Annotated in this window: 66 protein-coding genes and 1 pseudogene; 41 read left to right on the forward strand and 26 right to left on the reverse strand. The window is 63.9% G+C overall.

Annotated features, from left to right (window positions below):
* Positions 1–60: 60 nt before the first annotated feature.
* The 9 genes and pseudogenes from rpsL to ACZY0Y_RS00610 all read left to right on the forward strand — a co-directional run bounded on the left by rpsL (position 61) and on the right by ACZY0Y_RS00610 (position 11,298).
* Entirely contained in the window at positions 61–435 is a 375-nt protein-coding gene (gene rpsL, locus ACZY0Y_RS00570; protein ID WP_011692814.1) for a 30S ribosomal protein S12, read from the forward strand.
* A gap of 1 nt (position 436) precedes the next feature.
* Positions 437–907: a 30S ribosomal protein S7 gene (rpsG, locus tag ACZY0Y_RS00575; RefSeq protein WP_463879750.1), complete on the forward strand. Its 471-nt coding sequence runs from the start codon at positions 437–439 to the stop codon at positions 905–907.
* 69 nt (positions 908–976) lie between these two features.
* Positions 977–3,091, forward strand: coding sequence for an elongation factor G (gene fusA / locus ACZY0Y_RS00580; RefSeq protein WP_463956430.1), 2,115 nt, complete (start codon positions 977–979; stop codon positions 3,089–3,091).
* 242 nt (positions 3,092–3,333) lie between these two features.
* Positions 3,334–4,524 carry an elongation factor Tu gene (gene tuf, locus ACZY0Y_RS00585; protein WP_024366002.1) on the forward strand — a complete coding sequence of 397 codons (1,191 nt, stop codon included), beginning with the start codon at positions 3,334–3,336 and terminating at the stop codon, positions 4,522–4,524.
* Positions 4,525–4,862: 338 nt separating this feature from the next.
* Positions 4,863–5,456 (forward strand): annotated as a pseudogene (locus ACZY0Y_RS00590) (carboxylesterase family protein); the annotation flags it as partial.
* Between the two features lie 19 nt (positions 5,457–5,475).
* Positions 5,476–6,105, forward strand: coding sequence for a carboxylesterase family protein (locus ACZY0Y_RS00595; protein ID WP_463956432.1), 630 nt, complete (start codon positions 5,476–5,478; stop codon positions 6,103–6,105).
* A gap of 133 nt (positions 6,106–6,238) precedes the next feature.
* On the forward strand, positions 6,239–10,366 hold the full coding sequence (locus ACZY0Y_RS00600; RefSeq protein WP_463956433.1) for a hypothetical protein: 4,128 nt from the start codon (positions 6,239–6,241) through the stop codon (positions 10,364–10,366).
* 93 nt (positions 10,367–10,459) lie between these two features.
* Positions 10,460–11,203: a hypothetical protein gene (locus tag ACZY0Y_RS00605; protein WP_463956435.1), complete on the forward strand. Its 744-nt coding sequence runs from the start codon at positions 10,460–10,462 to the stop codon at positions 11,201–11,203.
* Positions 11,173–11,298 (forward strand): hypothetical protein, encoded by a 126-nt coding sequence (locus ACZY0Y_RS00610; RefSeq protein WP_272927702.1) that lies wholly within the window; start codon positions 11,173–11,175, stop codon positions 11,296–11,298. Before ACZY0Y_RS00605 ends, ACZY0Y_RS00610 begins: the two co-directional genes overlap by 31 nt.
* A gap of 33 nt (positions 11,299–11,331) precedes the next feature.
* On the opposite strand, the gene ACZY0Y_RS00615 is transcribed toward ACZY0Y_RS00610, so the two are convergent.
* Positions 11,332–12,759, reverse strand: coding sequence for a GH1 family beta-glucosidase (locus ACZY0Y_RS00615; RefSeq protein WP_160664300.1), 1,428 nt, complete (start codon positions 12,757–12,759; stop codon positions 11,332–11,334).
* A gap of 437 nt (positions 12,760–13,196) precedes the next feature.
* Here ACZY0Y_RS00615 and rpsJ point away from each other — a divergent pair, with 437 nt between their 5' ends.
* The 23 genes from rpsJ to map all read left to right on the forward strand — a co-directional run bounded on the left by rpsJ (position 13,197) and on the right by map (position 26,112).
* Entirely contained in the window at positions 13,197–13,505 is a 309-nt protein-coding gene (gene rpsJ, locus ACZY0Y_RS00620; protein ID WP_024366135.1) for a 30S ribosomal protein S10, read from the forward strand.
* Between the two features lie 17 nt (positions 13,506–13,522).
* Positions 13,523–14,173, forward strand: a complete 651-nt coding sequence (gene rplC / locus ACZY0Y_RS00625; protein ID WP_024366134.1) for a 50S ribosomal protein L3 — start codon at positions 13,523–13,525, stop codon at positions 14,171–14,173.
* Positions 14,174–14,177: 4 nt separating this feature from the next.
* Positions 14,178–14,801 (forward strand): 50S ribosomal protein L4, encoded by a 624-nt coding sequence (gene rplD, locus ACZY0Y_RS00630; protein WP_160664302.1) that lies wholly within the window; start codon positions 14,178–14,180, stop codon positions 14,799–14,801.
* Positions 14,798–15,103, forward strand: a complete 306-nt coding sequence (rplW, locus tag ACZY0Y_RS00635; protein WP_024366132.1) for a 50S ribosomal protein L23 — start codon at positions 14,798–14,800, stop codon at positions 15,101–15,103. The genes rplD and rplW overlap by 4 nt, the downstream gene beginning before the upstream one ends.
* A 30-nt stretch (positions 15,104–15,133) precedes the next feature.
* Positions 15,134–15,973: a 50S ribosomal protein L2 gene (gene rplB, locus ACZY0Y_RS00640; protein WP_024366131.1), complete on the forward strand. Its 840-nt coding sequence runs from the start codon at positions 15,134–15,136 to the stop codon at positions 15,971–15,973.
* Between the two features lie 12 nt (positions 15,974–15,985).
* The gene (rpsS, locus tag ACZY0Y_RS00645) at positions 15,986–16,267 is read left to right on the forward strand and encodes a 30S ribosomal protein S19 (RefSeq protein WP_018773666.1); all 282 of its coding nucleotides are present in this window, start codon (positions 15,986–15,988) and stop codon (positions 16,265–16,267) included.
* Between the two features lie 38 nt (positions 16,268–16,305).
* Positions 16,306–16,671 carry a 50S ribosomal protein L22 gene (gene rplV, locus ACZY0Y_RS00650; RefSeq protein WP_003803798.1) on the forward strand — a complete coding sequence of 122 codons (366 nt, stop codon included), beginning with the start codon at positions 16,306–16,308 and terminating at the stop codon, positions 16,669–16,671.
* On the forward strand, positions 16,672–17,514 hold the full coding sequence (gene rpsC / locus ACZY0Y_RS00655) for a 30S ribosomal protein S3 (protein WP_024366130.1): 843 nt from the start codon (positions 16,672–16,674) through the stop codon (positions 17,512–17,514).
* Positions 17,515–17,931 carry a 50S ribosomal protein L16 gene (gene rplP, locus ACZY0Y_RS00660; RefSeq protein WP_024366129.1) on the forward strand — a complete coding sequence of 139 codons (417 nt, stop codon included), beginning with the start codon at positions 17,515–17,517 and terminating at the stop codon, positions 17,929–17,931.
* 2 nt (positions 17,932–17,933) lie between these two features.
* Positions 17,934–18,269, forward strand: a complete 336-nt coding sequence (gene rpmC, locus ACZY0Y_RS00665) for a 50S ribosomal protein L29 (protein WP_024366128.1) — start codon at positions 17,934–17,936, stop codon at positions 18,267–18,269.
* The gene (gene rpsQ, locus ACZY0Y_RS00670) at positions 18,266–18,574 is read left to right on the forward strand and encodes a 30S ribosomal protein S17 (RefSeq protein WP_035739337.1); all 309 of its coding nucleotides are present in this window, start codon (positions 18,266–18,268) and stop codon (positions 18,572–18,574) included. The genes rpmC and rpsQ overlap by 4 nt, the downstream gene beginning before the upstream one ends.
* A 375-nt stretch (positions 18,575–18,949) precedes the next feature.
* Positions 18,950–19,318: a 50S ribosomal protein L14 gene (gene rplN, locus ACZY0Y_RS00675; protein WP_024366126.1), complete on the forward strand. Its 369-nt coding sequence runs from the start codon at positions 18,950–18,952 to the stop codon at positions 19,316–19,318.
* A gap of 3 nt (positions 19,319–19,321) precedes the next feature.
* Positions 19,322–19,681: a 50S ribosomal protein L24 gene (rplX, locus tag ACZY0Y_RS00680; RefSeq protein WP_463956436.1), complete on the forward strand. Its 360-nt coding sequence runs from the start codon at positions 19,322–19,324 to the stop codon at positions 19,679–19,681.
* Positions 19,681–20,262 carry a 50S ribosomal protein L5 gene (rplE, locus tag ACZY0Y_RS00685; protein ID WP_024366124.1) on the forward strand — a complete coding sequence of 194 codons (582 nt, stop codon included), beginning with the start codon at positions 19,681–19,683 and terminating at the stop codon, positions 20,260–20,262. Before rplX ends, rplE begins: the two co-directional genes overlap by 1 nt.
* Before the next feature lie 97 nt (positions 20,263–20,359).
* The gene (gene rpsH, locus ACZY0Y_RS00690) at positions 20,360–20,758 is read left to right on the forward strand and encodes a 30S ribosomal protein S8 (RefSeq protein ID WP_024366123.1); all 399 of its coding nucleotides are present in this window, start codon (positions 20,360–20,362) and stop codon (positions 20,756–20,758) included.
* Positions 20,759–20,776: 18 nt separating this feature from the next.
* A complete protein-coding gene (gene rplF / locus ACZY0Y_RS00695; protein ID WP_024366122.1) occupies positions 20,777–21,313 on the forward strand; it encodes a 50S ribosomal protein L6 in 537 nt (178 codons plus the stop codon).
* Between the two features lie 2 nt (positions 21,314–21,315).
* Positions 21,316–21,699 carry a 50S ribosomal protein L18 gene (rplR, locus tag ACZY0Y_RS00700; protein WP_024366121.1) on the forward strand — a complete coding sequence of 128 codons (384 nt, stop codon included), beginning with the start codon at positions 21,316–21,318 and terminating at the stop codon, positions 21,697–21,699.
* Positions 21,700–21,725: 26 nt separating this feature from the next.
* Positions 21,726–22,406, forward strand: a complete 681-nt coding sequence (rpsE, locus tag ACZY0Y_RS00705) for a 30S ribosomal protein S5 (RefSeq protein ID WP_354169341.1) — start codon at positions 21,726–21,728, stop codon at positions 22,404–22,406.
* A 3-nt stretch (positions 22,407–22,409) separates the two neighbouring features.
* Positions 22,410–22,616, forward strand: coding sequence for a 50S ribosomal protein L30 (gene rpmD / locus ACZY0Y_RS00710; protein ID WP_160664304.1), 207 nt, complete (start codon positions 22,410–22,412; stop codon positions 22,614–22,616).
* Complete coding sequence (gene rplO / locus ACZY0Y_RS00715; RefSeq protein ID WP_160664306.1) at positions 22,616–23,110, forward strand: 50S ribosomal protein L15; 495 nt, start codon at positions 22,616–22,618, stop codon at positions 23,108–23,110. Before rpmD ends, rplO begins: the two co-directional genes overlap by 1 nt.
* Before the next feature lie 185 nt (positions 23,111–23,295).
* On the forward strand, positions 23,296–24,606 hold the full coding sequence (secY, locus tag ACZY0Y_RS00720; protein ID WP_463879763.1) for a preprotein translocase subunit SecY: 1,311 nt from the start codon (positions 23,296–23,298) through the stop codon (positions 24,604–24,606).
* 5 nt (positions 24,607–24,611) lie between these two features.
* Positions 24,612–25,181, forward strand: coding sequence for an adenylate kinase (locus ACZY0Y_RS00725; protein ID WP_463879765.1), 570 nt, complete (start codon positions 24,612–24,614; stop codon positions 25,179–25,181).
* A gap of 103 nt (positions 25,182–25,284) precedes the next feature.
* Positions 25,285–26,112: a type I methionyl aminopeptidase gene (map, locus tag ACZY0Y_RS00730; RefSeq protein ID WP_463956439.1), complete on the forward strand. Its 828-nt coding sequence runs from the start codon at positions 25,285–25,287 to the stop codon at positions 26,110–26,112.
* Positions 26,113–26,224: 112 nt separating this feature from the next.
* Here the strand turns inward: map and ACZY0Y_RS00735 are convergent, their stop codons facing one another.
* The 3 genes from ACZY0Y_RS00735 to ACZY0Y_RS00745 form a co-directional block, all read right to left on the reverse strand.
* Positions 26,225–27,571: an ABC transporter substrate-binding protein gene (locus ACZY0Y_RS00735; RefSeq protein ID WP_463879770.1), complete on the reverse strand. Its 1,347-nt coding sequence runs from the start codon at positions 27,569–27,571 to the stop codon at positions 26,225–26,227.
* A 71-nt stretch (positions 27,572–27,642) separates the two neighbouring features.
* Complete coding sequence (locus tag ACZY0Y_RS00740; RefSeq protein ID WP_463956441.1) at positions 27,643–28,581, reverse strand: carbohydrate ABC transporter permease; 939 nt, start codon at positions 28,579–28,581, stop codon at positions 27,643–27,645.
* Positions 28,578–29,528 (reverse strand): carbohydrate ABC transporter permease, encoded by a 951-nt coding sequence (locus ACZY0Y_RS00745; protein ID WP_463956442.1) that lies wholly within the window; start codon positions 29,526–29,528, stop codon positions 28,578–28,580. The genes ACZY0Y_RS00740 and ACZY0Y_RS00745 overlap by 4 nt, the downstream gene beginning before the upstream one ends.
* Positions 29,529–29,795: 267 nt before the next feature.
* Here ACZY0Y_RS00745 and ACZY0Y_RS00750 point away from each other — a divergent pair, with 267 nt between their 5' ends.
* From ACZY0Y_RS00750 to ACZY0Y_RS00785, 8 genes are all read left to right on the forward strand, one after another.
* Positions 29,796–30,836, forward strand: coding sequence for a P1 family peptidase (locus ACZY0Y_RS00750; protein ID WP_463956443.1), 1,041 nt, complete (start codon positions 29,796–29,798; stop codon positions 30,834–30,836).
* A gap of 177 nt (positions 30,837–31,013) precedes the next feature.
* Positions 31,014–31,235: a translation initiation factor IF-1 gene (gene infA / locus ACZY0Y_RS00755; protein WP_009358723.1), complete on the forward strand. Its 222-nt coding sequence runs from the start codon at positions 31,014–31,016 to the stop codon at positions 31,233–31,235.
* Positions 31,236–31,304: 69 nt separating this feature from the next.
* On the forward strand, positions 31,305–31,418 hold the full coding sequence (gene rpmJ, locus ACZY0Y_RS00760; protein ID WP_009358722.1) for a 50S ribosomal protein L36: 114 nt from the start codon (positions 31,305–31,307) through the stop codon (positions 31,416–31,418).
* Between the two features lie 175 nt (positions 31,419–31,593).
* Complete coding sequence (rpsM, locus tag ACZY0Y_RS00765; RefSeq protein ID WP_024366110.1) at positions 31,594–31,968, forward strand: 30S ribosomal protein S13; 375 nt, start codon at positions 31,594–31,596, stop codon at positions 31,966–31,968.
* Between the two features lie 41 nt (positions 31,969–32,009).
* Entirely contained in the window at positions 32,010–32,411 is a 402-nt protein-coding gene (rpsK, locus tag ACZY0Y_RS00770; RefSeq protein ID WP_018773682.1) for a 30S ribosomal protein S11, read from the forward strand.
* Between the two features lie 133 nt (positions 32,412–32,544).
* The gene (locus tag ACZY0Y_RS00775; RefSeq protein WP_024366109.1) at positions 32,545–33,555 is read left to right on the forward strand and encodes a DNA-directed RNA polymerase subunit alpha; all 1,011 of its coding nucleotides are present in this window, start codon (positions 32,545–32,547) and stop codon (positions 33,553–33,555) included.
* Positions 33,556–33,632: 77 nt separating this feature from the next.
* Complete coding sequence (gene rplQ / locus ACZY0Y_RS00780) at positions 33,633–34,196, forward strand: 50S ribosomal protein L17 (protein WP_463879777.1); 564 nt, start codon at positions 33,633–33,635, stop codon at positions 34,194–34,196.
* A 31-nt stretch (positions 34,197–34,227) separates the two neighbouring features.
* Positions 34,228–35,118: a tRNA pseudouridine synthase A gene (locus ACZY0Y_RS00785; RefSeq protein WP_463956444.1), complete on the forward strand. Its 891-nt coding sequence runs from the start codon at positions 34,228–34,230 to the stop codon at positions 35,116–35,118.
* A 19-nt stretch (positions 35,119–35,137) separates the two neighbouring features.
* Here ACZY0Y_RS00785 and ACZY0Y_RS00790 read toward each other — a convergent pair whose 3' ends face one another.
* The gene (locus ACZY0Y_RS00790; protein WP_463956445.1) at positions 35,138–36,811 is read right to left on the reverse strand and encodes a sensor histidine kinase; all 1,674 of its coding nucleotides are present in this window, start codon (positions 36,809–36,811) and stop codon (positions 35,138–35,140) included.
* A gap of 213 nt (positions 36,812–37,024) precedes the next feature.
* Here ACZY0Y_RS00790 and ACZY0Y_RS00795 point away from each other — a divergent pair, with 213 nt between their 5' ends.
* Positions 37,025–37,789, forward strand: coding sequence for a response regulator transcription factor (locus tag ACZY0Y_RS00795; protein WP_463879785.1), 765 nt, complete (start codon positions 37,025–37,027; stop codon positions 37,787–37,789).
* On the opposite strand, the gene ACZY0Y_RS00800 is transcribed toward ACZY0Y_RS00795, so the two are convergent.
* From ACZY0Y_RS00800 to ACZY0Y_RS00900, 21 genes are all read right to left on the reverse strand, one after another.
* Complete coding sequence (locus ACZY0Y_RS00800) at positions 37,786–38,208, reverse strand: Hpt domain-containing protein (protein ID WP_160664326.1); 423 nt, start codon at positions 38,206–38,208, stop codon at positions 37,786–37,788. The genes ACZY0Y_RS00795 and ACZY0Y_RS00800 overlap by 4 nt on opposite strands.
* A 97-nt stretch (positions 38,209–38,305) precedes the next feature.
* The gene (locus tag ACZY0Y_RS00805; protein ID WP_463956446.1) at positions 38,306–39,190 is read right to left on the reverse strand and encodes a type II secretion system F family protein; all 885 of its coding nucleotides are present in this window, start codon (positions 39,188–39,190) and stop codon (positions 38,306–38,308) included.
* 7 nt (positions 39,191–39,197) lie between these two features.
* Positions 39,198–40,133, reverse strand: a complete 936-nt coding sequence (locus ACZY0Y_RS00810) for a type II secretion system F family protein (protein WP_463956447.1) — start codon at positions 40,131–40,133, stop codon at positions 39,198–39,200.
* A 7-nt stretch (positions 40,134–40,140) separates the two neighbouring features.
* The gene (locus ACZY0Y_RS00815; RefSeq protein ID WP_463956448.1) at positions 40,141–41,661 is read right to left on the reverse strand and encodes a TadA family conjugal transfer-associated ATPase; all 1,521 of its coding nucleotides are present in this window, start codon (positions 41,659–41,661) and stop codon (positions 40,141–40,143) included.
* On the reverse strand, positions 41,662–42,852 hold the full coding sequence (locus ACZY0Y_RS00820) for a CpaE/TadZ family protein (RefSeq protein ID WP_463956449.1): 1,191 nt from the start codon (positions 42,850–42,852) through the stop codon (positions 41,662–41,664).
* A complete protein-coding gene (cpaB, locus tag ACZY0Y_RS00825; protein ID WP_463956450.1) occupies positions 42,849–43,616 on the reverse strand; it encodes a Flp pilus assembly protein CpaB in 768 nt (255 codons plus the stop codon). Before cpaB (ACZY0Y_RS00825) ends, ACZY0Y_RS00820 begins: the two co-directional genes overlap by 4 nt.
* Positions 43,617–43,660: 44 nt before the next feature.
* Positions 43,661–44,701 carry a TadE/TadG family type IV pilus assembly protein gene (locus ACZY0Y_RS00830; RefSeq protein WP_463956451.1) on the reverse strand — a complete coding sequence of 347 codons (1,041 nt, stop codon included), beginning with the start codon at positions 44,699–44,701 and terminating at the stop codon, positions 43,661–43,663.
* Positions 44,689–45,063, reverse strand: coding sequence for a TadE/TadG family type IV pilus assembly protein (locus tag ACZY0Y_RS00835; RefSeq protein WP_463956453.1), 375 nt, complete (start codon positions 45,061–45,063; stop codon positions 44,689–44,691). The genes ACZY0Y_RS00830 and ACZY0Y_RS00835 overlap by 13 nt, the downstream gene beginning before the upstream one ends.
* 101 nt (positions 45,064–45,164) lie before the next feature.
* On the reverse strand, positions 45,165–45,401 hold the full coding sequence (locus ACZY0Y_RS00840; protein WP_463956454.1) for a Flp family type IVb pilin: 237 nt from the start codon (positions 45,399–45,401) through the stop codon (positions 45,165–45,167).
* A 60-nt stretch (positions 45,402–45,461) separates the two neighbouring features.
* The gene (locus ACZY0Y_RS00845; RefSeq protein ID WP_463956455.1) at positions 45,462–45,698 is read right to left on the reverse strand and encodes a Flp family type IVb pilin; all 237 of its coding nucleotides are present in this window, start codon (positions 45,696–45,698) and stop codon (positions 45,462–45,464) included.
* 271 nt (positions 45,699–45,969) lie between these two features.
* Positions 45,970–46,185, reverse strand: a complete 216-nt coding sequence (locus ACZY0Y_RS00850; RefSeq protein ID WP_463956457.1) for a Flp family type IVb pilin — start codon at positions 46,183–46,185, stop codon at positions 45,970–45,972.
* 8 nt (positions 46,186–46,193) lie between these two features.
* Complete coding sequence (locus ACZY0Y_RS00855; RefSeq protein WP_463956458.1) at positions 46,194–47,069, reverse strand: type II secretion system F family protein; 876 nt, start codon at positions 47,067–47,069, stop codon at positions 46,194–46,196.
* A gap of 9 nt (positions 47,070–47,078) precedes the next feature.
* A complete protein-coding gene (locus ACZY0Y_RS00860; RefSeq protein WP_463956459.1) occupies positions 47,079–48,032 on the reverse strand; it encodes a type II secretion system F family protein in 954 nt (317 codons plus the stop codon).
* On the reverse strand, positions 48,032–49,348 hold the full coding sequence (locus tag ACZY0Y_RS00865; protein WP_463956512.1) for a TadA family conjugal transfer-associated ATPase: 1,317 nt from the start codon (positions 49,346–49,348) through the stop codon (positions 48,032–48,034). Before ACZY0Y_RS00865 ends, ACZY0Y_RS00860 begins: the two co-directional genes overlap by 1 nt.
* Positions 49,349–49,488: 140 nt before the next feature.
* Entirely contained in the window at positions 49,489–50,691 is a 1,203-nt protein-coding gene (locus ACZY0Y_RS00870) for a CpaE/TadZ family protein (RefSeq protein ID WP_463956461.1), read from the reverse strand.
* Positions 50,688–51,479: a Flp pilus assembly protein CpaB gene (gene cpaB / locus ACZY0Y_RS00875; RefSeq protein WP_024367151.1), complete on the reverse strand. Its 792-nt coding sequence runs from the start codon at positions 51,477–51,479 to the stop codon at positions 50,688–50,690. Before cpaB (ACZY0Y_RS00875) ends, ACZY0Y_RS00870 begins: the two co-directional genes overlap by 4 nt.
* A 21-nt stretch (positions 51,480–51,500) precedes the next feature.
* A complete protein-coding gene (locus ACZY0Y_RS00880) occupies positions 51,501–52,409 on the reverse strand; it encodes a pilus assembly protein TadG-related protein (protein ID WP_463956463.1) in 909 nt (302 codons plus the stop codon).
* Between the two features lie 44 nt (positions 52,410–52,453).
* Positions 52,454–52,852 (reverse strand): TadE family protein, encoded by a 399-nt coding sequence (locus tag ACZY0Y_RS00885; protein ID WP_463956464.1) that lies wholly within the window; start codon positions 52,850–52,852, stop codon positions 52,454–52,456.
* Positions 52,853–52,931: 79 nt separating this feature from the next.
* Entirely contained in the window at positions 52,932–53,132 is a 201-nt protein-coding gene (locus ACZY0Y_RS00890; RefSeq protein WP_463956465.1) for a Flp family type IVb pilin, read from the reverse strand.
* A 32-nt stretch (positions 53,133–53,164) separates the two neighbouring features.
* Entirely contained in the window at positions 53,165–53,365 is a 201-nt protein-coding gene (locus ACZY0Y_RS00895; RefSeq protein ID WP_463956466.1) for a Flp family type IVb pilin, read from the reverse strand.
* Between the two features lie 270 nt (positions 53,366–53,635).
* The gene (locus ACZY0Y_RS00900; protein ID WP_463956467.1) at positions 53,636–54,301 is read right to left on the reverse strand and encodes a prepilin peptidase; all 666 of its coding nucleotides are present in this window, start codon (positions 54,299–54,301) and stop codon (positions 53,636–53,638) included.
* Between the last annotated feature and the right edge of the window lie 176 nt (positions 54,302–54,477).

Below are 54,477 nucleotides of genomic sequence, written 5' to 3' on the forward strand. Positions count from 1 at the left end.
GGCGCAGCGACAAGAGAGCGGCTGCCAACGGCCGCTCCGGATAAAACGGAGAACACGAGAGTGCCTACGATTAACCAGCTGGTCCGCAAGGGCCGCACGCCGAAGGTCAAGAAGACCAAGGCCCCCGCGCTTAACGGCAGCCCGATGCGCCGCGGTGTTTGCACCCGCGTGTACACGACGACCCCGAAGAAGCCGAACTCGGCTCTGCGTAAGGTTGCACGTGTCCGCCTCAACGGTGGCGTTGAAGTGACCGCGTACATCCCCGGTGTAGGCCACAACCTGCAGGAGCACTCCATTGTGCTCGTCCGTGGTGGTCGCGTTAAGGACCTTCCGGGTGTCCGTTACAAGATCGTCCGTGGTGCCCTCGATACCCAGGGTGTCAAGAACCGTAAGCAGGCTCGTAGCCGCTACGGCGCAAAGATGGAGAAGAAGTAATATGCCTCGCAAGGGTCCGGCCCCCAAGCGGCCGCTAGTTCTAGATCCCGTTTACGGCTCCCCGCTGGTCACCCAGTTGATTAACAAGGTGCTCGTTGACGGCAAGAAGTCCACCGCAGAGCGCATCGTTTACGGTGCACTCGAAGGTGCTCGTGCCAAGTCCGGCGGCGACCCCGTTGCAGCCCTTAAGAAGGCCATGGAGAACGTCAAGCCTTCCCTCGAGGTCCGCTCCCGCCGCGTCGGCGGCGCCACCTACCAGGTTCCTGTTGAGGTCAAGCCGGGCCGCTCCACCGCCCTCGCCCTGCGCTGGCTGGTTGGCTACTCCAAGGTCCGCCGCGAAAAGACCATGACTGAGCGCCTCCAGAACGAGATTCTGGATGCCTCCAACGGTCTCGGTGCCGCTGTGAAGCGTCGCGAAGACACCCACAAGATGGCCGAGTCCAACAAGGCCTTCGCACACTACCGCTGGTAATACTTCCCGGACGCCGCCGGCTCGACAGGGCCGGCGGCGAACGTGCAGTCCATCCGAAAGGGAGACACCGTGGCACAGGACGTGCTTACCGACCTTAGCAAGGTCCGCAATATCGGCATTATGGCCCACATCGATGCCGGCAAGACCACTACTACCGAGCGCATCCTGTTCTACACAGGTGTGAACCACAAGATCGGCGAAACGCACGACGGCGCTTCGACGACTGACTGGATGGAACAGGAAAAGGAACGCGGCATCACCATCACGTCTGCCGCCGTGACCTGCTTCTGGGAAAACAACCAGATCAACATCATCGACACCCCCGGCCACGTGGACTTCACGGTTGAGGTTGAGCGCTCCTTGCGCGTCCTCGACGGTGCAGTTGCCGTGTTCGATGGCAAGGAAGGTGTGGAGCCGCAGTCTGAGACTGTCTGGCGCCAGGCTGACAAGTACAACGTCCCGCGAATCTGCTTCGTCAACAAGATGGACAAGCTCGGCGCTGACTTCTACTTCACCGTCGACACCATCATCAGCCGCCTCGGTGCCAAGCCGCTCGTCATGCAGCTGCCGATCGGCGCCGAGAACGACTTCATCGGCGTCGTCGACCTGCTTTACATGCGCGCACTGGTCTGGCCCGGCGACTCCAAGGGTGACGTCACCATGGGGGCCAAGTACGAGATCCAGGAGATCCCGGCTGACCTCAAGGAAAAGGCCGAAGAGTACCGCGCAGCGCTCGTTGAGACCGTTGCTGAGTCCTCTGAAGAGCTCATGGAGAAGTACCTCGAAGGTGAAGAAATCACCACCGATGAGCTCAAGGCCGGCATCCGCAAGATGACGATCAACTCCGAGCTGTACCCGGTCTTCTGCGGCTCCGCGTTCAAGAACCGCGGCGTCCAGCCGATGCTTGACGCTGTCGTGGACTACCTGCCGAACCCGCTCGACGTCCCGCCGATGATCGGTCACGATCCCCGCGACGAAGAGAAGGAACTGACGCGCAAGCCTGCAGCCGACGAGCCGTTCTCGGCCCTGGCATTCAAGATTGCCACGCACCCGTTCTTCGGTCAGCTCACCTTCATCCGCGTGTACTCCGGTCACGTGGAAGCAGGCTCCCAGGTGGTTAACTCCACCAAGGGCAAGAAGGAGCGCATCGGCAAGCTGTTCCAGATGCACGCCAACAAGGAAATGCCCGTTGACGGCGCTACCGCCGGCCACATCTACGCAGCGATCGGCCTGAAGGACACCACCACGGGCGACACCCTGTGCGATCCGGCCAACCAGATCGTCCTCGAGTCCATGAGCTTCCCGGAGCCCGTGATCTCGGTTGCGATCGAGCCGAACACGAAGGGTGACCAGGAGAAGCTCTCCACGGCCATCCAGAAGCTCTCCGCTGAGGACCCGACCTTCCAGGTCTCCCTCAACGAGGACACCGGCCAGACCATCATCGCCGGCATGGGCGAGCTCCACCTGGACATCCTGGTGGACCGCATGCGCCGCGAATTCAAGGTCGAGGCAAACGTGGGCAAGCCCCAGGTTGCCTACCGCGAAACCATCAAGCGTGCTGTGGAGCGTCACGACTACACGCACAAGAAGCAGACCGGTGGTTCGGGCCAGTTCGCAAAGATCCAGATCGCGATCGAGCCGCTGGACACGTCCGAGGGCGAGCTGTACGAGTTCTCGAACAAGGTCACCGGCGGACGTATTCCGCGCGAATACATCCCGTCGGTTGACGCCGGTATCCAGAGTGCGCTGAACGACGGCGTCCTGGCTGGTTACCCGGTTGTGGGCATCAAGGCCACGCTGATTGACGGCGCGTACCACGATGTTGACTCCTCGGAAATGGCGTTCAAGATCGCCGGCCGTATGGCTTTCAAGGAAGCCGCACGCAAGGCGAACCCTGTCCTGCTCGAACCGCTGATGGATGTCGAGGTCCGCACCCCTGAGGAATACATGGGTGAAGTTATCGGTGACCTCAACTCCCGCCGTGGCCAGATGCAGTCCATGGAAGATGCCCAGGGCGTCAAGGTCATCCGCGCGCACGTCCCGCTGTCCGGCATGTTCGGCTACATCGGCGACCTGCGCTCGAAGACCCAGGGCCGCGCTGTGTACTCCATGACGTTCCACAGCTACGCCGAGGTCCCGAAGGCATTTGCCGACGAGATCATCCAGAAGAACCGCGGCGAGTAGTCCCTAGGGCTCTCGCAGCAACAAACTCGGGTGCGTCTTCGTCAACGGAGATTCACCTGGTGCAGGTGGCTGGCTTCGGCCTGCCGGGCCGGCCACCAGCACCGACAGACTCGAGGGACTAGTATTAGTTCCTGAATCTGCAATTTCATCAATCCAAAGCCCCCCAAGTAGACTTACTGAAGTTTCGCCGCGACAAGCGCGGTCGAAGGGTAAGTCATTTGAAAACGTTCTAGGAGGAACCTGTGGCAAAGGCAAAGTTCGAGCGGACTAAGCCGCACGTCAACATCGGCACCATTGGTCACGTTGACCACGGTAAGACGACGCTGACGGCCGCGATTTCCAAGGTGCTGTACGACAAGTACCCGACTCTCAACGAGCAGCGCGACTTCGCGTCTATTGACTCTGCTCCCGAAGAGCGTCAGCGCGGCATTACCATCAACATCTCCCACGTCGAGTACCAGACCGAGAAGCGCCACTACGCACACGTAGACGCCCCGGGTCACGCTGACTACATCAAGAACATGATCACCGGTGCTGCACAGATGGACGGTGCAATCCTCGTGGTTGCCGCCACTGACGGCCCGATGGCTCAGACCCGCGAGCACGTTCTGCTGGCCCGCCAGGTTGGCGTTCCCTACCTGCTGGTCGCACTGAACAAGTCGGACATGGTCGATGACGAAGAGCTCCTCGACCTCGTCGAAATGGAAGTTCGCGAGCTGCTTTCGGCTCAGGGCTTCGATGGCGACAACGCTCCGGTTGTTCGGGTTTCCGGCCTGAAGGCACTCGAAGGCGACCCGGTTTGGGTCAAGTCCGTCGAGGACCTCATGGAAGCTGTCGACGAGTCCGTTCCGGACCCCGTACGTGACCGTGACAAGCCGTTCCTGATGCCGATCGAAGATGTCTTCACGATCACCGGCCGTGGCACCGTTGTTACGGGCCGCGCCGAGCGTGGAACCCTCGCCATCAACTCCGAGGTCGAGATCGTCGGCATCCGCCCGGTCCAGAAGACCACGGTTACCGGTATCGAGATGTTCCACAAGCAGCTCGACGAAGCATGGGCCGGCGAGAACTGTGGCCTCCTGCTCCGCGGTCTGAAGCGCGACGATGTCGAGCGTGGCCAGGTTGTCGTCAAGCCGGGTTCGATCACCCCGCACACCGACTTCGAGGCCAACGTCTACATCCTCTCCAAGGACGAAGGCGGACGTCACAACCCGTTCTACTCCAACTACCGCCCGCAGTTCTACTTCCGCACCACGGACGTAACCGGCGTTATCACCCTGCCGGAAGGCACGGAAATGGTTATGCCTGGCGACAACACTGAGATGACCGTTGCGCTCATCCAGCCCATCGCCATGGAAGAGGGCCTCGGCTTCGCTATCCGCGAAGGCGGCCGCACCGTTGGTTCGGGACGCGTCACCAAGATCCTCAAGTAATACTTGCTGATCTGAATTACCTGCTGACCGGACTGGCCGCCTGACGGCCACCGTGAAGCCAGGAACAGCCCCGCTGCACTCGCAGCGGGGCTGTTCTGTTTCTTGCCCCTGCTGGAGCCGGGTCCAAGGCCACTAACGGGCCAGTTGTGCGTGTCCCACGATGGTGTGATGAACGTTTCCGTGAACACGGCCCAGGGTGAGCTGCGCGGCAGCTTTGCCGGCGGGGTCCATGCCTTCCTCGGGGTTCCCTATGCGGCTCCGCCCTTTGGCGGGAACCGGCTCCGCCCTTTGGCGGGAACCGGCTCCGCCCGCCGCAGCCGGCCAGGCGGTGGTCCGGGGTTCGTGATGCCACGGACTTCGGGCCGGAGCCTCCGCAGGTGGCGCCTCCGGCCACCGGCGGCCCGGACACGGGGGCCGCGGAGGACTGGGAGGATGTCAACTCGGCGTTCGCTGCGGTGAAACGTGCAGCTCCTTCCGAGGACTGCCTGAACCTCAACATCTGGACGCCGGAGCCTGGCGCGGCTGGATTGCCGGTCATGGTGTGGATCCAGGGTGGAGTGTTCGAGCTCAGCTCGACGGCGGCCTACGACGGGAGCCGCTTCGCCCGGGACGGCGTGATCTGTGTCGTCATCAACTGGCGTCCCGGAGCGGAGGGCTTCCTCTATCTCGGCGATGGTATCGCCAACCTCGGCCTGCTCGACCAAGTGGCGGCGCTGGAGTGGGTGCGGGACAACATCGCAGCCTTCGGCGGGGACCCCGGGAATGTCACTGTCTTTGGTGAGTCTGCCGGCGCGATGAGCATCGGCATGCTCCTCTCGATGCCCCGCGACACGCGAGGCCATCGCGGGCGCCGGGGTCCCGCGGCTCCTGGCCGCCCAGGCGGAACTGAAGGACGAGCTTCTTTCCGACCCGGACCCGGACCGGTGGGGTGAGGCCGTGGTGGCGAGTGTGATGCCGTGGCAGCCCGTCATCGACGGCGACACTATCCCGGGACCGCCGATCGAGCGGATTGCGGGCGGCGCCGGGGGACAGGTGGACGTCATCGCCGGCACGAATATTGAGGACTGGCGCCTGTGGCTGGTTGCCAGCGGAGCGATCGCCCGGATCACCGACGAGATCCTCACCGGGCCGGTCCGTGCCTACGGGTACCAGGCGCTGGCAGCCTATGGCCTGGCGGCCGAACGCGCGCTTTCGGCCTACCGGGAGCACTACCCGACGGCGACCCCCGGGGAGCTGCTCGCGTCGGTCCAGACTGACTGGTGGATGCGGGTCCCCGCGATCCGCCTGGCCGAAGCACACACAGCCGCCGGCGCTGCGGCGGGCACCTACATGTACGAGTTCGCGTGGGCCTCACCGGGTATGGGTGCCGTGCACGCCGTTGAGGTGCCCTTTGTCTTCGACAGCGAGCCCCGACGCGCCACTCTTCGGTCCGCTGCTGGGCAACGACCCGCCGCAGGAACTCGCGCGCACCATGCACGCCGCCTGGGTGGCCTTCGCAACCACCGGGGACCCCTGCTGGCCGACATACGAGCCCGGGCGGAGGGCCACGATGCGGTTCGACACCACCTCCCGGGTCGTTGAAGATCCCCGGAAGTGGGAGCGGGCCCTATGGGAGGGCCTGCGCTGACCACCTGGCGGTGATACATTTAATCTAGTCATTGGATTTACTGGGGGCTGGGCGGATTCGGGCAGCCGGAGTCATGAAAGGACCTTAATGCCGAGTGCTGTCCAGACCCTGCTGGTAGTCCTTCTGTTGGCCGGTGCCGTTGTGCTGGGCAGCCGCTGGGGGAGGGCGCAGGAACGCCGGCGCGGCATTGAGGCCGGCAGCGGCGCCTTCGCGGCCGGCTTCCGGGCGGGGCACCTTCAAGGCTGGAGGGACAGCCAGTCCGCCCATGGGCAGCTGGTGGCGACCATCCCGGCTGCCCCGACAGCGCCTCAACCGGCGGCTCAACCCGTCCCGCCGGCCGGGACCCAGCCGTTCCCGCCACCCCAACCCATGGGGCACCCGGAGTTCTGGAGCGCTCCGAAGGAACAGCTCCCGCCCCTCCCGGTCCAGTGGTCCGGTCCGCCACCGGCCGCGCGCCCGGCCGTTCGCCAGGAATCCGCCGCGGAACAGTCCGCCCGCAAGGAGAAACGGGACCGGCAGAACATCAACATCACCCTTTACGTCGCCAGCCTCCTGCTGGTCGCCGCCGGTGCCCTGTTCGTCGGCACCTCCCTGCCGGAAGTCCTCCGCTTCGCCGGAGTCGCCGCCATCACGGCACTGTTCTATGCCGGCGGGTTGTTCCTGCACGCCAAGGCCCCAAGGCTCCGGCCTGCCGCCATCGCCTTCGCAGGCACCGGCCTGGCCCTCATCCCGGTGGCCGGCCTGGCGCTGTACAACTTCACCCTGCACGATGGCCCCACTGCCTGGCTGGTTACCTCCGCCATCGGCACTGTGGCCTACGTTGCCGCCGCGGTCCGGATGGACAGCAGGGTCCTCGCCTACTTGTCGCTGACGTTCGTAGTGTCGACAGCGTGGTCCGGGATTTCGGTTCTCGGCGGAGCCTTGGTCTGGTACTTCGTGGCGCTGATCGCCATCGCCATCGTGTTGACGCTGCTGGCACTGATCCGTCCGCGCTGGATGCCGGGCGTCTTCCTCAGGCCGCTCATGGACCTGCACCCCTTCGTGGTCCCGTCCGTGGCAGCGGCCGTGACCTTCGTGCCCCTGTTGCTTGGCAAGGGCGAGTACGCGCTGATCATGTTCCTGTGCGGCGCCTACTTTGCGCTGGTGGCAGCCGTTCCGCAGGGCCGATTCCGGGTCGCGCAGTACTACGGCGCGCGGGTGAGCCTCACCGTCGCTGCCACGGCAGCGGCCTGGGACGCGAGCGACAGCCTGCCCTGGACAGTGCTGGCCGCTGTCGTGCTGGCAGCCCTCCAGTCCGTGCTCGTGGGCTCCGGGATGAAGGTCCTTCCTGCCACGTTGCTGGGATCCACCAGCCGCAGGCGTGTGGACGCCCTCACCGCCTTCGGGCTGCAACTGCTCCTGACGCTGGTGTGGAGTGCTTCGACGCTCCTCGATGCAGCCATCGACCCTCCGGTTGACGTTCCGGGCTGGGTGCCGCTCCTGCTGGCGTTGCTCACCGGCATGGCCCTCGCAGTGGAACTGGGTGGATTGGCGGAATGGGCGCCGCTGGCTGCTCTTGTCCTGTCCGCTGCCGCTATTGACAGCACCGGCCGATGGACCCAGGCCGGTCTCCTGCTGCTGGCGGCGCTGTTCTGGGCCGTGCGGGCGCTGCCCGCGGGCGAGGTGCTGCGCCGGCACTTCGTGCTCGCTGCCCGAGTCGCAGCGACGCTGGCCGTTCCCGCCGCTGTCGCGGCTGCGGCGTTGGACACCCCTGACTTACTCGCCGTGCTCTCCGCTTTCCTTCTTGCCCTCGTGGCCCAGCAACTCGCCACGGCATTTCTCGTGGGGGTGGGCGTTCCCTCGCTGGCACCCGACGCCAGCCTGGCGGCCTTCACCCTCGCAGCACTCCCCACCCTCGCCGGCGTGGCCCTCGCGGACGACACGGCGGGGAGGCTGCTCACCGGCACCGCCATCGTGCTGCAGCTGATCGTCACCCTGGCCATCGGCTGGGCCCTGTCGGGGGCGGCCTCGAACAGTTCTTCGTGGCGGCCCGGCGTCCATGAGCTGTTGCCGCTGGGCATGGCGGCTGCGCTGGCCGGCCTGGCATTCGCCGCGGTCTCGCTCCGGGCGGGCAATATCAGCCTGGCCCTGGCGGTGTTGTATCTGGTGTTGGCCGCGCTGCGACGCGCCGTGCTGCAACAGCGTTGGAGCTACTGGTGGATGGCCCGGGGGACCGGTACCGTCCTGGTGCTGACGGGTGTCGAGCAGCTCCGTCGGGACACCGGCCCGCTGCTGCTTGGCGGCGAGGAACTCTCCGTTGCGTCGTTTGCCGTGCTGGCGTTGGCACTGCAGCTGGCCTTCCCACTTCGTGCAGAGGCCAGGGTCCGGGCTCCGCGCGGGGTGCTCGCGGACGTCGCCGGCGTGCTCGTGCTGCAGGCCGGCGCCCTGGCCGTGCTCAGGACCTCAACCCTGAACGACGAAGGATCCGGGAGTTGGCAGCTGACTGCTGCCGTGGCCATGATTGCGTTCAGCGCAGCGGCTGCGGGATTCGTCCTGCGCGCCCGCCGGCCGTCGACGGCGGTTGCCCCGGCGGCGTTGCTGGTGCTGCTGCTGGCCCGGGCGGGCTCGGCGCTCGACGTCGAGTTGGTGCTGGGCATCTTCGCCGTCTTCAGCGCCGTGATGGTGGTGGCGGCCTCCTCGCGCACCGCCAAGGGAGGCTACTTCGCTTCGGCCCGGGTACTCACCCTGGGCTTGGCCCTCGTGCTCAGCTACGACACGACGGTCTCCGTCACCGCCGTCTCGGTGACCTTCGGGCTCGTTCTCGCGGCCCAGCACGTGATCCGCTGGCTCATTCGGCACCGCCTGGTGGAAGTCCCGTTCCAGCAGGCAGCGGTCTGGATTACGCTCGCGGCCCAGACCGTGCTTCCCCTGGGCTACCTTGTGGCCGACCCGGACGACGGCGGCCGCTGGGTCGTCCTGCTGCACGTGGCGCTGCTGCTGGTCTCAGCGGCGGTGGCCAGCCGGGTCTTCGCGGGACGGGGGGCGGCCTACCTGACGGTCTATGCCGCCGTGTTCGGCACGGTGGCGATGGGTCCGCTGGCACAGTTCGACGGCGGCCCGGCCTCCGGCGGCTTCCTGGACCGGCCCCTGCTCAGCCGGGACGGGGTCGTGCTGGTCTTGCTTGGGCTGTCGCTGGCCGCCACCGGCGCAGGTCTGCTGTTCCGGCGGAACGCAAGGGCCGACGTCGAACGGTGGCTCTGGCTGGCCGCCTCCGGGGCTTTTGTTGTGTCCGCCCTGCTGCTGGCACCGCCGGCAGCCGACGGGTTGACCGCGGCGTCGGTCCTGGTTCTTGCGGTGGTATTCTTTTCGGCCTCGTACCTCGAGCGGTGGCCGGTGTTCTACGTGCCGGCTGTTGCGGCGGTGCTGGCCGGTGCCACGCTGGGAGCCGCCGAATTGCTGGAAGACGTGCCGGGCGCCTGGGGCAGCTACCTGCCGTGGCTGGCCGGCTGCGCCCCGGCTGCGGCGGCGCTGTATGCCCTCCGGTGGCTGGGCCGTGTCCCGCTGGCCGCCGATCCGGTCCGGCGCTGGTCGCTGGCAGCTGCCGGGGTCGTGGGTGTTGCACTCGCGGCGGCGGCCGGACTGTGCTGGGACGCGACGTCCTGGGCCGGTGCCGCGCTCGTGGTGTGCACCGCCGCAGTGTGCTGCGCCGAAGTGCCGGTGAGAGCCCGCAGGCTGGGCGCGGAACTGGGGCTTTTCGCCACGACGGCGGCCGTGCAGCGCGCGGTGCTCTTCACCGGACTCGAAGCCGGCTCCGACTGGCCCAATTGGTTCTGGACGCTGCAGTGGTACGTGGTTCTTGCCGCGGTGCTGGGCGCCCTGCGCCTGGCGTCCGGGAACCGCAGGGCGGTCCGGCTGCTGTGGTCCGGCGGTGCCGGGCTGTTGACCCTGTCCGGGCTGGGGATCATCTTGGGCGGTGATCCGGGCCAGCAGCTCTGGGTCCTGGCGCTGATGGCCGTCCTGCTGATGGCGGGGCTGGTGGCTGGCGAACGGCTGTTTGTCTGGTGGGGTGCGGCGGGGGTAGCCGGGTGCATCCTGTGGGCGATGCGCCAGTACACGTTCGCGCTGCTGGCCCTCATTGCCGCGGCCCTGATCGCGATCGCGGTCTGGCGGCTGACCCGCACCAGGCCTGCCGCAGCCGAGCCGGCGTCGCAACCTGAGCCGGCGGAGCGTGGTTGACGGGGCCTGGCGCGGTGACCCAGGACCTGAATGGCAAGTTGTCAGGCCGTGACCTGCGGGAGTGCGGCGAGAGGCTCGGGTATCGTGCACCCTATGGTCGAAGGACGAAGTGCCGAAGCAGTGAGGGACCGGCCGGCGGGCCCTGCCGTCGGGCGCCTGGCGCCCACGAAATATTGGCTCCTCGCCTGGCTGGCCTTCCTGCCAATTGCGTTGGCCCGTGCAGAGAACTTCAGTGAATCAGACACGTTCTGGCAAATACGCACCGGCATCCTAACCCTCGAGGCGGGGAAGATCCCTACAGTTGATCCCTTTTCCTGGACGGCTGCCGGCGAACCTTGGTCCTTGAACTCGTGGGGGTTCAATGTCCTCCTTGCGGGGGTGTACAACTCAGGCGGCCTGCCCGGTGTGGCACTCATTTGCGCCGTGATTGTGCTGGCCATTTTCGGCCTCGTCCTGCTTCTGGCCAGGAATCTCGGGGCTTCAGCGGCCGTGGCAGGCTGGTTGCTGTTCCCCGCGTCCCTTGTGCTGATCATCTGGTTTTCAGCGCGCCCCCACCTGGTGGATTATCTGGCCGTGCTGGTCCTCATCACTTCCACCCTCAAGCGGCCTGGCACGGAGCCTGCGAGCAGACCCCCACTGGAAACTGGAAACGGACGAATCCGCAGCAGCGCTGTTCGTCCGCGTGCCGGGGACGTGAGCATGCCGGGACTGCCGGCCACAGTGCGCACGATCAGCGCCCAGCCGGCGGGCAATGGCTGGCGACGACCCGGCGCTGATATCGTTGCTGCCAACGAAGGGAGCTCACAATGGGCTGGTTTATTTTCCTGTTGGTGGTAGTCGCCGTCGTCGCCGGTGTCTTTTGGGCCAAGAAGCACTTCCGCCACGAGATTGAGCGGGCCAAGCGGATCAACCGGGCCAACCGGCAGAAATAGCCGGGCACATCCGGCGGGGTGGCCCCTGCCGGGTCAGGCCCTGCGTGCCCGGCTGAGTGCCTGGTACCAGTAGTACGAATCCTTGGGCGTGCGCTCCTGGGTGTCGAAATCCACGTGGACCAGCCCGAAGCGCTGCGAGTAGCCGGCCGCCCATTCAAAGTTATCCATCAGGGTCCACACGTAATAGCCCAGCAACTCAACGTCCTCCGCGATGCCGCCGGGCGCCGTAGCGTCCAGGGCATGACCCAGGTGGGATGCGATGTAGCTGATCCGGTCCGCATCCGCGATGGGGCCGGACACATGGTCGGGCTCGGGGAAACTGGCGCCGCTTTCGGTGATGTACAGCGGGGGCAGCGCCCCGGCGTACCTGTCCTTCAGCTCCCGTAGCAGCGGACCCAGGTGGTCCGGTGCCACCGGCCAGCCGAAGCCGGTGGTCGCGTATTCCGGGAACGCCGCCAGGTGGAACGGCATCTTCAGCATGGCATCCACGTTGCCGACGGGGCTTTCGCCCTGGCCGCGTCCGGTCGCAACCTTTACGGGGTAGTAGTAGTTAAGGCCGTAGAAATCGAGGGGCTGGTGGATGGTGCGCAGGTCGGCATCGGAGATCTTCCCCAGCGAGCGGAACCAGGGCTTGGCGATCAGCGGCACTTTCGGGTACCGGCCCAGGAGGATCGGATCCGCGTAGACCCGGTTCAGCACGAGATCGAACATCTCGGCCAGTATCCGGTCCGTCACCGAGCGTGTCGCAGGCCGGACCGGGGAATGCAGGTTGGTGACGCCCACGGCGCCGGTGACTCCCTCCGCACGCAGCGCCTGCACGGCGAGGCCATGGCCCAGCAGCTGGTGGTGGACGGCGGGCAGCGCGTCGAAGAGCAGGTCATGGCCGGGGGCGTGGACCCCCAGGGCATAGCCGTTGAGCGTGACGGACACAGGTTCGTTTAGCGTCACCCACTGCGCGACGCGGTCGCCGAAGCGGTGGCCGGCGGCCGCACTGTACTCGGCGAACCGTTCCGCGGTCGCACGGTTCAACCAGCCGCCGCGGTGTTCCAGCGGCAGCGGGGTGTCCCAGTGGTACAGGGTTGCCATCGGTGAGATGCCGGCCTCGAGAAGCTGGTCGATCAGCCGGTCGTAGAAGTCGAGCCCCTCGGTGTTGAACGGTCCTGTGCCGTCAGGCTGAATGCGCGGCCAGGAGATGGAGAAGCGGTAGGAGTCGATGCCGAGCGCGCGCATCAGTTCGACATCTTCCGGAGACCGGTTGTAGTGGTCGCAGGCGACGGCGGGGGAGTGGCCGTCCTGGATACTCCCGGGTTTCTGGACAAAGGCGTCCCAGCCGGATGGCCCGCGGCCGCCGGCCGCGAGGGAGCCCTCGATCTGGAAAGCAGCCGAGGCGACCCCCAGCTGGAAATCCGGGCCCAAGCGCGCGGCGAGGGCCTGAACTGCCACGGAATCCTGCACAGTCATGCCCCCATCATCCCCACGGTGCCTGCCGAAGGCAATGAGCAGGAGTCCGTTCCCGCCGTCGCCCATGCCCGCGCCCCGTGATCCGGCCGGTGACCGGCCCACCCCGGCCCGCGGTCGATTCGCTTCTCCCCGGTAATTCCGGCATACTAGATGAGTTGTTCAAGCGCTCCTTCGCGTCCCGATCCGGATAATGCCGGGTGTCAGGGTCCAGGTAGGAGACCAAACATAACCCACGCCCCAAGGAACTGCGGACGAGTACGCGTGAAAAGCGCGACACGCCCGACCGCGGGGGTCGGTTACGCCGGCAGGTTGAGGAACCCGGATTCTTCCGGATTCAGCTTGTGCGGCGGGTGGTAGTTACGACTTCAATTGCCTCGGCAGCCACATGCAACACGCAAGTAAACAGGGTAGTACTAACTGAAAGAGAGTCAGGCGACATGGCGGGACAAAAAATCCGCATCCGGCTGAAGTCATACGACCACGAGGTCATTGACTCTTCAGCACGGAAGATCGTTGAGACGGTCACGCGCGCAGGCGCCACGGTAGTTGGCCCTGTGCCGCTGCCGACGGAGAAGAATATCTACTGCGTCATCCGCTCTCCGCACAAGTACAAAGACAGCCGCGAGCACTTTGAAATGCGCACGCACAAGCGTCTTATCGACATCATCGATCCCACGCCCAAGGCTGTTGATTCGCTCATGCGTCTCGACCTGCCGGCCGACGTGAACATCGAAATCAAGCTGTAGGGAGGTGCTGAGAGACTATGACCGCAACCCGTAACGTAAAGGGCCTGCTGGGCACGAAGCTCGGCATGACCCAGGTCTGGGACGAGAACAACAAGCTCATCCCCGTCACTGTGGTCCAGGCTGACTCAAACGTCATCACGCAGCTGCGCAATGCAGACACTGATGGCTATGTCGCCGTTCAGATCGGCTACGGCCAGATCGATCCCCGCAAGGTCACCAAGCCGCTGGCTGGTCACTTTGAAAAGGCAGGCGTCACGCCTCGCCGCCACGTCGTAGAACTGCGCACTGCAGATGCTGACTCTTACGAGCTGGGCCAGGAGCTCTCCGTTGAGCTCTTCGAAGCCGGCCAGAAGATCGACGTCGTTGGCACCACCAAGGGTAAGGGCTTCGCCGGTGTTATGAAGCGTCACGGCTTCCACGGCGTTGGAGCTTCCCACGGTGCCCACAAGAACCACCGTAAGCCCGGTTCAATCGGTGGCGCATCCACCCCGAGCCGCGTCTTCAAGGGCATGAAAATGGCCGGCCGCATGGGCGCCGTTCGTCACACCACGCTGAACCTCACGGTCCACGCGGTTGACGTCGAGAAGTCGCTGCTCCTGATCAAGGGCGCCGTCCCCGGCGCCCGCGGCCAGGTCGTACTCGTACGCACCGCCGTGAAGGGAGCCTAGTTCAATGACTAGCACTGTCAAGGTTGACCTGCCTGCAGAGATCTTCGACGTACAGACCAACGTGCCGCTGCTGCACCAGGTCGTCGTCGCCCAGCTCGCTGCTGCTCGCCAGGGTACCCACAAGACCAAGACCCGCGCCGAGGTTTCCGGTGCAGGTCGCAAGCCGTTCAAGCAGAAGGGCACCGGCCGCGCCCGTCAGGGTTCAATCCGTGCTCCTCACATGACCGGTGGTGGCGTTGTCCACGGCCCCACGCCGCGTGACTACAGCCAGCGCACCCCCAAGAAGATGATTGCTGCTGCACTGCGCGGCGCTCTCTCTGACCGCGCCCGTAACGGCCGCATCCACGTTGTCGCTGAACTGGTACCCGGCACCAAGCCGTCCTCCAGCGCCGCACTGGCAACACTGCGGGGTGTCTCCGAGCGCAAGAACCTGCTCGTCGTCATCGAGCGCGCCAACGATGTTGCTGCACTCTCCGTGCGCAACCTCACGGATGTTCACGTTCTGTACGCAGACCAGCTGAACACCTACGACGTTCTCGTTTCCGATGACGTTGTCTTCACCAAGGCTGCCTACGAAGCATTCGTTGCTTCCCGGGCAGTGGCAAAGAACGAGGAGGATGCCAAGTGAGTGCAGCCACCATCAAAGACCCGCGCGACGTCGTGCTTGCACCCGTCGTTTCGGAAAAGAGCTACGGCCTGATCGATGAGGGCAAGTACACCTTCCTGGTGGACCCCCGCTCGAACAAGACCGAGATCAAGCTGGCCGTGGAGAAAATCTTCTCCGTCAAGGTCGACTCGATCAACACCATCAACCGTGCCGGTAAGCGCAAGCGGACCAAATTCGGATGGGGTACCCGCAAGAACACCAAGCGTGCAATTGTGAGCCTCAAAGAAGGCACGATCGACATCTTCGGCGGTCCGCTCTCGTAGCGGAGACCACTTTAACGAGGAAATTAAATTATGGGAATCCGTAAATATAAGCCGACTACCCCGGGCCGTCGCGGCTCGAGCGTAGCGGACTTCACTGAAATCACGCGGTCGACGCCGGAAAAGTCGTTGGTTCGTCCCCTCCCGAAAAAGGGTGGCCGTAACAACACCGGTAAGATCACGACCCGTCACAAGGGTGGTGGCCACAAGCGCCAGTACCGTCTGATCGACTTCCGTCGCCACGACAAAGACGGCGTCAACGCCCGCGTTGCCGAAATCGAGTACGATCCGAACCGCACGGCTCGCATCGCGCTCCTCCACTACGTTGATGGCACCAAGCGTTACATCATCGCCCCGAACAAGCTGGCCCAGGGTGACACGGTAGAGGCAGGTGCCGACGCTGATATCAAGCCCGGCAACAACCTTCCGCTGCGCAACATCCCGGTCGGTACCGTAATCCACGCAGTTGAACTGCGTCCGGGTGGCGGCGCCAAGATGGGCCGCTCCGCCGGCGCATCGATCCAGCTCGTTGCTAAGGAAGGCCGTTTCGCCCAGCTGCGTCTGCCTTCCGGTGAAATCCGCAACGTTGACGTGCGCTGCCGCGCAACCGTCGGCGAGGTCGGTAACGCCGAGCAGTCGAACATCAACTGGGGTAAGGCCGGCCGTATGCGCTGGAAGGGCGTTCGCCCGACCGTCCGTGGTGTCGCCATGAACCCGGTCGACCACCCCCACGGTGGTGGCGAGGGTAAGACGTCCGGTGGACGTCACCCCGTCAACCCGAACGGTAAGCGCGAAGGCCGCACCCGCCGTCCCAACAAAGAGAGCGACAAGCTTATTGTTCGTCGCCGTCGTACTGGCAAGAACAAGCGATAGGAGCCTGGACACATGCCACGCAGCCTGAAAAAAGGTCCTTTCGTTGACCAGCACCTCTTTGTAAAGGTAGCCAGGGAAAACGAAAAGGGCACCAAGAACGTCATCAAGACCTGGTCCCGCCGTTCGATGATCGTCCCCGACATGCTCGGCCACACGATCGCCGTACACGACGGACGCAAGCACATCCCCGTGTTTGTCACTGAGTCGATGGTCGGGCACAAGCTCGGCGAATTCGCTCCCACGCGGACATTCCGCGGCCATGTCAAGGACGACCGTAAGGGCAAGCGCCGCTAGGCGCCTGCACTTACGTCAAAGACGAGAGAAGGAAAGCAATGGAAGCCAAGGCAATTGCGCGTCACATCCGCGTAACGCCTATGAAGGCCCGGCGCGTCGTCAACCTTGTTCGTGGTAAGCAAGCGAATGAGGCTCTGGCAATTCTGAAGTTTGCCCCGCAGGCAGCTTCAGAGCCGGTATTCAAGGTAGTTCAGTCGGCAATCTCCAACGCCCGGGTCCTCGCGGACCGCGACGGCGTGGCGTTTGACGAAGGTGACCTCATCATCAGCGAAGCGTTTGTTGATGAAGGCCCGACCATGAAGCGGTTCCAGCCGCGAGCCCAGGGTCGTGCATTTCAGATCAAGAAGCGCACGAGCCACATCACCGTGGTAGTCGCTACCCCGGAGAAAGAGGAGGCTCGCTAAGTGGGACAGAAAGTTAACCCGCACGGGTTCCGACTCGGCATCACCACCGATCACGTATCGCACTGGTTTGCTGACAGCACCAAGCCCGGCCAGCGGTACAAGGACTTCGTTCGCGAAGACATCCGTATCCGCCAGCTCATGTCCACGGGCATGGAGCGCGCCGGTATCGCCAAGGTTGAAATCGAGCGCACCCGCGACCGTGTCCGTGTGGATATCCACACGGCACGTCCGGGCATCGTCATCGGCCGCCGCGGCGCAGAAGCAGACCGCATCCGCGGCGAGCTCGAAAAGCTCACCGGCAAGCAGGTTCAGCTGAACATCCTCGAGGTCAAGAACCCCGAGATGGAAGCACAGCTTGTTGCCCAGGGCGTTGCTGAGCAGCTGACTTCCCGCGTGGCTTTCCGCCGTGCGATGAAGAAGGCCATGCAGTCCGCACAGCGTGCAGGTGCCAAGGGCATCCGTATCGCGTGCTCGGGTCGACTGGGCGGCGCAGAAATGTCCCGCTCGGAGTTCTACCGCGAAGGCCGTGTGCCCCTGCACACCCTCCGTGCGAACATCGACTACGGCTTCTACGAGGCCAAGACCACCTTCGGCCGCATCGGCGTGAAGGTCTGGATCTACAAGGGTGACGTCACCGCCAAGGAACTGGCTCAGCAGGCAGCTGCTGCACCGTCCCGCGGCCGTGGTCCCAGCGACCGCCCGGGCCGCCCGAGCGGCGCTGACCGTGGTGACCGCCGTCGTCGCAACGACCGCCCGGCCGAGGCTGCACCCGCTGCTGCCGAAGCTCCGGCTGTTGAAGCAGCTACCGCAGCCGCACCGGCAGTAGAAGGAGGACAGGCTTAAATGCTTATCCCACGTCGAGTCAAGCACCGTAAGCAGCACCACCCGGGTCGTTCCGGCGCTGCTACGGGCGGCACCAAGGTCTCCTTCGGTGAGTGGGGTATCCAGGCTCTGAGCCCGGCATACGTCACCAACCGTCAGATCGAGTCTGCCCGTATTGCGATGACCCGCCACATCAAGCGTGGCGGCAAGGTCTGGATCAACATCTATCCGGACCGTCCGCTGACGAAGAAGCCGGCCGAAACCCGCATGGGTTCCGGTAAGGGTTCTCCGGAATGGTGGGTCTCAAACGTCAAGCCGGGCCGGGTTCTCTTTGAGATCTCCGGTGTCGATGAAGAAACTGCCCGTGAGGCACTGCGCTTGGCGATCCACAAGCTCCCGTTGAAGGCACGCATTCTGCGTCGCGAAGGTGGTGAATAGAAATGTCAGTAGGATCCAAGGAACTTGCATCCGCACAGCTGGACGGTTTCGACAACGAGCGACTCGTTGAAGAACTCCGTAAGGCCAAGGAAGAGCTGTTCAACCTGCGTTTCCAGTCCGCCACCGGTCAGCTGGAGAACCACGGTCGTCTGCGCGCGGTAAAGAAGGACATCGCCCGCATCTACACCGTTCTCCGTGAGCGCGAGCTGGGCATTCGTGCCGAGGTTGCCGCACCGGTTGTGGAAGCCAAGGAAGAAAAGAAGTCCAAGAAGTCCGCAGCCAAGGCTGAGAAGGCTGAAAAGCCGGCCGAGGCTGAGACCGAGGAGGACGCCAAGTGAGTGAAAAGGACGAGAACGTGACGGAAACTGTTTCCGGCGCAGCTACGGCTGACGAGCGCGGTTACCGTAAGACGAAGCGCGGCTATGTGGTCTCGGACAAGATGGAAAAGACCATCGTTGTCCAGGTCGAGGACCGTGTGAAGCACGCCCTCTATGGCAAGGTCCTTCGCCGCAACACGAAGATCAAGGCTCACGACGAAGAGAACAGCGCCGGCATCGGCGACCTCGTTCTCCTCGCCGAGACCCGCCCGCTCTCCGCTACCAAGCGGTGGCGTCTGGTGGAGATCCTCGAGAAGGCCAAGTAACACCTGCACTACCGCCCAGGCGGTTGCAGTAGAGAAACCCCCGTTCCCTTCTGGGAGCGGGGGTTTCTTCGTTCCCTCCCTGCAGCCTTGCTGTGATATGGGGATAGGCGCGAAACGTGCTAAGATTTTGAGTTTGTATGGCGCCTTCTGTGCGCCGTCATCAAACCTCGTAAACAAGCGTGCCACGGCATAGTGCCCCCTTGTGCCCCGACCCGTCGGGATCCACCTGGGAAGCAAATGTTTTTGGCACGGGAGTTTAGGCCTGGTCTGGCAAAATCCAGGCAGGTCAAGAGACACCCCGATCAACCGTTCCGCAAGGCTCATTCCGTAGGAAGATTTTCGGTCTGAGAACCCGCGCGACGCAAGGAGTAAATAGTGATTCAGCAGGAGTCGCGACTCAAGGTCGCCGACAACACGGGTGCTAAGGAAATCCTTACCATTCGCGTTCTCGGTGGATCTGGCCGTCGCTACGCAGGCATTGGCGACGTAATCGTCGCTACCGTCAAGGACGCAATTCCGGGCGGCAACGTAAAGAAGGGCGACGTCGTCAAGGCTGTCATCGTCCGTACCAAGAAGGAACGCCGCCGTGCGGATGGTTCCTATATCAAGTTTGACGAGAACGCAGCTGTGATCCTGAAGGCTGACGGTGACCCCCGCGGTACCCGCATCTTCGGACCGGTTGGTCGTGAACTTCGCGATAAGAAGTTCATGAAGATCGTTTCTCTGGCTCCGGAGGTGCTTTAGTCCATGGCTAAGATCAAAAAGGGCGACCTGGTTCAGGTCATCACTGGCGCCAAGGCTGAGCGCGGCGGCGACAAGGGCAAGCAGGGCAAGGTTCTGCGCGTCTTCCCCGAGACCAACCGCGTGTTGGTCGACGGTATTAACCGCGTAACCAAGCACACCAAGGTCGGTCAGTCGCAGCGCGGCACCAAGACCGGTGGCATCGAAGTCGTCGAGGCTTCGATCCACATCTCCAACGTGGCTCTGGTTGACCCGTCCACCAAAAAGCCCACCCGCGTCGGTTTCCGCACCGAGACCGTTGAGCGCGATGGCGTGAAGCGCGAAGTGCGTGTCCGCGTGGCCAAGAGCTCAGGGAAGGACATCTAATGACTGAGACTCTCGAGACTCCGGCAAGCAAGATCGTTCCTCGTCTGAAGACCAAGTACGCGGATTCCATCAAGAGCACGCTCGTTGAGGAATTCAAGTACGAGAACGTCAACCAGGTTCCCCGCCTGGTCAAGGTCGTTGTGAACATGGGTGTTGGAGATGCCGCCAAGGACTCCAAGCTGATCGACGGCGCTGTCCGCGATCTGACCCTGATCACCGGCCAGAAGCCGCAGGTAACCAAGGCCCGCAAGTCGATCGCACAGTTCAAGCTGCGCGAAGGCATGCCGATCGGTGCACACGCAACTCTGCGTGGGGACCGCATGTGGGAATTCCTGGACCGTCTGGTCACGCTGGCTCTGCCGCGTATCCGTGACTTCCGGGGCCTCAGCGGCAAGCAGTTCGACGGCAACGGCAACTACACCTTCGGTCTGACCGAGCAGGTTATGTTCCACGAGATCGACCAGGATTCCATCGACCGCGTTCGCGGCATGGACATCACCGTCGTGACCACTGCCAAGACCGACGACGAAGGCCGCGCGCTGCTCAAGGCGCTTGGCTTCCCGTTCAAGACCGAAGATTAATCTAGCTACGTAAAAGGTCCGTCCGCGCTGGTTCCGAATTAACTTTCGGTACGACCTGCACGGCGGAAACCGTTATGAGGAAGGGCAAGAGCCCACCATGACAATGACAGATCCCGTCGCAGACATGCTTACGCGTCTGCGCAACGCAAACTCGGCATACCACGAATCCGTGTCTATGCCGTACAGCAAGCTCAAGGCACGCGTTGCCGACATCCTGAAGGCCGAAGGTTACATCGCCTCCTGGAAAGAAGAAGACGCTGAGGTTGGCAAGAAGCTGACCCTCGAGCTCAAGTTCGGTCCGAACCGCGAGCGTTCAATCGCTGGCGTTCGTCGTATTTCCAAGCCGGGACTGCGCGTATACGCAAAGTCCACCAACCTGCCGCACGTGCTCGGTGGCCTGGGTGTCGCAATCCTGTCCACCTCTTCCGGCCTCTTGACTGACAAGCAGGCCGGCAAGAAGGGCGTGGGCGGCGAAGTCCTCGCTTACGTCTGGTAACGGGAAAGGAAGAGAATAATGTCACGTATTGGACGTCTCCCCATCACCGTTCCTGCCGGCGTTGAGGTCAAGGTTGACGGCTCTGTCGTCAGCGTCAAGGGTTCCAAAGGCGAGCTGAGCCACACTGTGCCCAGCCCGATCGAGGTTTCCCTGGAAGATGGCACCCTGACTGTCGCCCGCCCGAACGACGAGCGCGCCTCACGTTCGCTGCACGGCCTGACCCGCACCCTGATCGCCAACATGATCCAGGGTGTCACCGCAGGCTACGAGAAGAAGCTTGAAATCGTTGGTACTGGTTACCGCGTTCAGGCAAAGGGATCTGACCTGGAGTTCGCTCTGGGCTTCAGCCACCCGGTTAACATCACGGCACCGAACGGCATCACCTTTGCAGTAGAGACCCCGACCAAGCTCTCTGTTTCAGGTATCTCCAAGCAGCAGGTCGGCGAGGTTGCTGCCAACATTCGCAAGCTGCGGAAGCCGGACCCCTACAAGGGCAAGGGCATCCGTTACGCAGGCGAAGTCATCCGCCGCAAGGTCGGAAAGGCTGGTAAGTAACCATGGCGATCGCAATTAACAAGAAGCGTACGAACAAGAGCAAGTCTGCCCAGCGCAGCCGCCGCCAGCTTCGTATCCGCAAGCGCATCTCCGGAACGGCTGTACGTCCTCGTCTGGTCGTCAACCGTTCCGCACGCCACGTATTCGTCCAGGTTGTCGATGACAGCAAGGGCCTGACCGTAGCGAGCGCCTCCACTCTGGAAGCCGACCTTCGTGCATTCGACGGTGACAAGACTGCCAAGGCCAAGCGCGTTGGCGAGCTCGTCGCCGAGCGTGCCAAGGCTGCCGGTATCGAAGCTGTTGTCTTCGACCGCGGTGGTAACAAGTACCACGGCCGGATCGCCGCCGTCGCTGACGGCGCACGTGAAGGTGGGCTGGCACTGTGACCGAAAATAACGAAAAGGACATTCAGGTGACTGAAGCTGTAGCTGCTCCGGCAACTGAGACCGCTGCGCCTGCTACCACCGACGGCGCCCGTGGTGGCGCCCGTCGTGGCGAGCGTGGCGACCGCGGCCAGGGCCGTGGAGACCGTGGTGGCCGTGGTGGCCGCGACGGTGGCCGCGAAGCCGAAAAGAGCCAGTTCGTAGAGCGCGTCGTAACCATCAACCGTGTTTCCAAGGTCGTCAAGGGTGGTCGTCGCTTCAGCTTCACCGCCCTCGTCGTCGTCGGTGACGGCAACGGTATGGTCGGCGTCGGCTACGGCAAGGCCAAGGAAGTTCCCGCCGCCATCGCGAAGGGCGTCGAAGAAGCCAAGAAGTCCTTCTTCCGCGTTCCCCGCATCGGCAGCACCATCCCGCACCGCGTCCAGGGTGAGGCCGCCGCAGGCGTCGTCATGCTGCGTCCGGCTTCCGCGGGTACCGGTGTTATCGCCGGCGGTCCGGTCCGTGCAGTACTGGAGTGCGTGGGCATCCACGACATTCTCTCCAAGTCGCTCGGATCTTCCAACGCCATCAACATCGTTCACGCGACCGTTGACGCGCTGAAGCGCCTCGAAGAGCCGGCAGCAGTGGCAGCACGCCGCGGCCTCCCGCTCGACGAGATCGCCCCGCCGGCAATGGTGAAGGCGCTCCTGAACCAGAAGGCAGGTGTCTGAGTCATGGCTAAGAACGTGCTTGTCTCCGACGCACAGTTGGAGATCACTCAGATCAAGTCCGCCATTGGCGGCAAGCAGAACCAGCGCGACACCCTGCGGTCCCTCGGCCTGAAGCGGATCGGACACACCGTTGTCCGCACCGCCGACGCCGTGACCGTCGGAATGCTCAACACGGTTCCGCACCTGGTAAAGGTAGAGGAGGCGAAGTAATGGCAGAGAAGAACACCGCCGAAAAGGCACAGGTCGCCGCTGCTGAGAAGCAGAACGCACTGAAGGTTCACCACCTGCGTCCCGCCCCGGGTGCCAAAACCGCCAAGACCCGAGTTGGTCGTGGTGAAGGTTCCAAGGGTAAGACCGCAGGTCGCGGTACCAAGGGTACGAAGGCCCGCTACCAGATCAAGGCTGGCTTTGCCGGCGGCCAGCTGCCGCTGCACATGCGCCTGCCGAAGTTGCGCGGCTTCAAGAACCCGTTCCGGGTTGAGTACCAGGTTGTAAACCTGGACAAGCTCAACGAGCTGTTCCCGGAAGGTGGCGCAGTCACCGTGGAGAACCTGGTCGAAAAGGGTGCCGTTCGCAAGAACCAGCCCGTCAAGGTGCTGGGCACCGGTGACATCACCGTCAAGGTCGATGTCACCGTCCACGCATTCTCGGCCAGCGCCGCAGAAAAGATTGCAGCAGCAGGCGGAAGCACCACCGCCCTCTAAGGAGGCGGCGGGGCAGTTGCCCGTTGTGAAAACTCCCGGTACCCGGGGCCCCGGCCCCAGGTACCGGGAGTTTTTCTTTTTTCCCGGCCCTGCGATTGTTCGCAGGACGCGTCCACCCGTTAGACTCGGTTGTTGGGTTTATTTGACCTATCTCACACGACTTTACTTATTACTCAGGAGGACGCTTGCTTAGCGCATTTGGCCGGGCCTTTCGCACGCCTGATCTGCGACGCAAGTTGTTGTTCACGCTGGGAATCATCACAATCTTCCGCTTGGGTGCCTTCATCCCCTCGCCTGGTGTGAGCTACCAGAATGTCCAACAATGCTTGCAGAACGGTCAGACCTCGGGCGGTATCTACCAGCTCGTCAACCTGTTTAGCGGCGGTGCATTGCTGCAGGTGTCCGTCTTCGCCCTGGGCATCATGCCGTACATCACGGCCAGCATCATCGTCCAGCTGCTCCGGGTGGTCATTCCCCGGTTCCAGATGCTGTACGAGGAAGGCGCCTCCGGCCAGTCGAAGCTGACGCAGTACACGCGCTACCTTACGATCGCCCTGGGCCTGCTGAACGCCACGACGCTCGTGTCGCTCGCGCGTTCGGGCCAGCTGCTGCCGAACTGCCAGCTGCCGGTCATCCCGGACACCAGCCTCGTCACCACGATCCTCATCATCATCACGCTGACGGCCGGCACCGGCCTCATCATGTGGATGGGTGAGCTCGTGACCGAAAAGGGTGTCGGCAACGGAATGTCGCTGCTCATCTTCACCTCGATCGTTTCCAGCTTCCCCGGCTCGCTCGGCGCCATCTGGACCTCCAAGGGCCCCGGGACGTTCTTCCTGGTCCTGGTGATCGGCCTGCTCACCGTAGCCGCCGTGGTCTTCGTGGAGCAGTCCCAGCGCCGCATCCCGGTGCAGTACGCGAAGCGCATGATTGGCCGCCGCACCGTGGGCGGCACCAGCACGTACATCCCGATCAAGGTGAACATGGCCGGCGTCGTGCCCGTCATCTTCGCTTCCTCGATGCTGTACCTGCCGGGCCTGATCTCGCAGTTCAACCAGCCCAAGCCCGGCGAGCCGCTGGCCCCCTGGGTGGAGTGGATCAACAACAACCTGGTCCGCGGTGACCACCCGATCTACATGGCGCTCTACTTCGCCATGATTGTGTTCTTCACTTACTTCTATGTTGCGATCACTTTCAACCCTGAAGAAGTTTCTGAGAACATGAAGAAGTACGGCGGCTTCATTCCGGGTATCCGTGCCGGCAAGCCGACCGCAGACTACCTGCAGTATGTGCTTTCCAGGATCACGCTCCCCGGTGCCATTTACCTGGCTTTTGTGGCACTTATCCCGCTGGTCGCCCTGGTCTTGATCAATGCCAACCAGAACTTCCCGTTCGGTGGCACGTCGATCCTGATCATGGTCGGCGTAGGTTTGGAGACCGTCAAGCAGATTGATGCGCAGCTACAGCAGCGTCACTACGAAGGGCTTTTGCGATGACGAGAATGTTGATTATCGGACCTCCCGGATCCGGCAAGGGAACGCAGGCGGAACGCATTTCGGAGCGCCTCGGCGTTATTGCGATCTCTACGGGAGATATCTTCCGCGCCAACGTCAAGGGTGAGACGCCGCTTGGCATCGAAGCCAAGAAATACATGGACGCCGGCGACTTCGTCCCGGACAGCGTGACCAACAAGATGGTCCGCGACCGCCTCGGCGAGGACGACGTCGACAACGGATTCCTCCTGGACGGTTACCCCCGCACAACCGCGCAGGTGGACTACCTCGACGGGATCCTCGCAGACGGGGGCCAGTTGCTCGACGTCGTCCTGCAGCTCACGGCCGATGACGAGGAACTTGTCACGCGCCTGCTGGGCCGCGCCAAGGAAACCGGACGCACCGACGACAACGAGGCCGTCATCCGGCACCGCCTTGACCTATACCACGGCCAGACGGAGGCTGTCGTCGCGAAGTATGCCGACCGCGGCATCCTGACCCGTGTCGATGGCATCGGCGGCATCGACGAGGTCACCGACCGCGTCATGCAGGCCATCAAAGAGGCCCAGTCGGCCTGATCGGCCCACAAACCTTGAGGCTCCTCCCGGACGACCGGGAGGAGCCTCAGCCATTTGGCCGTGCGCCCGAGGGCGGCACAGTCCCACTGAAAGGAAGTTGCGGATGGCATTCGGCCAGCCACGCATCGAATACAAGACCAACGCCCAGATGCGCTCCATGCACGGGGCCGGGCTCGTCCTCAGCCGGGCCCTCGACGCCGCCGTTGCGGCCGCCGCCCCTGGTAAGACCACGAAAGACCTCGACGCTGTGTTCGCCGCCGTGCTCAAAGACGCCGGAGCCACCTCCAATTTCCTCGGTTACCACGGTTTCCCGGCCACGATCTGCACCTCCGTCAACGAGGAGGTGGTGCACGGCATCCCCGGTGACCGCGTCCTGCAGGACGGGGATATCCTCTCGATCGACGGAGGCGCGATCCTTGACGGCTGGCACTCGGACTCCGCCCGCACCGTGATCGTGGGCACCGCCGACCCGGAGGACCAGAGGCTCTCCGACGTCACCGAGGCCGCGATGTGGCATGGGATTGCCGCAGTGGCGACCGGCAAGTTCGTCGGCGACATCGGAAATGCCGTGGACGACTACGTGTCCGCGGTGCCCGGCAAGGCTTTGGGCATCCTCGAGGACTACGTGGGCCACGGCATCGGCTCCGAGATGCATATGGCCCCCGATGTGCCGAACTACCGCACCAACCACCGCGGGCCGAAGATCCGCCCCGGGCTGTGCCTGGCCATTGAACCGATGCTGGTGCGTGGCAGCATCGAAACCGCCGTGCTGGAGGACGACTGGACGGTGGTGACCACCGACGGCAAGCGGTCCTGCCAGTGGGAGCATTCCGTGGCGGTCCACGAAAAGGGCATCTGGGTCCTCTCGGCACCCGACGGGGGAGCCGCCAAGCTGGCCCCGCTCGGCGTCGTGCCCGTCCCGATTCCCTGACCCCAGACACACGGCGACGCGCTTAACCGCCTGCGACACGAAAAATCCCTGGCGACGCTGGTTTACCATCATCGCCAGGGATTCTTCGTGTCGGCAGGGCGTAGCCGCGTCGTCAGCTCTTGAGCTTCGGCTTCACGTCCTTGGTGTAGATGCCTTCAAGGGTGGCCTTCAGCGCGGTCATGGTGGCCTTGACGTCGCCCTGCTGGGTGAGGATCGCCGCGGCCGACTTGGCCATCTCCTGGTCCGCGCCGGGCAGGAACACCCGGGCGTTGTCCTGGACCCGGGTCACGGCGAGCTGGTCCATGGCGGTCTTGATCTGCGGGGTCTTGGCGAGCACGGCAGTCATGTCAGCGGAGGTGCGGGTCGGCATGTAGCCGGTTGCCGCGGAGAACTGCGCCGTGTTTTCCGGTTCCGTCATGAACTTCAGGAAGGTAGCGGCTGCGAGCTGGACCTCCTTGCTGACACCGCTGGGGATGCCCAGGCCGGCTCCGCCGGTCGGGCAGACCGGGCTTTCGTTCTTCGGGCCGCCCGGCAGGTAGCCGACGCCCACGTTGAACTTCGCGGACTTCAGGACCCCCAGCAGGGACCCTGTGGAGGAGATGGTGGAGGAGGTAATGCCCGCGGCGAAGTCGTCGGCAGCTTCCTTGGACGAGACGCCGGCCCACTTGTCCTTGAAGATCGAGTCTTGAGCCCACTGCAGTGCCGCGACTGACTCGGCGGAGTCACAGTTGATGGTCCACTCGTTGGACCAGCTGCCGCCCCAGCCCCATAGGTTGTTCTGCAGCGTCCAGCCTGCGTAGCCGGCCAGGGCCGGGTAGATGTAGGCGTATTGGGCGCCGGAGCTGGCCTTCAGCTTGGGTGCCCACTCGGCAAACTCCTGCCAGGTCTTCGGGGCGCGGTCCGGCAGCCCGGCAGCCTTGAAGTGGTCCTTGTTGTAGTAGAACAGCGGGGTGGAGCGGCCGTAGGGCAGCGCCCACTGCTTGTCCGCGTATTGGTAGTCGGCGATCAGCGACTTCTGGAAGTCATCCACCTTGATTTCCAGCTGCTTGACCAGGCTGTCCAGGGCGATGATGTTTCCGTTGGAGTAGTAGCGGAACCACCACACGTCGGAGAGCACCACAAGGCCCGGGAGGCCGGACTTCGCGGCCTGCGAGGTCTGGAACTTCTGGGCGATTTCCTCATAGTTCGCCCCGGCGGTGACCAGGTTGACTTTGATGTCCGGGAATTTAGCCTGGAACTTCTCAATGATGGCCTTCTCCACGTCCTGGGACTTGCCCGGGTGGTTGGACCAGAAATCGAACGATGCTGCGGGCTTGACGCCGCTGAACTCGATGTCGGCGGCACTGGTGGCAGGCGTGCTGCCTCCGGTGGACGGGCCGCCGCAGGCAGCCAGTGCGGCGGCACCGGCTCCGGCGCCTGCCAGTCCCAGGAAATTCCGGCGGTCAAGATTCAATGCCATGGTGGATCCTCTCGATGATGCTGACTCGTTGGTTGGTGAATGCGATGGAAGGGTAAAGTTCGAACGCAGTGTCAGCCGGTGACACTGCCCTGGGTCAGGCCGGCCACGATGTAGCGCTGCAGCGCGGCGAAGACCAGCAGGATGGGGACGATCACCAGGACGGCACCGGCCATCAGGATGCCCCAGCCGGAGCCGTTGCCCTCGGAGTTCTGCAGCAGGGTCAGGCCCACCGGCAGGGTCATCGTTTCGGGGCGGTCGGTGATGATGAGCGGCCAGATGTAGTCGTTCCATTCGCTCACCACGACGACGAGCGCGACCGTGGCGATCGACGGGCCGGAGACCGGTGCCACGATCTGCCACAGGCGGCGCCAGTGGCCGGCGCCGTCGATCTCTGCCGATTCCAGGATGGAGGCGGGCAGCGTCATGAAGTGCTGGCGCAGCAGGAAGGTGCCAAACGCGGTGCCCAGGCCGGGGAGGATGATGCCCCACAGGGTGTTCTTGCCGCCCATCCCGGCAATCAGGATGTAGTTGGGCAGGATGGACACCTGCGGGGGGACCATCAGGGCCACGAGGATCAGCACGAAGATGACGTTCTTGTACGGGAACCGGACGAACACCAGCGCATAAGCGGTCAGGATGGCCAGGAGGACCTTGATGGTGGCGCCCACGCTGGTGACAATCAGGCTGTTCACAAAGAACTGGGCGAACGGCACCGTCGTCATGGCGATGTTGTAGTTCTCGAGGTTCAGGCTTTCCGGCAGGATCTTCAAGTCCATGGTGATGATTTCGCCGGGCTGCTTGAAGGAGCTCAGCACCATCCACAGCAGCGGCAGGAACACCACCAAGGTGGTCAGGATCAGCGGAATGTAGCCGCCGGCAATGGTCTGCGCCAGGTTGGCCCGGGAGAACGGCCGGTGGCGCTGGAGCGGAATGTCGGGACCGGCGTCTGGAGCGGACGCCGGGCCGGCCTGGGCGGCCGGATCCGGGCTGGCGGGGGAGAGCAGGCTCACGAGTAGTGCACCTTCCGTTCGACGAACCGCAGTTGAAGCACGGTGATGATGAGCAGGATGGCGAAGAGAATCACCGAGATTGCGGCCGAGTAGCCGGCCCGGTTGAACGCACCGAAGGCCTGCAGATAGGCCTCGTAGATCAGCGTGCTGGTGCCGTTGCCCAGCGGGGTCATGATCCGGATCAGGTCGAAGGCCTGCAGCGAGCTCAGCATGGTGGTGATGAGCAGGAAGAATGTGGTGGGGGAGAGCAGGGGCAGGGCCATGCTGACAAAGCGCCGGAAACCGTTGGCGCCGTCCAGCGACGCGGCCTCCATGACGTCCTGCGGGAGCGACTGCAGCCCGGCCAGGTAGACGACGGCGCAGTAGCCGAGGTTTTTCCAGACGTAGACGATGATGACCATGACCAGTGACAGTTGCGGATCGTTGATCCACTGGGGACTCTGCTGGCCCAGGCCGCGCAGGAGCCACGCGAGCACTCCGTAGCCGGGATCGAAAATGAACAGCCAGACGAGGCCGACGCCGACGCCGCTGAGCACGTACGGGGCGAAGACGGCGGAGCGCGCGAACGTTGTCCCGCGGATCTTGGAGTTCAGGGCAAGGGCCACCAGCAGGCCCAGGACCATGGAACCGCCCACCGTGATAAGGGTGAAAACAGCGGTGGTCCCCAGGACCTTGGTGGCGTCCGAACTCGTAAAGAACGTGACGTAGTTGTCGAAGCCCACCACGGTGGCCGAAGCCGAGCCGAGGGTCCAGTCCAGGGTGGAGTAGTAGATGTTGTTGAAGAGCGGGAGGTAGGTGAACACCGCAATCAGGAGGAGGTTGGGGAGGGCCAGGGCCAGGAAGACGAAGAAGTCCCGGCGGGTTCTGGCGGACCAGCGGGCGCGGGGCGCAGCGGCCGGCTTGGCCTCCACGACGGCGCGGCGGCGGTCGGTCATTTGTCGCGTCATTCAGGTCTCTAACGGGTCCGTGCCTGCCGGTGGCAGGCGGGTGGGTGGGGATAACTAGAAATCACTTCACCACATGGTTGGTGGGCAGAATCCCGCACAAGACTCCAGTAGAGCTTTGTTATTCAAGGCTTCGTTGCCCGTTAACTCAGTGTTGCCTGCAGTATTGCATAACGATTGTTTGGACGACGGACATCCGGCCGCGATTCGTCCAGACGATGGAGTGGCGCCTGTAGGCAGTCGCCGCCCGCCGGAGCGCACAATAGAGCCATGACAGCGATTACGGATGTGCCGGGTGTGCGAGTGGGCCATGCCGGCAGGGTGGGCGAAGGCTGGCTGACCGGGGTGACGGTGGTGCTGCCCCCGGCCGGGACAGTGGGCTCCGTCGATGTCCGGGGCGGCGGTCCCGGGACGCATGAAACCGATGCCCTGGACCCAACCACGCTGACCCGTACCGTCGATGCGATCGTCCTCAGCGGGGGAAGCGCCTACGGCCTTGCCGCGGCCCACGGCGCCCAGCGCTGGTGCGAGGAGAACGGCCGGGGGTTCGCCGTGCCCGGCGGCCTGGTCCCGATCGTGCCGGCCGCGGCCATCTTTGACCTTGGCCGCGGCGGGGACTTCGCCGCGCGCCCGGACGCCGCCATGGGCTACGCGGCCACCGCGGACGCCGCCGCCCGCCAGGAAGGCCACGACGTCGAACGAGGCAACGTAGGAGCCGGCACCGGAGCCCTCATCGGCCGCGGCCAGTTCAAAGGCGGAGTGGGCACGGCGTCGGTCACCCTGGACAACGGCGTTGTAGTAGGAGCGTTAGCAGTGGTCAACGCGCTCGGGTTACCTTTTGGCACATCGCCGCAACGGGAGGAACCCGGCAGCGTGCGTCTAAGCGACGAAGGAGCGAGCACGCAGAGGGTTGCGCCCGTGGCGGCGAAAGCCGCGCCGGAAGCCGGGAACGGTCCCGCCGGCGCTTCAGCGCCGCATGAAGCGCCGCCCCCGCTCAACACGACACTCGTCGTCGTCGCCACCAATGCCGTGCTGGACAAGGCCGAATGCAAGCGCACAGCCTCTGCCGCCCACGCCGGACTGGCCCGTGCACTGAATCCCAGCCACACCCTGGCCGACGGCGACACGGTCTTTTGCCTCGCCACCGGCGCGCTCGCACTGGACCGCAGCAGCGAGTCCGCGCGGCAGGTGAGCCTCATCACCCTGCAGAGCGCGGCAGCCGACGTCGTGCGCCTGGCCATCCTGGACGGGATCGCCCGCGCGGAAGCCGTGAGCACGCCGGCGGGCGATTTTGGTGCATACGGACGCTGAGTGCGCTACGATTGCTGGATTTAACATTCGGGCGGTAATGCCGTAATGTTGTCTGTTGGTTGTCTGCCCTGTTGTGCCCTTTTGTGGCCGGGAGGCATCAGCCAATCAATCAAAAACGTCCGCGGTCATTTCCGGTGCAAGCCGGAGGGCTGCGGCAAACAACAGTTAGCGGAGGGTATGGCCAAGAAGGACGGGGTCATTGAGATCGAGGGCGTTGTGACTGAGGCGCTGCCTAACGCGATGTTTCGCGTTGAGCTCACCAACAAGCACATCGTTCTGGCACACATCTCTGGAAAGATGCGCCAGCACTACATCAGGATTCTCCCTGAGGACCGGGTAGTGGTGGAGCTGAGCCCGTACGACCTGACACGTGGTCGTATCGTCTACCGCTACAAGTAAACACTGGCCGGCCAAAGCAACAGCTCAAAGCCGGTCCAGCTGACCAACTGCAACACGCAAAGGAACGCCATGAAGGTCAAGCCGAGCGTTAAGCAGATCTGCGAAAAGTGCAAAGTGATCCGCCGTAATGGCCGGGTCATGGTGATCTGCGAGAACCCGCGCCACAAGCAGCGCCAGGGCTAATTTCCCTCTTCGGGAAATCCTGGGTTGCTAACCCACGCAAGTAAATAAAAGGCAGCACAAGCTGATCTGGGACATATGGGCCCGTACAGCTAACCCCCGGTCGGAGGCTGGGGCCGCACGGTTTGTGCGGGTGTACTGCCTACGACCTCCGGTTTATTCAAGGAGCACTGCCTCTATGGCTCGTCTCGCTGGCGTAGACATTCCCCGCGAAAAGCGGTTGGAAATTGCGCTTACTTACATCTACGGCGTGGGCAAGACCCGTGCACACGAAACCCTGGCTGCCACTGGCATCAGCGCGGACGTTCGGGTCAAGGACCTGTCCGACGCCGAGCTCGTCCAGCTGCGTGATTACATTGAAGGCAACTACAAGGTTGAGGGTGACCTTCGCCGCGAAGTGGCAGCAGATATCCGCCGCAAGGTTGAAATCGGCAGCTACGAAGGTATTCGCCACCGTAAGGGCCTGCCAGTGCGCGGACAGCGTACGAAGACGAACGCGCGTACCCGCAAGGGCCCGAAGCGCACCGTCGCAGGCAAGAAGAAGACGCGCTAAACCGCTCGTCTTCCACCCGATAACTTTCTGTAGGAGAAAAAATGCCCCCGAAGACTCGTGGCGCGGTTCGCAAGCCGCGTAAGAAGGACAAGAAGAATATCGCGCTGGGCCAGGCGCACATCAAGAGCACCTTTAACAACACCATCGTTTCCATCACGGACCCGAACGGTGCTGTCATCTCCTGGGCTTCCTCCGGTGAGGTTGGCTTCAAGGGCTCACGTAAGTCCACCCCGTTCGCAGCCCAGATGGCCGCCGAAGCCGCCGCAAAGCGTGCGCAGGAGCACGGCATGCGCAAGGTTGACGTATTCGTCAAGGGCCCGGGTTCGGGACGCGAAACGGCTATCCGTTCACTGCAGGCCGCTGGCCTTGAGGTTGGATCCATCCAGGATGTAACCCCCAGCGCCCACAACGGCTGCCGTCCGCCGAAGCGCCGCCGCGTCTAAGGCTTTCCAACGCACCAGTGCTTGCCCGGACCTTCAATGGTCCGGGCAAGCCCGGCGGCGTTAAGTCTTCAGACCGATCTTTCCACCACCTGTGTTGCGTCATATAGCGGATGCTCGCCGAAAGGAAACCTAAGTGCTCATTGCACAGCGCCCCACCCTCTCCGAAGAGGTCGTCTCCGATAACCGCTCCCGTTTCATCATTGAACCGCTGGAGCCCGGTTTCGGTTACACCCTCGGAAACTCCCTCCGCCGTACCCTGCTCTCCTCCATCCCCGGTGCCTCTGTCACGAGCATCCGGATCGATGGCGTACTGCACGAGTTCACCACGGTTCCGGGTGTCAAGGAAGATGTCACTGAGATCATCCTGAACATCAAGAACCTGTCGGTTTCCTCCGAGCACGACGAGCCGGTTGTTGCCTACCTGCGCAAGCAGGGCCCGGGAGTCGTCACCGCCGCGGACATTGCTCCGCCGGCCGGCGTCGAATTCCACAACCCGGATCTGCACATTGCCACGCTGAACTCGAAGGGCAAGTTCGAACTCGAACTGACCATCGAGCGCGGCCGCGGCTACGTTTCGGCAGCTCAGAACAAGTCCGGCGACTCCGAGATCGGCCGCATTCCGGTCGACTCGATCTACTCGCCGGTCCTGAAGGTTACTTTCCGCGTGGAAGCTACCCGTGTTGAGCAGCGCACTGACTTCGACAAGCTCATTGTCGACGTCGAGACCAAGCAGGCCATCGCCCCGCGCGATGCCGTTGCTTCGGCAGGTACCACCCTGGTGGAACTGTTCGGTCTGGCCCGCGAGCTGAACACCGCAGCTGAAGGTATCGAGATTGGCCCGTCGCCGACGGATGCTGCCCTGGCAGCAGACATGGCCCTGCCGATCGAGGATCTGGACCTCACCGTCCGTTCCTACAACTGCCTCAAGCGTGAGGGCATCCACACCGTGGGTGAACTCGTGGCCCGCTCCGAGGCCGACCTCATGGACATCCGTAACTTCGGTGCGAAGTCCATCGATGAGGTCAAGGCAAAGCTGGTTGAACTGGGCCTGTCCCTCAAGGACTCGCCTCCCGGTTTTGACCTCGCAGCACGCGCCGCAGCAATTGAAGAGGACGACGCCGCTTTCAGCGACGACGAGCTCTAACAAACAGATCTTGGCCTGCCGGCTGTCTGCACCATGGTGTGCGCAGCCCAACGGCTTCCATATGAGGAGAAACTATTATGCCTACCCCCGCTAAGGGTCCGCGCCTCGGAGGCGGAGCAAGTCACGAGCGTCTGATGCTCGCGAACCTGTCCGCAGCACTGTTCGAGCACAAGCGGATCACCACCACGGTGACCAAGGCCAAGCGGCTGAAGCCCTACGCCGAGCGCCTGGTGACTTTCGCCAAGCGTGGCGACCTGGCTTCCCGCCGTCGTGTACTCGGCTTGATCAGCGACAAGGGCATCGTCCACGAGCTGTTCACCGACATTGCACAGGCAGTGGAGAACCGCAATGGCGGCTACACCCGCATCACCAAGATCGGCAACCGCAAGGGCGACAACGCTCCCATGGCTGTCATCGAACTGGTTCTCGAGCCGGTTTCCGCCAAGCAGGCAGTCGTAGCCGAGGCTACCCAGGCTGCCGCCAAGGCTGCCCCGGCAGCTGAGGAAGCTCCCGCCGAGGCCGAGGTTATTGAGACCGAAGAGGCTCCTGAGGCTGAGGTCGTTGAGACCGAAGCTGCAGCAACCGAAGAGGCTCCGGCTGCTGAGGAAGCCGCCGCTGACTCCAAGAAGGACGCGAAGTAATTCGCTGATTTCTTCGCATAGACTTAAGTCTATGAACGACCAGAAACCCGCTGCCCCCGTTAGAGGGGGCGGCGGGTTTTTGCGTATCCGGCTTGATCTTGCGTACGACGGCGGACCCTTCAGCGGGTGGGCGGTGCAGCCCGGCAGGCGGACCGTCCAGGGCACGCTCGAGGAGGCCATCGCGATGCTGATCCGCAGGCCCGTCCGGGTGACCGTCGCCGGGCGGACCGACGCCGGTGTGCACGCCCGCGGTCAGGTGGTCCATGTCGACCTCAGCGAAACGGAGTGGCTGGGCCTCAACCGCGGCGTGGAGCTGGATCCGGCCGTCGCGCTGCTCCGCCGCCTCCGCGGGTCCCTCAGCCGGGTGCTGGGGGAGCTGACCGGGTCCATCGAGGTCCATCAGGTCCGCGTCGCTCCCGAGGGATTCGACGCCCGGTTTTCGGCGCTGTGGCGCCGCTACAGCTACCGGATCGCGGACGGACCCGCCCTCTGGGACCCGCTGGGCCGAACCTCCACGCTGTGGCACCAGGAGAAGCAGGATGTCGGGCTGCTTAACGAAGGCGCCTCGGAGCTGCTGGGGCTTCAGGATTTCCGGTCCTACTGCAAGCCGAGGAAAGGTGCCACCACCATCCGGGAACTGCAGCGCTTCGAGTTTGCCCGCGGTGCGGACGGGGTTCTGGTGGCCACCGTCCAGGCCGATGCGTTCTGCCACAACATGGTCCGGTCGCTGGTGGGCTCGGCGCTGTATGTGGGGGCCGGCATCGAGAAGCCGGGCTGGCTATACGAGCGGCTGCTGGCCCGCCAGCGGGACGCCAAGTCCGTGCTGGCTGCCCCGCATCCGCTGGTGCTGGAGGAAGTGGCCTATCCCTCGGCCAGCGGGCTGCTGGCGAGGGCCGAGCTGACGCGCGCGTTGCGCCAGTAAGCACGGCCCCGGGCCCGGACTAGAAGGCCGGCGGGGCGGCCTCGGCGGGAAGCTCCAGGGTGAAGGTGCTTCCGCGGCCGGGACGCGTGCTGCAGGAAATCGAGCCGCCGTGCCGCTCCACGATTGCCTTGGTGATGGACAGGCCCAGTCCGGCGCCGGGAATCGAGCCCTCCCGGACCGCGGGGCTGCGGAAGAACCGGGTGAAGACCCGTTCGGCGTCGGCGGCTGTCATCCCCATCCCGGCATCCTCCACACGAAGCAGCACACGGTCGCCCTCGGTGCTGGCGGAGACGTGGACGCTGCCGCCGTCGGGGGAATACTTGATGGCGTTGGACACGAGATTGTCCAGGGCCTGGCTGATCCGCAGCGGATCCACATGGGCCCAGAGCGGGTCAGGGAGGTCCATGGAGAGCGAGACCCGGGACGCCTGGGCGTGGGCCTGGGCCGAACCGAGACTGGCTTCGACCAGGCTGGCCAGATCGGTCCGGCGCGGGTGGACGTGCACCGTCGAATTGGCGGACATCAACAGGTCGGAGACGAGGGCCAGCAGGCGCTCGGCGTTGCGTTGTGCCACTTCGATCCGTCGCACGGTGGTGGTGGAGAGCGCCGCCGAATCACCAAGGGCCAGGTCCAGGTTGCCGATGATCGAGGTTAACGGCGTGCGGAATTCATGCGAAACGGTGGATAAGACGTCGTCCTTGACGGCCAGGGCATCGACCAGGCCGGTGACCTCGTTGAACACGACGACGGCGCCGCGAAAGCCGCCGTCGTCGCCCGTCAGCGGACGCGCCCCCGTGGAAACTACCCGGCAGCCCGGGGCCTCGCCAAAACGCACCAGGTAGTCCGCGAAGGACTCTCCGGACGAGGCCCGACGAATGGGGCGCCGTTCCAGGGGGAGGGGTGTCTCCTGGTCCTGCCCGGTCAGCAGCAGTTGTGACTCCTCCGCCACCTGGGCGGAGCCAGCGGGCGCCGCGGACTCCTCCAGGGCGGACTGCCAGCTGTTGGTCAGCAGGCGGCGGCCTGCCGCGTCGACCGCAACGATGCCGACGTCGACAGTGTCCAGGATGGTGTTGAGAAGCCGTTCCCGTTCCCGGCTGTCCGCGAGCAGTGCCTGCAGTTCCGCTTCCTTGGCCTCGGTCCGCTGCTGCTCCTGGTGCACGCGCAGCCGGGTAAAGCGCAGGGCAACGGACACGGCAAGAGTCATGCCGGACAGGAGCAGGAGGGCGGCGACCCGGTCCGGGGCGGAGGCGGATCCCGTGGCCAGCAGCCAGGGCAGGCCTGCCAGGAGCGGCCCGAAGAAGCTGATGGACAGGCACGCCGCGGAGGACAACGCGGAGGTGGAGATCCAGGCCACCGGCAGGATGGACAGCACGCCAACGTCTGGCAGGCCTTCGGCGCTGCCGCCTCGGCTGAGCCCGATCGCCAGCAGATCGAGGACCGCGATCACCAGCGGGGCGAGCGGTCCAAGCCGTTCCCACGGCACCAGGAAACAAGCCAGCACGAGTACGGCGTGCAGGGCCAAAGCCGAAGCGAACAAAGGCTCGTCGAAGGGCCCGGACCAGCTGGCAGGGGAGGCCAGCACAACAGCGGCCATGGCGAAGGTCAGCGGCAGTTGAAACCCCAACACCCTCGCCCGTGGTCCCAGGGCCCTGAAGTAACCGTCCATCCTTCGGACCAGTCGCTGTTCACTCACTAAAGCCGCGCTCCTTCCGTGCTGCTCCAGTTTTACACCCGCTGTCACACAAACTTGACGCAAAGCTTAGAAATGTGGCTTCTGTTACTGCGCCGGAACCGGTTTTTCCCGGCCATCGTGGGTATTCTGACAATGCCGGTGGGGGGCCGCGCGATAAGCACTGCCGGCGCGTCCGCGTCGGAGCAGGGAGCAGGACCGGATGTGAGGGGGGCCATGACTGACCTAGGAGTCGCTGTCGTCGTAGAGGATGACGAAGACGTTCGAAACCTGGTCGAAGCCGTGCTGAGCCAGGCGGGATTCGAGGTCCATTCGGCCGCCCGCGGGCGCGAAGGGGTGGACGTCGTCCGGCGCCTGGAGGCCGACGTCGTCACCTTGGACGTGGGCCTGCCCGACATCGACGGTTTCGAAGTCCTCCGCCGGATCCGGCAATTCAGTGATGCGTACGTCGTGATGTTGACAGCCCGTACGGACGAACTGGACACCCTGACGGCGCTGCATACCGGGGCCGACGATTTCATGACGAAGCCGTTCCGTCCCCGCGAGCTCCGCGCCCGGGTGGCCGCCATGATGCGGCGGCCCCGGCAGGACACGATCAGCGGGGCGCCCGCCCCGGAAGGTCCTGCGGCGGCTGTTCCGGCCCCGCTGGATTCCGTGCTCCGCCACAACGGGCTGGCCCTTGATCCGGATAGCCGCTCGGTAACGGTCGACGATGTGCCCGCAAGCCTGACCCGCAGCGAGTTTGACTTGTTGCATGCCCTGCTCAAGGGAGCCGGTGCGGTCCGGTCCAAAACAGACCTGGTCCGGGTGGTGCGGGGCGAGTACTACCGCGCTGACGCATACATCGGCGAATCCGACGAACGGGCTGTCGAAGTCCACATCGGAAACCTCCGGCGGAAGCTGCGCGAGGATCCGCTCCAGCCGCGCTGGCTCCAGACGATCCGCGGCGTGGGGTACCGGCTCGCTCCCCGCCGGGACTAGCTGTCCCAGAGGATGTAGCTGTACTGCAGTTCATCCACAGTGTCGCTGCCGCTCTCGGCAACATTCCCCAGGAGCGAGCTGGCCCGGTCCATGTCGCCGCCGCGGATGGCAGCCTCAAGTTCTCCGGCGAGCCTGGCGAGTTGTACTCCGCCCACCATGGCCGAGGACGTTTTCAGGCTCAGCACAGCCTCCAACGACTCCGCCTGGTCCCGGCGTCCCAGCGCCGAGGCCAGGCAGCGGTAGCGCTGTTCCCACATCCTGGCGTAGTCCCTGGCGAAACCTTTGGCGACGGACGGGCTGTCCAGCTGGGTACCGAGATCCTGGAGCGCCGCCGGGTCAACCAGGGGTGGAGTTGGAGGGTCCTGGGCGGGGAAAGTGCTCGCTGTGTCGTCGTCGGGCAGGGCTGCTGGAAAGGACATGTGCCTACGGTACTTTGTGTCGCTGCCATTGTTCCGCGCTCCCGGCATTCCTGCGGAAACCTTGCGGCATTCCCGGGGCTGCGTACGGCTGCCGCCGTCAGTGCCCGCTGAAGGTGTCGATCGCGTTGATGACGGCAGGGCCCAGGATGGCAATGAAGAGCACCGGGAAGATAAAGAAGAGCAGCGGGAACAAGATGGTGACGGGCAGCTTCATGGCCTTTTCCTCGGCCCGCTGCCGGCGCTTGACCCGCATGACTTTCGCCTGGATCCGGAGCACCCGGCTGATCGCAATGCCGTACGTGTCCGCCTGGACCACCGCCTGGACGAAGCTGCGCAGCTCCGGGATGTTCGTCCGTTCGGAGAGCGCCAGATACGATTCGCGGCGGCTCCGGCCCACCTGCATGTCCTGGAGCGTCCGGACGAGTTCCTCGGCGAGGGGGCCCTTGCCGTTCTCGCCGGCGCGTGCCATGGCTCCTTCGAAACCCAGGCCTGCTTCCACGGAGATCAGCATCTGGTCCAGGGTGTTGGCGAGCTCCAGCTGCATGATTTTCTGGCGTTCCTGTCCCTTGCTGTAGAGCAGGAGGTCCGGCATGAAGTAGCCCAGCAGTACTACAAAGACTCCCACCAGCTTGATGACCGGCGTCGGGCCGCTGGAACTGATGTAGTAGCCGAGCAGCGCCCCCAACAGTCCCAGCAGGGGTTTGGCCGCCAGGACCCGTCCGAGGGGCAGGGAAGCGGGACGTCCTGCGAGGGACAGCAGCTTGTCGAGTTTGCGGACATACCCGGCCGGTGTCAGCCGGTAGCCGATCCGCTCCAGCAGCTTGCTCTGAATCTGTTCCGGTTGCCCGGCGGTGTCCGTCCCGAGCGCCAGCATCGTCCGGACGGCCCGCTGCGACGAGCGGTCGACCGAGAGCAGTGACCACACCAGGTAGCCCAGCGGAACGGAGACCAGCAGCAGGGATATCAGCACTACGGAGTTCACGGGCGCCTCAGAACTTCAGGTCGATGATCTTGCGCATCCACAAGCCGCCGATCGTCATCAGGATGATGGACGCCGCGATCATGCCCCAGCCCAGCGGGTGGGAGAACATCACGTTCATGTAGCCGGGGTTGACCAGCATCAGCATGACAACAATCCCGATCGGCATTGCCATGAGGATGTAGGCGGAGAACTTGCCCTCCGCGGCGAGGGACTTGATGTGGCCCTTGATTTCACTGCGCTCGCGGATGGTTTCGTTGACCTGGTCCAGGACCTCGGCGAGGTTTCCGCCGACTTCCCGGTTGATCTGGATGGCCTGGGCGATCCAGACGAAGTCCTCGTTCCGCATCCGCTCGGCCGTGTCGTTGAGGGATGACTGCAGGTCACGTCCCAGGCTGGTTTCCGTGACCACCCGGCGCATCTCTTCCGCCGTCGGGCTCAGCGATTCGGTGGCCGCGGCGTCGATGGCACGCAGGATGCTGTGCCCGGCACGGAGGCCGCCGGCCAGCAGCTGGAGTGTGTCGCCGAGTTGTAAGTCAAACGAATTCCGGCGTTTGCCGGCCAGATAGCCGAGCACGAGGTGCCCGACCAGCGGGGACACCAGGACGAAGAGAACCGCGAGCAGCGGACCGGCCACGACCAGCCCGGCCACGGCTCCCACCAGCGCGCCGGCCAGCACGAGGATGAAAAAGTCGGCCTGGCGCATCCGGAGGCCGGCGTTCTCCAGCGCTTCCCGGTTGAAGAGCCGTACCTTGCGTTGCGAGAAGAAACCGTCGACCAGGTGCACTGCCGAACCGGCGAACCGGGTCAGCTGGGAGTCGGGTTGGTTCTGGACGGGTCGGCGCCGGTCCAGCGGCACGCTGGCGCTCCCTGTGGCCAGCAGCGCGTAGCCGAGCAGCAGCACGGCCGTGAAGAGCAGCCCGACTCCGAGGGGCAACAGCGTCATCCTCGGCTCACACCCTTCCGGCCGCGGTCAGCGGGGCGGCAAAGACGCTGGGGGAGACGTAGATGCCCAGATCCTCGAAACGGTCAATGAAACGGGGTCGGATGCCGGTGGGGACCGGTTTGCCGAGGAAGCGGCCGTGGGCGTCGACGCCGGCCGAGTAGTCGAAGACGAACGCGTCCTGCAGCGTGACGATGTCCCCTTCCATGCCCTGGACCTCGGTGACGTGGGTGATCCGGCGGGTGCCGTCGCGGAGGCGGGAAATCTGGACGATCAGGTTGACGGCGGAGGCGATCTGTTCCCGGATCGCCCGCAGCGGCAGGTCCATGCCGGCCATCAGCACGAGGGTTTCGAGGCGTGCGACGGCGTCGCGCGGCGAGTTTGAGTGGACCGTGGAGAGGGAGCCGTCGTGGCCGGTGTTCATGGCCTGGAGCATGTCCAGCGATTCGCCGCCGCGGACCTCCCCCACGACGATCCGGTCCGGGCGCATACGCAGCGAGTTGCGCAGCAGTTCACGGATGGTCACTTCGCCCTTGCCTTCGGTGTTGGGCGGACGGCTTTCGAGCCGGACCACGTGACGCTGCTGGATCTGCAGTTCCACGGCGTCCTCGATAGTGACGATCCGCTCGTCGTCGGGCAGGAAGGAGGAGAGCACATTCAGCAGCGTGGTCTTGCCGGTGCCGGTGCCGCCGGAGACGATGATGTTCAGCTTCGCCTTGACGCAGGCGTTGAGCAGTTCGGCCATTTCCGGGGTCAGGGTGCCGAACTCGATGAGGTTCCGGACCGTCAGCGGCACCTTGCTGAACTTTCTGATAGTCAGCGAGGAGCCGCCCACGGCGAGCGGGGGGATCACGGCGTTGACGCGGGAACCGTCCTCGAGGCGCGCGTCCACGAGCGGTGAGGACTCGTCGATGCGGCGGCCCACCTTGGAGACGATCCGTTCGATCACTTTGCGCAGGTGGTCTTCGGAGCTGAACCGCGATTCGGTCAGGGTCAGCTTGCCGTGCCGCTCGACATAAATCTGGTCCATGCAGTTGACCATGATTTCCGTGACGGCGGGATCGTCCAGGAGCCGCTGCAGGGGGCCGTAGCCGAGCACGTCATCGGCTACGTCCTGGACAAGGCGGGAGCGTTCTTCGACGGAGAGGGGGACCTGCTCGGCGTCGATGATCCGGATCAGCTCCTCCCTCGCGGAGGTGCGCAGTTCGTCCTCCTTGGCCGCCGAGTCGTTGAACCGGCTCCCCATCCGCTCGAACAGTGCGGTCGCGGCGCGTTGTTTGAGCGCCGCGAAGACATCGACCGGCTGCTGGGCCTTGGTCCGGTAGTTTTCCGCCGGTTCGGCGAAAGCCGGCGGAACCGCGGCGGCGGGCTTCCGGAGCTCGACGACGGGTTTCCGGATCTCGACTACGGGGGCCAGCGCCGCCGCCTGCTCGGGCCGGGGGGGCGGCTGCGCCGGTGCTGGGTGCGCGCCGGGTGCTGCGGCCGGGGGCGGCGTGCCCTCGGCGGTGCGGAGCCGTTCGGAAAGCTTCACCTAAACCACCACCCGGCGGTGCAGCTTCTTTTGCGCCGTGGCCCGCCACGCAGGATCGAACCTGGCCACGAGTTGCTTGAGCCCCTTGACGGCGGGGTCCTTGCGGCCGTCCTGCAGGACCGGAATGCCGCGGTTGGTGGAGAACGCCACGGCTTTGGAGCGGGGGATGCTGACATCCACGGGGGCGCCGATGGTGGCCTCCACGTCCTGGACACTGAGGCCGGACTTGGAATCGGCCATGTTCAGGACCACGTGGCGGGTTTCCGGCAGCAGGTCCAGGCGGCGGAGGATTCCGAGGCCGGAACGGAGCCCCCGGATACTCGGAACGTCCATGGCCGTGACCCAGACGACGTCGGTGCACTGCTCCATGGCGGCCAGACCTACCTCGGGCAGGCCCGGAGCGGTGTCCACCACGACGTACTGGAACTGTTCCGCGAGTTGCTCGAGGAGCCGGGAGACCTGTTGCGGGGTGACGTCGTCGGCTTCCTCCGGGCTCCGCGGCGCGCAAAGGGCATAGATGTTGCTGGGATGGACGGTCAGGAACGCCTTAAGCACCAGGGAGTCGTGGCTGGCGGCGGCGGAAACAGCGTCCGTGACGGTATGCTCCGGGTTCAGATACAGGCCGGACGCCACGTCCCCAAACTGCAGGTCCAGATCGACAATAACCACGCCCATCGGGGCGACCCTGCCCAGGCCGATCGCGATGTTGGTGGCGATGGTGGTCTTGCCGACCCCGCCCTTGGGGGAGAAGACACCGATGACGAGGCCTTTGGGGCCCTCGGCCTGTTGGACGGCTGAGGTCCGGCTCCGGCTTGTGTAGGACTGGCAGGCCCGCTCCAGCAGCATCCGGATCTGGGCCGGATCCGCGTCCGGGCTGAGGATGTCCCGGATGCCGGCGCGCATGGCGAGCAGGATGAAGGCGGGGTCCGGCTCGCCGACCAGGACAACGCTGAGTTCCGGCAGCTGCACATCGAAGACGGTGGCGAGCCGCAGGGCGTCCTCGACCGGAATGTCCGGCCCCAGGATGAGCACCTCGGGACGCTCCTGGTTCAGGTTGGCGAACAGCTCTCCGGGGTCCGACGGGTTGACGAACGCAAAGGTCTGCAGCCCGCCCGGGAGTCCGCCGGCCAGGGCCTGGCGGACGCGGGAGTCGAAGTCGGTGTTGGGAGTGATCAGGACAAAGCGGCTCACTTGTAAACCTCGCTCTTCTGCATGATTCCGGGGCCGCTCTCCTTGGCGTCGAGCGGTTCCTTGCTCAACCACAGGGTGGCGAATTCAGAGGCGAAAACAATCTTTGCGGCATTGACGTCGTTGACCGCCACGGTCAGGAGCAACATGCCAGTGGGAAGCGAAGTGTCCTCCCCAGGTCCGGCGGCCGAACCGGTGGCTGAGGGCTGCGGCGTGGGGGCCGCAACCGGGGCACGCTGGACCCCGGTCACCAAGACCTTGTGGATGGACAGCTGGGTGGTTTCCTTGTCCGGCTTGGCTTCAATGCCACCGGCCTTCATGGAGATGAACACACCGACATGGTCACCGGGGACGACCTTGCCTCCGACGACGCGCTGCGGGTCAACCTGGAAGGAGATCTCCTGCAGCCCTTCCGGCACTCTCACGCTGCCGCTGGACTTGAGGGCTTCCGGCGCGACCAGGCGTTCCGCAACGAGTTGCTCGCCGGGCAGGAGTTCGACGGCGGTAACCTTTTCGGCCTGACCGTCCAGGTTCTTCAGCGCTGACTTGGTGACGGCCTTGCCGGGAAGTTCCTCGCTCGCCACGAATGCTGCCAAGGCCGCAACCGAGGTACCGGCAGGCACGGCCTTCTTGACGACGAGGACGGCGACCGGATCCAGTCCCTGCACTGCTCTGGAGTCGGCGCCCTGCGCGTAGCTGACCACAAGGATGGCTCCGATGAGGGCGAGCACAACGGCCGCCAGGCCTGCCAATACACGTGACTTCAAAAACTGCTCCTGAACCGGTTAGAGAACTACTGGGTACAAACGAGTTACTTGGTGAGGCGGACGATGGTCGCTCCGTTGGCGTCGACGGGCCCTAGGGTGAATCCATCTGCCAGGGACACATATTTGATGAAGCTCCCGATGAATCCCCGGCAGTTCCCGTCGCATGCCACGGAAGCCGGGACGTAGGCAGTCGTGTTCTGGAATGAGTTCGGCAACTTGTTGTCACCACTGAAACTCCAGCCCTTGACCTTGAAAGCGGCAAACGTCGTCAGACCGTAGACGGCGCCAGCACCGGTGCCCGTTACCTTGTCGAAGACCGGCAGGAAGACCACCACGTCGCGGCCAGCCGTGATCTCGGCTGCCCAGCTGGTCAGAGTTGCCTGGCAGGACCCGGGGGCGCTGTTGCCGGGGTCGCTGCCGCCTTCGGCGACAGCCAGATCGATCAGCGCTCCGCAGATCCCTGGGTCGCTTGTCAGCCAGCCGAATCCGCCTTCGACGGCAGCTCCCGACGGTCCGTACATGCAGTCCGCATTGGCGTTGCTGCCGTGGTTCTGAAGCAGTTGTAGCGTGCCGTCCACGTGGTTCTTGACCTGGCAAACCGAGAAAGCGACAGGGAATGCCGTGGGTCCAGCGAGGGGACTCCCCCATTGGACAATGGAGGCTGCCGTGACCTCGGTGCTGTTGATCCCTAGGGCACGGGCTAAGAACAGGGACACCTGGTTGGGAGCCTTGCCAGCTTCCTGGGAACCAGCGGTAACGGCGACCGTGCGGGCGGTCTTATCCACGACCAAGGATGCGACGTTACTCAGACCATCTCCTGCATTGCTGCTGGTCAGGCTTCGCGCCAGCGGAGATGTAGCGGAACACTCGACGTCGGTGACGTCCTTGGCGCATTTTTGCGCCACGGCGATCGCAGCGGCGTCGGAACCGTTGCGAAGCTGGGTACGCTCGGCGTAAAGCATGCCTACATCGACTGCGATTGCGGCGAAGCCGAGGAGCACCACCATAAGGATCGCCACGAGGACACTGATGGCTCCGCGCTCGCTGTTCTGAGCCTCTGATGCTGTCCTCACTAGCCACCGCACAGCATGACTCCTTTGCCTTCCATCGCGAACGGTCCGGCGATTCCGGTCATCGTGGTGAGCGTGTAGGTGATGTTGACCGTCGTCTGGACGCCTGCCGTGCAACTGCTCGGAGTGATGGTGATGTTTCCGTCCGTCAGGGTCGGCTGCAGCCCGGTGGCCGCATTCTTGACTGCTGTCCGGGCGGCTGCCGAATTGTTGCCGATGGCCATGACCCGGACCCCTTCACGGGCTGCGCTGGAGAGGGTGATCTGGGCGTTGTAGGCTCGGCCGAACTCCATGATTCCCAGAAGCAGCATCACCAGGACGGGAGCCAGGAGGGCGAACTCCACGGCGACGGCGCCCCGTTCAGAGGTTCTGGACATGGGTAACCGCCTTCCTGGAGCTCTTTTTTCGCCCGCTCCGGAAATAGGCGGGGTTGGGAATGGCCGGAGCCTTCCCCAACCCTGCGGATCGCCTGGTTCTGCTACTTGGAGCAGCTGCCGTCGGTGGGGGTGGAACCCGTGGTAGCCGCCGTGTAGACGCCGCCCTTGATGGCGCACTGGGTCGAGTTGAAGGTCTCCTTCAAACTTCCGCCGAGGAGTGTCACCGCGACGATGATCACAACGGCGATGAGCGAAACCATGATGCCGTATTCGACGGCGGTGGCGCCGCGCTGGTCGCGCCGAAAACGCGTCGCGATGTCGGAGAAAAAGGGACGCATGTGAGCTCCTGAGCGAGTTGGGCGTTGGCCTACGCCAGCGACGGGAAGAAGATGGTCGTGTTACTTCGAGCAGCTGCCGGCTACGGGAGTAGTGCCGGTGGTGGCCGCCGTGTAGACGCCGCCCTTGATGCTGCACTGGGTCGAGTTGAAGGTCTCCTTCAAAGTGCCACCCAGTAGCGTCACGGCCACGATGATTACGACCGCGATGAGGCTGACCATGATGCCGTATTCCACGGCGGTGGCGCCGCGCTGGTCGCGGCGAAGGCGGGTTGCGAGGTTGGAGAAAAAGGAACGCATGGGTGACTCCTGAGCGAGTTGGGCGGCTGGCCCTGCACCAGCACTGAAAGGAACTTAGCAAGCCGCGACACGCCCACGATTCGACCTTGACGCATCCTGTGCCAAGGCTTGCCAAACTGCACGTTCCCTGCGCGGAATCTGCGCCGGGCTTGCGCCTCAGCGCAGACACAGGAGGACCCCCTTGGCTCTGGGGTCCAAGGGGGTCCGGTTTCTGGGGCGCAGTTGCGCCGGTGCGGGAGCGCTCAACCCGCATTGTCAGGAGGCGAGTTGGCTAGGGGAGGCCCAGCGCGGCCCTGACCCCGTCGCTGAGCCCGTTGAAGTAGACGTTCAGCGCGGTGCCGAAGGCGCCCACCCCGGCAACGATGACGATGGCGATGAACCCGACGAGGATGCTGTACTCGGTGGCTGTGGCCCCTACCTCGTCAGATGCGAACCTGGCGTGGACGTCGTCGAACAGGCGTCCGACTCGTGCTGCGATGCTGGACATGCGGACTCCTAGGAGAATGCAGCGATGATGTTCATAACAGCGGGACCCAACAGGATGATGAAGAGCGTGGGGAAAATGAAGAAGATCAAGGGGAACAGAATCTTGACCGGGATCTTCATGGCGTGTTCCTCGGCACGTTGCCGCCGCTTGGTGCGCATCTCTTGCGCCTGGCTTTTAAGGACCTTGGCGATGGCGATGCCGTAGGCGTCCGCCTGGACAATCGAGCGGATGAAGCTTCGCAGGTCCGCAACATCAACGCGATCAGCCATCGCCAGGTAGGCTTCCTTCCGCGAGCGTCCTACCTGGATATCCTGCAGGGTTCGGACGAACTCATCGGCCAGTGGGCCCGTGCCGTTCTTGCCGGTCCGGCCCATCGCTGCTTCGAAACCCAGACCGGCCTGAACCGAGATGAGCATCTGGTCCAAAGCATTGGGCAGTTCCTGCTGAATGGCGGCCCGCCGCTTCTGTCCATGGCTCCTGATGAGCAAATCCGGGGCAAAATAGCCGAAGGCAAGCGCGCCGACCAAGACGGCAAGCTTCACCGGAGACGGACCGGCAACGAAATTGAGGATGCCGACCACCCCTGCGCCCAAGGAAAGCAAGGGCTTCGTGACCAGCAATCGCTCCAGCGGCCATTTCTTGGGCCGTCCGGCTGCAGCCAACTGTTTGTCCAGCCACGCTTCGTAGCTGCCAGGCGTCAGGCGCAGGATGAGACCCGTGTACTGCTGGGACAGCGACGTTACTCCCTCGGACGCTTTGGCGGTCAGACCGAGGTTCACCTGGACATTCCGGGCGCCAGCGTGGTCGGCGCTGAAGGCCAGCCAGACCAGGAGACTGGCGGGAATGACGATTGCGAGCATGGCGCCGAGCGCTATGGGTGACATGGCGGCCTCCTAGTACTTTGCCTTGACAAGCCGGCTCAACCAGAAACCGCCGGCGGTGAGCATCAACGCGGACACTCCCAACATCAAGTACCCGGGAACCGTGCTGGTAAACGTCTTGGCATATTGCGGATTGATGAGGATCAGGGCAAAGAAGAGCACGATTGGCAGGCCCATCAACACAGCGGCGGACATGCGACCTTCGGCACTGAGAGCCTGGACTTGACGCTTAATTTGGTTGCGGTCGCGGATCGTTTCGCCCACGTGGTCCAGGACCTCGGCAAGATCTCCGCCCACTTCACGGTGGATTTCGATGGCCTGGGTGATCCAGCCGAAGTCCTCGCTGCCAGTTCTCTGTGCGACGTCGTTCATCGATTCAGCGAGTTCGCGGCCGATCCGCGTCTCATTCACGATCCGGCTCAACTCTTCGGACATCGGCGCGTCGCTCTCCTTGGCCGAAGCATCGATCGCCCGAAGAAGGCTGTGGCCCGCACGCATGCTCCCGGTGAGCATCTGCAGGGTATCCGGCAGCTGTTCGTCAAACTTGGCCCGCCGACGGGAAATCAGCACGTGCAGGTACGCGAGCATTCCGGCAGGGACCGCCACCAACAATAAGACGGCGGGGAACGGGCCGCCCATGAAGTATCCGGCAACGGCGCCAACGACGGCGCCCGCGCCCATCATGAGCAAGAAATCGGCAGGTTGGCTCTTGAGCCCGGCACTTTCAAGCCTGTTGCGATCGACCAGGGCGCCGTTGCGCTTACCGATCCGTTTGTTGATCACGCCGACTGCAGCGTCGGTCAGTTTGGTGAGGCCCGACGTCGTGTTGACCGCGTCCGGCCGGCGCCGTGATACCGGGATGACGCTTCCGGACTTGAAAACGACGCCGAACACGAGGATGACTGCCGCGTAGACCAGCAGGACACCAACGAAGAAGAGACCCGCTGGTGCCTCGGTGGCGCCCATTACTTGCCCCTCACTGGATGAGCGCCGAAGACGGACGGCGAGATCTGAATCCCGAGTTCGATGAACCGGTCCGTGAACCGTGGACGGACACCGGTCGGGACGGGCTTGCCAAGGAAGCGGCCGTGAGCGTCGAGCCCGGCCGAGTAGTCGAAGACGAAAGCATCTTGAAGCGTGACGATGTCGCCTTCCATGCCTTGGACCTCGGTGATATGCGTGACACGGCGGGTTCCGTCGCGGAGCCGGGAGATGTGGACGATCAGGTTCACCGCTGAGGCGATCTGCTCGCGGATAGCCCGGAGCGGCAGATCCAGCCCGGCCATCAGGACCAGGGTTTCCAGCCGCGCCACGGCATCCCGGGGGGAGTTGGCGTGGACTGTTGAGATTGAACCGTCATGCCCGGTGTTCATGGCCTGCAGCATGTCGAGTGACTCGCCGCCCCGGACCTCACCGACGACGATCCTGTCCGGCCTCATGCGCAGGGAATTGCGGACCAGCTCGCGGATCGAAACTTCACCCTGGCCTTCGATGTTTGCCGGCCGGCTCTCCAACCTGACCACGTGGTCCTGTTGCAGCTGGAGTTCCACCGCATCTTCGATGGTGACGATTCGGTCCGTGGCTGGGATAAAGGATGAGAGCACATTCAGCATGGTCGTTTTGCCCGTACCGGTGCCGCCCGAAACAATGATGTTCATCCGGGCCAGCACGCAGGCTTCGAGAAGCTCCGCCATGTCAGGGGAGAGACTTCCAAACTGGATGAGCTTCTCAACCGTCAAGGCCTCTCGTCCGAATTTCCGGATCGTGAGGGACGCTCCATTGACCGCCAAGGGCGGAATGATGGCATTGACACGCGAGCCATCAGCCAAACGTGCATCCACCAAGGGCGAGGACTCGTCGATCCGCCGGCCCACTCTGGAAACGATGCGCTCGATGACTCGGCGAAGGGCGTCCTCGCCGCTGAATTTTGCGTCTGTCCGGAACAGCTGGCCGTTACGTTCCACATAGATCTGGTCCGCGCGGTTCACCATGATTTCCGTCACCGTGGGGTCTTCCAGGAATCGCTCCAGTGGACCGTGTCCTAAGACGTCGTCGATGATCTCTTTCGTGAGCCTCTGGCGCTCGCCCGCAGAAAGAGGCACCTGTTCCTCGTCAACGACGTTTTTCAACTCGTCTTTGACGTATTTGTGTAGCTCTGCGTCATCGAGGGAGGAATCAGTAAGCCGCGAACCGAGGCGCTCATACAGGGCTTGGCTCGCCCGCTCCTTGAGTCCGGCCAGGGCTTCGCTGGCAATGCCGGCCGTCGGACTATGCTCAATCACGGACGCTGTGGTCTGTTCCGCGACGTGGGCTTCATGGATGAATCCCAGGGTTGCCGGCGTCGCGAAAGGGGCCGTGGGAACCACCGCATTGGGCAACTCGTCGGGCTCCGAGTGGAGTTTTGCGAACCTATTGGAGAGTGTCACTGTACTACCGCCCTTCGGTGAAGCTTCTTATGCGGACGGGCTTCCCAGTTGGGTTTGAACCGGTCGACGAGTTGGCGAAGGCCTTTGAGCGCCGCATCCCGGCTGCCGTCCTGCAGCAGGGGAATCCCTTTGTTGGTTGAGAACGGAAGTGTCCTGGAACGAGGCAGGACGATGTCGACGGGAGCGCCGATCGTGGCCTCAATATCCTGGAGCGTGAGTCCGGACTTCTTGTCGGCCATGTTCAGGACGATGTGCCGATTGTCTGGCAGCAGCTCGAGTTCGGACAAGATCTGGAACCCGGTGCGGATCCCCCGGATGCTGGGAATATCCATTCCACAGACCCAGACAGCATCGGTGGCCTGTTCGAGCACAGCGAGAACGTGCTCGCCCAGGCCCGGGGCCGTGTCCACCACAACGTACTGGAATTCGGACTTAAGCTGTGTCAGCAGATGGGAAATATGCTCGCCGGTGATCCTGTCCATTTCGATCGGGTTCTTCGGGGCGCAGAGCGCATAGATGTTCGCCGGGTGCATCGTGAGGTAGGTCTTGAGAACCATCGCGTCCTGGGTCGCGGCGCCCGCAACGGCGTCGGTGATCGTGAACTCAGGTTGCAGCAGGAGCCCGCTGGCAACGTCCCCGAACTGGAGGTCGAGGTCAACAATGACAACGCTCATCGGCGCGGCCTGGCCCAAACCGACGGCCAGATTCGTGGCGAGGGTGGTCTTGCCGACCCCGCCCTTGGGGGACATCACCGCAATGATGCGGCCACCATCGGCCATCGGGCCTTCCCCTGCAGTGGGGCCCAGCCCCCGTCTGCGACCAGCAGCGGCCAACCCGGCCCGCTCAACCGCCGCGCGGATAGTGTCGGTGTCCGCGTCCGGCGACACGAGATCCCGGACGCCGGAACGCATCGACTGCAGAGTAGTGGCGGGGTCTTCCTCAGCGACAAGCAAGATGCTGATCTCGGGAAATTGAAGATCAACGATGCTGGCGAACTTGAGCGCATCGACGATCGGCAGTTCCGGGCCCAGGATCAGGACCTCAGGCGGCTCCCCGCTCAGCTGACTCAAGACTTCGTCGGGCCCGGAGGGAAGATATGATGCCTGGAAATAGTGCAGCGTCCCCCGCATGGGGGCGGTCGCTATCCGCACCCGGCGCTCGTACTCGGCATTCGGAGTGATCAGAATGAAGCGGCTCATCGGAACAACCTCGTCTTATCCAGGACACCGGTGGAGTTTTCAATGGCGTCTGCCGGCTCACGGGAGAGATAGATCTTTCCGAATTCCGCGGCGTAAACCAGCTTTTCGGCATCGGCCGCGTTTCGGGCAAAGGTGATCAGGTACGTATCGCCGGAATTCTGTTTCTGGTTATCGGCGGTGAGGGCTCCCTGGCTGGAGTTCTGCTGAGCCTGCGCCTCCGTTTGCGCGGCAGCACCGGAACTGAACTGGACACCTGTGACCAGAACCTTGTGGAAGACCAGCTGCGTGGCGTTGCCCGCAGCGGGTTGCCCGCTTGTGGTTGCTGACGAGTCGCCGGTGGCCGAGATGAAGATGCCCACGGTATCCCCGGCCTCCACCCGCCCGCCGACAACGCGGTCGATGCCGAGCCGGAAGGTGATCTCCTGGAGACCCGCAGGGACCTTTACCCGTGCCGGGCCCAGATAGGCGTTGGCTTCAACAAGCCGGCTGTTGAGCAGCTGCTCGCCGGGGACCAGGGCCACAGAAGTGACCTTGTTACCCAAGGACGCGAGATCCGCCACCCGGTCCGCGGCAACTGCGCCGACCGGGACTGACTTGGTGACGACGTAGTCACCGAGCTTGTCCGCGGGTGTTCCTGCAGCCACATCCTGTTTGACGACCAGGACATCCGTGGTTTCGGTGTTTGCCAGGGCCCGTTTGTCGGCGCCCTGGACGTAATTGAAAAGAATGATGGTTCCTATGACGGCCACAACGAGTGCGGCGATGCCCCCCAGCAGGCGAGTTTTCAATTTTTTCCCCTTAGAACTGCGTTACTTAATGAGTTTCGGAGGCAGGTCGACCCCGCCGCCGGTGTAGCCGCCGCCCCCGTACTTCGTGGGGTCGGCCACCCATGAGACGAACCGGCCGCGGATGCCGCGGTCTGATCCGCTAAGACCGGTCAGGTCACCTCCAGTCATGCCTGGAAAGCTGTAGCCGACCAGCAAGAATGCTGCATAACCCTTGATGTAGTACTTGGCGTTGGCTCCTGTCCCGGACGCCGTGGAAAAGACCGGAAACATCACCACGGTGTTGAGATAGCCCTCGATGAGCGGCTTGCATTCGGATGGCATGCTGAGGCCGGTTTTCGTCATGGCATACGGATCCGTGATGCCGGCCGTGGCCGGATCATCGGCGAAGACGGTCGTGGCACAGTCGCCTGGATTGGTCAGCAGCCACTCAAAGCCGCCCGGGATAGCGGCACCCGAAGGGCTGTCGCTGGCGCAGGTTTCGCTGCCATGCGTGAGGATCGTGTGAAGTGACCCGTCGACGTCAAACTGGCAGGGGGCGAATGTAAGCGGAAGGGCAGCCGGGCCAGAGCCGGGCGATCCCCACGTGGCGGTGGCCTGCGCTCCGACCGTTACAGGACCAGAGTTCAGTGCGTTCGCAAACATCTTCGACAGGAAACTGGATCCGCCGTTCTTGGTGGACGTCGTTACCGTCACCTGACCGGCAACGCTGAGATCCACGCTGGCAGCGCTTGCGTTGTCGTTGGAATTGGCATTGGCCAGGGGGACGGCGAGAGAGGACCTGCAGGGGCCGGTCTCGCAACTACGTGCGACCGCAAGCGCCCCAGCGTCTGCACCGTTCTGCAGCTGGGCACGTTCGGCATAGATCTGTCCAACATCGACCGCTATTGCTCCGACTCCGATGAGGGCCATCATCATGAGGCCGACGATCACTCCCGCGGCCCCGCGTTGAGAGTCTTGGGGATTCGCGCGTCCGATTAGCCGCCGCATTGCATGGCTCCTTTGCCGGTGAGGATCAACGAGGACCCGAAGAAACCAGTGAGTGACGTGCCCGTGTACTTGACGGTCACCACCGACGTCGGAGTTGGGGTCGTGGCCGGGCAGGCCGCCGCCGAATAGTCGAACGTCAGCAGCCCGGTATTGATGGACGGGGCACCGGCTTTGCCCGCGGCGGTGGCCTTCACGGTGTCTTTGGTGATGGCCATGGTCCTGGCGGCTTCGCGGGACGCCTGTGTCACGGAAACCTGGACGTTGTAGGCGTTGGAAAACTCGACAACGCCGATGATGAGGGTGACGAGCAACGGAGCGACGAGCGCGAATTCGACGGCAACCGCACCGCGCTCCCGGCTGTTGGCTGTTTTTGTGCTGCGTTTCAACGGGTCCCCCTGGACGGTTGCGGCGGGATGTAAAGGGGGGTCTTCCCCAAAGACACGCGGCACACCCGTTTGGCCTGAGTTACCAGCCGCCGACAGTGCCGGCGAGGGTGCTGAAGAAGGTATTCAGGTTGGTGCCGAAAAGCGTGACGCCGGCGACAATTACCAGCGCGATCAGTCCGACAAGCAGCGAGTATTCCGTTGCCGTCGCGCCCTTTTCGGCGGAGGCTCGATCAGTGGCTGAGACCAGGAATGCCTGAACGGTGAGCATGAACTTCAACATGGCGGTGAGACCTTTCCGCTTTGCGTTTCCGGCTACCAGGTGCCGACCGTGGTGGCGAGGCTGCTGAAGAAGGTGTTGAGGTTTTTGCCGAACAAGGTCACGCCGGCGACGATCACGAGGGCGATGAGACCAACAAGCAGGGAGTACTCAGTTGCTGTGGCTCCCTTTTCTGATTCGAGCTTGTTCTTGACGCCGGTTACAAAAGCGAGCATTGAGACCATGAGACCAGTCATTGTGAATTCCTTTTCCAGAGTTTTTGAATGTGTAACGGAATTCCAGCAAATCCCCTTTTGCCAACCCCCTGGAGCCCCGTTGGATCAACAATTGCATGACGATTAAGGGCGCAGCAATGCATCGGAATACTCGACTTTTTCGGCCGGAAATTGGGCCGCCACCTGTGCCTGTTCGGGGGTGTACTCAGTTCGAGTCGGGAAGGACACGCCAACTACGTGCTTTGATGCGCCTGCTTACTACTGAGTGCAGAGATGCGGCAGTGACAGGTGTTACGGAAGGAGCAGGATGACTGCGTACCCTGCTGCCAGCATCGAGGGGCCGTAGGCAACCTCTTGTGGCTTGTTTCCGCGGTTTTTCAGCACGACGACGACGGAGGCGAGACCGCCGGCAATGAACGCCAGGGCCCCGCCGTAGAACAGGTGCCCCCAGCCTAAGTAGCCCAAGTACAGTCCAAGTGGTGCGGCGAGCTTCACATCACCCATTCCGAGGCCAGTTCCGCTGGTCAGGGCCAAAATTAAGTAGAAAAAGAACAAGATTGCGGACCCGGCGGCTCCACGAAGCAGATCGCCGCCAGCTCCCGACGCCAGTGCCGCGAAGCCCAGGAGGGCGACGCCGCCCCCCAGAAGGGGGCCAACCAGCCGGTTCGGCAGTAAATGGTGCACGATATCGATGCGCGCCAAAGGAACGGCGAAAATACCTAGTAATGCGTAGGCGGGAAGTTCGGAAGCGCTGCCGAAGCGCCACGCCAGCAGGGCCGAGAGGGCAAAGGTGACCGCCGCCGTCGTGATTTTCAGCCGTGTGGTGGGTTCGCCGGCCAGCTCGGGGAGCGTCCGCCGGACCAAGGCGTCCGCCAGCAGACCCAGGCACATTCCGGCCAGCCCGATCCCCGCAATAAACAGCGGCGATGCGGAGCCTGCGGCGGCGGTGTCGAACACTGTTCCTCCAGGGATGCGGCGGGCCGGCGGCGGGCTGGATGCATCCGGACACCCCATTTTGACCCAGAGACACGTCTTCCGCTATTCTTGGTAGTCGTTGTGCGTGTCCTTCTCGATGATGCGTGCCCGCTTGGGAATCCGGTTGCAGGATGACTACCCAACGTGCACATTCGAGA

The organism is Pseudarthrobacter kochi, assembly GCF_055412805.1.

Coding starts and splice junctions, on each gene's coding strand:
- rpsG (WP_463879750.1), top strand. CDS start 437: ATGCCTCGCAAGGGTCCGGCCCCCAAGCGGCCGCTAGTTCTAGATCCC.
- ACZY0Y_RS00595 (WP_463956432.1), top strand. CDS start 5,476: ATGCCGTGGCAGCCCGTCATCGACGGCGACACTATCCCGGGACCGCCG.
- ACZY0Y_RS00600 (WP_463956433.1), top strand. CDS start 6,239: ATGCCGAGTGCTGTCCAGACCCTGCTGGTAGTCCTTCTGTTGGCCGGT.
- ACZY0Y_RS00605 (WP_463956435.1), top strand. CDS start 10,460: ATGGTCGAAGGACGAAGTGCCGAAGCAGTGAGGGACCGGCCGGCGGGC.
- ACZY0Y_RS00610 (WP_272927702.1), top strand. CDS start 11,173: ATGGGCTGGTTTATTTTCCTGTTGGTGGTAGTCGCCGTCGTCGCCGGT.
- ACZY0Y_RS00615 (WP_160664300.1), bottom strand. CDS start 12,759: ATGACTGTGCAGGATTCCGTGGCAGTTCAGGCCCTCGCCGCGCGCTTG.
- rpsJ (WP_024366135.1), top strand. CDS start 13,197: ATGGCGGGACAAAAAATCCGCATCCGGCTGAAGTCATACGACCACGAG.
- rplC (WP_024366134.1), top strand. CDS start 13,523: ATGACCGCAACCCGTAACGTAAAGGGCCTGCTGGGCACGAAGCTCGGC.
- rplD (WP_160664302.1), top strand. CDS start 14,178: ATGACTAGCACTGTCAAGGTTGACCTGCCTGCAGAGATCTTCGACGTA.
- rplB (WP_024366131.1), top strand. CDS start 15,134: ATGGGAATCCGTAAATATAAGCCGACTACCCCGGGCCGTCGCGGCTCG.
- rpsS (WP_018773666.1), top strand. CDS start 15,986: ATGCCACGCAGCCTGAAAAAAGGTCCTTTCGTTGACCAGCACCTCTTT.
- rplV (WP_003803798.1), top strand. CDS start 16,306: ATGGAAGCCAAGGCAATTGCGCGTCACATCCGCGTAACGCCTATGAAG.
- rplP (WP_024366129.1), top strand. CDS start 17,515: ATGCTTATCCCACGTCGAGTCAAGCACCGTAAGCAGCACCACCCGGGT.
- rpmC (WP_024366128.1), top strand. CDS start 17,934: ATGTCAGTAGGATCCAAGGAACTTGCATCCGCACAGCTGGACGGTTTC.
- rplX (WP_463956436.1), top strand. CDS start 19,322: ATGGCTAAGATCAAAAAGGGCGACCTGGTTCAGGTCATCACTGGCGCC.
- rplE (WP_024366124.1), top strand. CDS start 19,681: ATGACTGAGACTCTCGAGACTCCGGCAAGCAAGATCGTTCCTCGTCTG.
- rpsH (WP_024366123.1), top strand. CDS start 20,360: ATGACAATGACAGATCCCGTCGCAGACATGCTTACGCGTCTGCGCAAC.
- rplF (WP_024366122.1), top strand. CDS start 20,777: ATGTCACGTATTGGACGTCTCCCCATCACCGTTCCTGCCGGCGTTGAG.
- rplR (WP_024366121.1), top strand. CDS start 21,316: ATGGCGATCGCAATTAACAAGAAGCGTACGAACAAGAGCAAGTCTGCC.
- rpmD (WP_160664304.1), top strand. CDS start 22,410: ATGGCTAAGAACGTGCTTGTCTCCGACGCACAGTTGGAGATCACTCAG.
- rplO (WP_160664306.1), top strand. CDS start 22,616: ATGGCAGAGAAGAACACCGCCGAAAAGGCACAGGTCGCCGCTGCTGAG.
- ACZY0Y_RS00725 (WP_463879765.1), top strand. CDS start 24,612: ATGTTGATTATCGGACCTCCCGGATCCGGCAAGGGAACGCAGGCGGAA.
- map (WP_463956439.1), top strand. CDS start 25,285: ATGGCATTCGGCCAGCCACGCATCGAATACAAGACCAACGCCCAGATG.
- ACZY0Y_RS00735 (WP_463879770.1), bottom strand. CDS start 27,571: ATGGCATTGAATCTTGACCGCCGGAATTTCCTGGGACTGGCAGGCGCC.
- ACZY0Y_RS00745 (WP_463956442.1), bottom strand. CDS start 29,528: ATGACGCGACAAATGACCGACCGCCGCCGCGCCGTCGTGGAGGCCAAG.
- ACZY0Y_RS00750 (WP_463956443.1), top strand. CDS start 29,796: ATGACAGCGATTACGGATGTGCCGGGTGTGCGAGTGGGCCATGCCGGC.
- infA (WP_009358723.1), top strand. CDS start 31,014: ATGGCCAAGAAGGACGGGGTCATTGAGATCGAGGGCGTTGTGACTGAG.
- rpmJ (WP_009358722.1), top strand. CDS start 31,305: ATGAAGGTCAAGCCGAGCGTTAAGCAGATCTGCGAAAAGTGCAAAGTG.
- rpsM (WP_024366110.1), top strand. CDS start 31,594: ATGGCTCGTCTCGCTGGCGTAGACATTCCCCGCGAAAAGCGGTTGGAA.
- rpsK (WP_018773682.1), top strand. CDS start 32,010: ATGCCCCCGAAGACTCGTGGCGCGGTTCGCAAGCCGCGTAAGAAGGAC.
- rplQ (WP_463879777.1), top strand. CDS start 33,633: ATGCCTACCCCCGCTAAGGGTCCGCGCCTCGGAGGCGGAGCAAGTCAC.
- ACZY0Y_RS00785 (WP_463956444.1), top strand. CDS start 34,228: ATGAACGACCAGAAACCCGCTGCCCCCGTTAGAGGGGGCGGCGGGTTT.
- ACZY0Y_RS00795 (WP_463879785.1), top strand. CDS start 37,025: ATGACTGACCTAGGAGTCGCTGTCGTCGTAGAGGATGACGAAGACGTT.
- ACZY0Y_RS00800 (WP_160664326.1), bottom strand. CDS start 38,208: ATGTCCTTTCCAGCAGCCCTGCCCGACGACGACACAGCGAGCACTTTC.
- ACZY0Y_RS00810 (WP_463956447.1), bottom strand. CDS start 40,133: ATGACGCTGTTGCCCCTCGGAGTCGGGCTGCTCTTCACGGCCGTGCTG.
- ACZY0Y_RS00835 (WP_463956453.1), bottom strand. CDS start 45,063: ATGTCCAGAACCTCTGAACGGGGCGCCGTCGCCGTGGAGTTCGCCCTC.
- ACZY0Y_RS00840 (WP_463956454.1), bottom strand. CDS start 45,401: ATGCGTCCCTTTTTCTCCGACATCGCGACGCGTTTTCGGCGCGACCAG.
- ACZY0Y_RS00845 (WP_463956455.1), bottom strand. CDS start 45,698: ATGCGTTCCTTTTTCTCCAACCTCGCAACCCGCCTTCGCCGCGACCAG.
- ACZY0Y_RS00850 (WP_463956457.1), bottom strand. CDS start 46,185: ATGTCCAGCATCGCAGCACGAGTCGGACGCCTGTTCGACGACGTCCAC.
- ACZY0Y_RS00855 (WP_463956458.1), bottom strand. CDS start 47,069: ATGTCACCCATAGCGCTCGGCGCCATGCTCGCAATCGTCATTCCCGCC.
- ACZY0Y_RS00860 (WP_463956459.1), bottom strand. CDS start 48,032: ATGGGCGCCACCGAGGCACCAGCGGGTCTCTTCTTCGTTGGTGTCCTG.
- ACZY0Y_RS00870 (WP_463956461.1), bottom strand. CDS start 50,691: ATGAGCCGCTTCATTCTGATCACTCCGAATGCCGAGTACGAGCGCCGG.
- ACZY0Y_RS00890 (WP_463956465.1), bottom strand. CDS start 53,132: ATGTTGAAGTTCATGCTCACCGTTCAGGCATTCCTGGTCTCAGCCACT.
- ACZY0Y_RS00895 (WP_463956466.1), bottom strand. CDS start 53,365: ATGACTGGTCTCATGGTCTCAATGCTCGCTTTTGTAACCGGCGTCAAG.